Consider the following 52,959-nt stretch of genomic DNA (forward strand, 5'->3'; position numbering starts at 1 on the left):
GATCCTAAGAACATAGAGTCTCTGGGAGATTATTCTGCATCTGCATTAAGTGAGCAGATGAATGAATCAATGCAGTCTCTGCCCTGGTTTTCAAAACTCACTATCTGGTGCCGATAACAGTTTAGCGGCTGCATCAAGTGCAGCCGTTCTATCTGGGAAATGATAGTGATCAGGTATTAATGTCGCCACTCGCACTCGTTGTAAGATCCTCTCTACCTCAGGCTTGGCACCTACAATCATTACATTCTGTACAGCCAAATATGAATCAATAATAACTTCCTCCAATGCCATCGCCGGCCCACTGACAGGATCAAGTGCGACAAAATGGGTGAAAATTCCCGCCATTACGACGGTCATAGGTCCGGTTGGTCCTGATACTTGCGAGGGAATACCACCAAACAAAGCAGCAAATAAGCCGACGAAAATAGCGCCATACATGCCCGACCTGAAGAGACACCAAAGGCCAAGGCGAGAGGCAAAGCGACAATAGCCGCTGTTATTCCACCGAAAAGATCTCCTTTCAGATTATTGAAGTGTAATCCGTAAAGCCATTGCATATGTGGAATTCCATACAAGAATGGAAACAAAAATCTGGACGGATTATGCCCCATCGTCAAGTATCTTTTAGCTGAGATTCAACATCTTACATCGTTCAAACAAAATAACCACGACGCTACTTTCAAACACTCAAAATGAACTATACTCATTGCTATATAAAGTTTACTGACTTTTTGCCGAAATATTTATTCGGTTAATACAACAAAAGGCAGCTTAACCAATCGTTTTTATTTCGGCCAAAGCCGGCTATATTAGCGAGCTTTTTTAAAACAAATTGCCCGAAAGTATGCTGACGGGCTGGTGCCAGAAAAAATTATGTTGAGCAAAGGGAAAGTATGAAATTTTCTGACAATACGAAACAATCGGCCGAGTATTTACGCCAAGCTATACCGCTGATGGTTAAGTATAATATTCCACCTAACCCGCTTAATTATGCACTCTGGTATACCTATGTATCTAAAAAAGTACCCAGCCTGAACTATAAAATTGATCAGACATTAGATACTTACGGTACCTGCCCCTCACTGCTGGGTGAACAGTTATTTCGCGAACATGTCATCAGTGATGACCTGACAGATTCTGAAGATACAAAAAAGCAATTATTAGCATTAACCAACACACTCACTGAGCAGGTTGACCACGCCGCTGAGAACACTTCATATTATGGTTCCGTACTTGAAGACAGCCTTGTCGCGTTAAGTAATTCAGAAGGCAATCCCCAACTCTCCAGCATCATTAACCGATTAGCTGAAAATACCGCCTCCATTACTGAATCCACCCACCTTTTTCAACAACAGATTATGGAAGCGCAAGCTGAAATAATCGCACTGAAAGAGGAACTTAAACGAACCCGGTTAGATGCACGCATGGATCCTTTAACAGGCCTGTTCAATCGGCGTGTATTTGATACTGAACTGGAACAGGTGACCGGCTCCAAGAATCATGCGAAAGCGACTCTCATCATGATCGATATTGATCATTTCAAAGATTTTAATGATGAATATGGTCATTTAATGGGTGATAAAGTGCTGCAGTATTTCGGTAAACTTCTTAAAGCCGAATGTCAGGAACCGATTCTTCCGGTACGCTTTGGGGGAGAAGAGTTTGCCATCTTATTGATCGGAAAAGAAAAAGAAGAAGCCGCCGTTCTGGCTGAAAACTTACGTAAAAAAATCCAGGCGATTCGCATTAAGCAGAAAAAATCCGGCAAAGTAATCAGTTCAATTACTGCCTCTTTTGGTATTAGTCAGTGGGTTCAGGCTGAAACTGCTGAACAGATGATTGAGAGAGCGGATAAAGCGCTTTACTTAGCAAAAGAAAGTGGCCGGAATCAGGTTCAAACGGCGGCCTGACGGATAAACGCCATCAGAACTAATACACATCAGAACAGGCCCAGCAGTCAGCCAGGCTTGTTCTGATCTTGTTAATCACGTCTTAATTAAATTTCTGCTATCCGGTACAACACTGAATCATGGTATCCGGTAGTGACGGCTATCACACCCGCTAGCGACTTATCTACCTCAGGATCGCCTGAATCGACAATCAACGGCCGTCCTTGCAAGGCTTCTAATTTTGTTTTTGTCGCAATGACTATGATATTTTCTTTGCCGATCTGCTTAATCAGCTCAGGACTTAATTGCTGATTGCCGCGCCCCAGAATGTGCCCCTGCCCGCCAATAATGGTAATCACCAGTTTAGTCTTGCGCCCTGATGTGTCCTCCAACAACTGTTGCGCTGTGAAGTCACTGCCTAAAAGCGTGTGATCTTCAATCAAATCGACACCTAATAGCGTATTTTGCAGCCCGAGTTCATCCATAACGGCCTTAACCGTGGAGCCCGAGCCCATAATATAGCGCGTTGCCGGCTCCATTCGCTCAATCAGGTCCGCGGCAATATCAGCTAACACCAGCTCTTCTACCTCTTTACCACCACTCTTCACATTCTGCAGGTAGCGATGTTCTTGCGGAACCAGTAACTCACCATAATACTTAGCACGCACCCGCCCTTGCCGAAATGCCTCCTCATCGATATCACGCACTTCTTGCTCACCGAGCGTCACCAGCTCGCCGCGAATCAACATGGCAACTATTTCGCCGGCCGCCTTGGGAGTTACCGCATAAACACCTGAATGAATTTTAACGCCGGCGGGAATACCTAAAACGGGAAACTGTTCCGGCAGCGCATGGCAAATATTGCGCGCTGTACCATCGCCTCCTGCAAACAAGATCAGATCGACACCTGCTGCATACAGCGCCTGAGCCGCTCGTTCGGTGTCTTCTGCGGTGGTTTGTCCGCTGACTATCTCACCCAGTACGATTGGTTTAAAACCCGCTAGACGGGCTGCGTCCTCTCCCATTTCTGCCGGGTAAGTGACAATATCGATGGCTGAATCCTTAAGAACCGATAAGGCGACCAGTGTGCGTAATTGAGCTTTTGGTTCTGCGCCTAAGGCCAGTGCTTTAGAGGCTGTGTCGGCACCATCACTTCCCTTTAATGCCACACTGCCGCCCAAACCAGCCAACGGATTGATTAGCAATCCCAGCTTAAAATTACGTGGTTCATTCATCTTCAAGATAACCCAGTTCTGACAAATACTGCTGATAAACAAAAGCCGTGATTAATAATTGAGTCTCTTCTTCCAACGACTCAAACTCCAAACCATGCAGCATAACACCGGGCTCAACATTCTCAATAGTACGTAATACCGCCGGCAACAAAATCACCTGATCCAGCGTGTTAATCTGAAAACGTAACGTCAGAAAATATTTATCACCCACCTGGCCAAGTGCGGATGAGGCATCCACAGAAATACCATTTAAGCTAATATCCTGAGTATGCAGGATCCTCGGCATCCCCAACTTGGCGGCTTGCACTTCATCCTGATGATCCATTGACACCGCAAGGTTGACAGGGATACGCGGATGCGTCCTGACGCGGTGGTATTCTACCGTATCAGGGTAAGCCAAATGCCAATGAGGGTAAGGGGATGGATTCGCCTTAAGCAACCGGCTGACAAATGCACAACGCCGATTTCCAGCCATTAACGTTGCCGTTAACCTCGCACCTTCAAGATTCAGCGTATTTACACTACCTTTAGGTGCAGACAGAATGACACTGCCATTTTCTTTAAAGCCTAATAATTTAAGTGTGAAACGTTTTCTGGGTACCTGAAACTGAATAGACACCGTCTCACCTACCGCCGGCATCAGCGCCTTTAGTGACTTCTCATTTTGCCGGGCACTTAACTTTTTAATCATTAAAACCTCATTACATTTGCACGTCAGCTTACGCTAATTCGACTGTAAATCCGAGATTTTTCAACATATTAGCCTTATCAGTATCACTAATTCCTGACACCGTCATCGATGCAAATTCACGCCTTACCGGGTAGTTTTTTCTCAGCAGATCAAATTGTTGGGGCTGATCATGACAACGCAGTGTTTTTCGTAGTGCCCTGTCATCCCGAAAAGGATCATAAACCAGGTTCATCAAGTCATGAATGGCGACATTATTAGTAACATCTACGCGATGAATTGACGCTTGCGGAAGAAACTCCGCCAACGGCTTTGGCTGAGCCAGACCGAAAATCTCTGCAAAGCGGCAACGTAACATATGTGTTCCGCGTAATTTCCCGTCATAACTATAACCCGCAATATGCGGCGTGGCGATCAGCGTTTTTTCGACTAAAGCTGGCTCCAGGAACGGTTCATTTTCCCATACATCAAGCACCACAGTCAGATCATCGCGTTGTTTAAGACACGCCAGCAATGCCTGATTATCAATCACCGGACCACGCCCTGCATTGATCAGCACGGCCCCCGCTTTCAGAACCATCAACTCCTCTTCTGCAATAAGATGTTGTGTCGGCCACAAACCCTTTTTAACCAACGGCGTGTGAATACAAATAATGTCTGACTGCTGCAATACCGTCTGAAGATCAACGAAACTTTTTTTACCGGGCTTCTTTCCAGGCTGCCCTGAAAACGGCTCTCCAGACTGCTCTGTAGACTCCCCTTCGGATGGCACTTCTGAGTGTTGACGCGGAGGATCGTTTATTAGCAGTTCAATACCGAGCAAACGAAGACGTTCGTATAGACGCCCGCCGACATTGCCTACACCTATAATGCCAACGGTCAGATCCTTCAATACAGCGTTTCTGTCATGCAGGATGTTATGGATCACTGTCAGTACATACTCAACCACCGCATCAGCATTGCAGCCAGGCGCGTTGAAAAAAGGTATGCCTCTGTCGAGTAAATAGGCCTGATCAACATGATCCGTACCAATCGTCGCAGTCCCGACCATTTTTATTCGTCTTGCATTGTTTAACAGCGCCTGATTCACCTGAGTAATCGAACGTACCAACAGTACATCGGCATCTTCCAGCTGAGCAGCGGTCATCTCCCTGCCGGCTACCCGCTGTATCTGGATATGCTTAGCTGATCCCGCGCCAAACATAGACTCCAGTGCAGGAATATTTTCATCTGCGACTATTTTCAAAGGGTTCTTTAACAAGTTATGCTCCCATGCTTTACAAATGCCGAATATTAAGGCTCAATTCGCGCCAATTTAATTCTTTAAATGGTATTCCATCGTTGATCGTACACTGGCGTAAAAATAAAGAATATACGGTGATACGACTCTACCAGGACCTGGTAGGCGACTGGATCGTTTCGCAATGTCGCGGGAGCCTGCAAACAACCCATCGACAAGAATATACCCACACCATCCTGGCCTCCTATGCTGAGGCCCGCAGCTTAGTCCTTCTGCTGAACAAACAACATCGCCAGCAAGGCTATAAAACGTCCGTGGTTACCGAAACCCAGTTAGACTTTCAATTCGATTAAACTTTGTCATTCGCCTCCCTTTTTACAGGGATTATTGACGCATGACGTAGATTCCCGGCTCACTCTCTTTTATAGTCTTTGCATATGATACAAAAATCCGGAATTTTTTAAGAGAGATGTAATATGAGCAGTTTTGATTTTGGCCCGATGCCTGATAAAGAAGGCTTTTTTGGACAATATGGTGGCCAGATAATCCCTCCTGAACTCAAAGTTATCATGGACGAAATAGACGCGGCATATGAAGAGATCCGTCAGATGCCCGATTTCCAACAAGAACTTCAGATGCTGCTGACCGATTATGTTGGCCGTCCCAGCCCTGTCTATTTTGCACGGCGCCTTTCTGACAAGATTGGCGGTGCCCGAATTTTTCTCAAAAGAGAGGACCTCAACCATACCGGTGCACATAAAATAAATCACTGTTTAGGTGAAGCGCTGCTGGCCAAATTTATGGGTAAAACAAAAGTCATCGCTGAAACCGGTGCAGGTCAGCACGGTGTAGCCTTAGCAACAGCCTGCGCGCTGGTAGGCATACCTTGTGAAATTCATATGGGTCAGGTTGATATTGAAAAAGAACACCCTAATGTCACCAAGATGAAAATCCTGGGTTGTACGCTGGTAGCTGTGACACGCGGAACAGCCACATTAAAAGATGCTGTTGACAGTGCTTTCGAAGAATATCTGAAAGATCCGGTTAACTATATCTATGCTATCGGTTCAGTCGTAGGCCCACACCCCTTCCCTAAAATGGTACGTGACTTCCAGAGCGTAATTGGCCGTGAAGCGCGCCAGCAGTTTATGGACAAAGAAGGCAAACTACCCGATTACATCACCGCCTGTGTCGGCGGTGGCTCAAATGCCATGGGGCTGTTCAGCGAATTCCTCAATGATGAAAGCGTCACTATCGTCGGTGTAGAACCTTCCGGAAAAGGCCTGGATACACCCGATCATTCGGCAACGATGGCCAAAGGCACACCGGGTGCGATTCACGGTTTCAAATGCTACGTGCTGCAAGACAATAATGGGGAACCCTTGCCCGTTCATTCCATTGCATCCGGCCTTGATTATCCTGGCGTTGGCCCACAACACTGCCACCTGAAAGACCTGAAGCGTGTTCAATATGAGGTCGCCAGCGATGAAGAATGCCTCGACGCATTTATGACGTTATCGCGTGTTGAAGGGATTATTCCTGCACTGGAAAGCGCTCATGCTGTCGCCTGGGCTATGCGCAAAGCGGCTACGCTGACGCCTGATAAAACCATTCTGGTTAATCTATCAGGACGCGGTGATAAAGATGCCGATTACGTTGCGAATAAATTAGGCTTGTAATCTTACAAAAGAAAATCACCTCCATTCATATGCAATTCCTGTCTGTGAATGGTCTTGTGAATGCTCCTGTGAATGGTCCCTGAAAACACAAAAGGCAGTCGAAACTGCCTTTTGTAAACCCAGATCAGATTACCTGTAATCGATATAGGTTTCGTTTTCATGAATAATAGTGGCTATCACTGCACCGACGGTAACAACAACAGACAGCCCCAGGATAATTGCCATCGCTGTTGGGTTATCAGCAAATGTAAAATAAGCTTCTACCCCTTCCCATGATGTAATTGGACTTACGTTCATATTATTCTCCTTATGCGGTTACTGTAGAAGTTTTAACAGGTGTCTCAGTAGCAGGAACTGATTCCGGATATGCCTCCAGCGGCACCTCAACAAGATCAAGACCGGCAATTTCAGCTTTAGGAGGAACACGTAGGAAACCCACTTTAGCCATCACATAAGACAAACCAAATCCCGGCACAAATCCCAACAGAGCCATAACAGCAGCGCTCATTAATTGGCCGCTGAATGAAATATCAGGAGCACCCTCAACAACATTCGGGAAGCCACTGAAGATACCCAGAGCGATTAGGCCGATCATGCCACTCACACCATGTACAGCGAATGCACCCACAGCATCATCAATTTTGAATTTCTCAGTGAGAATTTTATCAGCCAGAGGCGCGACTACACCGCCGGTAATACCCAGCAGGAAAGCCAATGGTGGATAATATAAATCCAGACCTGGTGCAGCCGAAACGATTCCCGCCAATCCACCAGACATCATCCAGAAAGGCTGACGAGTGATAAAGTAAGCGCCGATAATGCCGCCAGAAAAGGACATCAGGGTGTTAAAGCTCACAGCAGATAAAGTTACCGGTGTGCCAAAAATGGTCGTCCACTGAGCACCGCCAGCATAAATGATACAGCCCCCGAGGAAACCAAAGAAACCTACAATAATGAGCATCAAACCGATAATGGTCATCGGCATACTATGGCCTTTGATCAGAATAGGTGTTCCATCAGGTGCGAATCGACCAATCCGTGCACCCAGATTAATGGTGACCCCCAGAGCAAAGAACCCGGCAATCATATGTACACAACCCGCTGCACCGAAGTCATGGAAGCCCCATTCCTTAGTCAGCCAACCATCTGGATGCCAGCCCCACGATGCGCCTAGAATCCAGACACCTGAGCCGAGCACAATCGCAAGAACCAGAAATGAACTCATACGAATACGCTCAATAACTGCACCCGAGAAAATAGATGCGGTGGTTGCAGCAAACAGTACAAATGCACCCCAGAAGATGCCGGTCGCATTATCAGTTAAATTGGGCCCCATGGAGGTAGACCAGGGCAAACCCGCCACCGCTGCTTCAAAATCAGGCGTGAAACCATTGTACATGGCCAAATAGATCCACCAGCCAAAAAAGAAAAAGGTGGGTACGATAAAGGCAAACGCCAGAATATTTTTAACGCCGGATGCGAGTGCATTTTTTAATCGCGATGCTCCCATCTCATACGCAAGGAAACCTGCATGAATAATGACCATCAGGCCGGTACACCACCAATAAAACACCTCCATATTGATGGTACCCGTCATCTCAATCAGAGTTTGTAACTCTGCCAGTGTTGGGGCGGTTTGTTCCATAATAGAACCCTCTCAGTTATTAAATTAAAATTTTAAGAAATCACAAAAACTAATTATTATTTACCTTTAGTAATTTTTATTTCCTATAAGGAAAGCACATCTTATACCAATAAAAATAATCTCTTTAATATCAATAGATTATGTTTTACAAAAAATAACCACATAAAAAATATGCACTAATGTTGCTCATTGTTAAGCGCACTGTGTTCTTTTACCCAGCACACTAGCCACGTACTCTTATGCGCTCAGGGTCATAAAAAGGAAGAGAAGTGACCTCTGCGCCCAAGCGTTTTTTATAACCATCAAGCTGACCTACTTCTAAACGGGTGCCCGGTGCTGCAAAATCAGGCGCAACCCGGCACATCGCTATCGTTTTTTTCATAACCGGGGATACTGTCGCACTGGTAACGACACCTACAGGAAAACGTCCGTTATACACCTGGTCTCCGTGTGCCACAGGTTCATCGGTATCCATAAAAAGCCCGACCAGCTTATGGCGACTTTCCATTGACTGTCTTGCCATTGCAGCACGCCCAATGAAATCTTCTTCTTTGCTTTTCATCGGAACGGTAAAACCGATACCCGCTTCATACGGATTGGTCTCAGGACAAAACTCATGTTCGGCAAAAATAAGTCCCGCTTCGATACGTAACATATCCAACGCGTCAAATCCCAGTGGGGCTATCTCATAAGGCTGCCCTGCTTCCCATATCGCATCCCATACCGTTTCTGCTGTATCAGGATGACACCAGACCTCAAAACCCAGCTCTCCGGTATAACCTGTGCGCGAGATCATTACAGGGACTCCATCCGGGCCGCCGATACGCCCAATGGTGAAATGAAACCAACGTAGTTTTTCCACCTCAGGATGCCATTCAGGCGTCCATATAATGGAAGCGAGCAGTGCCCGGCTATCCGGCCCCTGCACAGCGAGGTTGTGTAACTGATCGCTGGAGTCCCTGACGCTTACCCGATAGTTATGTTTCACGGCCAGGTCACGCAACCATATGCCCGTGTAAGGATCACCGCAGACCCAGCGAAATGCCTGTTCACTCATACGAAACAGAGTACCGTCGTCAATCATGCCGCCGGTTTCATGGCAAATGGCCGAATAAACAATCTCTCCGACAGACACGCGGCGAACATTTCGCGTAATGGCGAGTTGCATGAACGCTTCAGCATCCGGACCCACAATTTCAAACTTTCGCAAAGGTGTCAGATCCAACATCGCGACACGCTCCCGGCATGCCAGATATTCTGCTCGCGGCCCCCAACCTTCGTATTGAGTGGCTACCCAATAGCCGCGATACTCGGAAAAACGCTGAGTTAATGCAGAAGTACGGCTATGAAATCCTGTTTGTTTTGTCATACGGGAAACCTCCTCAGGTGTGGTGCGATAAGCAATTGAGCGTGGGAACATCTCTTCAGAGGAATAAATGCGAATATGGATATCTGTTGGATTCCATCCATTAGCTGAATCAATATCATCCGGGCAAGCAGACGATACGCAAATCAGATCCCGAGAGGCCCGCAACAGGACATAATCACCCGCCTGAGACCAGGGTTCATCTGCCGCAATAGCGCCACATTCTTCACTGGATGTATTAAAAAAGAAGTTAATCGCAGGCCAACTCCGGCGGGGTGAAACATTATATTTCTGCAGTGCCAGATTAAAATTTTCTGTGCAGCTGATATGACCGAAATAGCCATTATCTTCATAATACTTAACATTGCAGGCCAGCAGAAAGCTGTCGTGACAACCTACCGTATCCTGATAAACCTCCAGCATGGTTCTCAGGTTTTGATCACTAAAGCGAGAATGCAAGCCCGGTTGCGGTAAGCTGTGACCCATTATTGTCCGCGTTGCGGCTGCATCCAGCGTCACCTCCTGCCCGTTGTCCAGGGCGGCTTTATCAAAGGCAATAAAGTCTGAGCACTGCTTGCCCTGTACATCAATAATCTGAATCCACTCACCGGCTTTTACTTCATACGTTGTTGCCGTGCTATGCGGAATACGAATATCTTTAACAGGAACAGCCAGCGGTTCAGGTACATCTTCCCAGGCTTTTTTTACACAGAAATGCTCGACACATAACTCACTGGCCAGTGAGTGCTGTTCAACGCCCATATTCTCACCAGCCGCCACCAAAATGAGTACCATTGGTTGCTTAACCGTCATCGCAGGCAAATCCAATGCAGTAAAAGAAACCACTTCCTGTAACGCATGATCAGGGACTTTCCAATGCCCCAATAACGTTTCTAATCGCTTTCCTGCGACACTGCATTCAGCTATCTGTGCTTTAATAGAGACGGATGCAACAGGCACACACCCGTCTAATAATTCAGGACTACTGTTACCCGCCTCGTTCAGTACGATAACTTCACACCCCTGTTCACCATCAACAGATTTCACGACCAAGCGGTCGCCTGGCTGAAGCTCAAGACGCAAGGCACCTTGTCCTGCTATACGATATTGTCTGAGGATAAGATCGTCTTCACCTGCCTTGTTCATATATCTAACTGTCTTCATGCTCTGTTACCCGATTACTGTTATCTGATTTAAGTACTGCTCAATCAACAGCCATTTTTCGATACAAAAAATAAAACAGCCCGTTTAATTAACATCCAAAAGCTTTAAATATCTGGCCTTTTCAAAGTGCACCTCACACATAAAAGCCCATCTTTGGTGCATTATTAGCCGCTGCATTCAGAAAAATAATATAACCACCAAATATTCCTGATAGTTAATAATATTTACCCGTAGTGCTTTTCCAGACAATACACAGATATAGGTATTCCAAAGGAGGTAAAGGTATAAAAATGATATAAGTGGCATACAAAATGCTTATTAAGGAGATAAGGGTTGAGAAGCATAAGTGCCAATCAAGCCAGTGAATCAGTCGTTAATGAAGGAGAGTCCAGTGATAGACAAGTTGAGGTTATGGGGAGGGTTTCTTCCACTGCTTCTCTCAAGTAGGCGTAATCATCAAGTCTCTTATAAGCCGCCCTCGTCAGATTACTCAGAGCTGGCGCTCGACATCGCCATGAGCCCTGACCTTAGCCAAACGCTGCCGGTATTGATCAATTCAATACAAAATGACTTTAAGCGCGCGCTTGGTTGTGATCTTTTTTTGCTTTTGCCTAACATCAGCAATAATGAATTAACGGTGTACCACGCCACATCCGTATCACCCTTACCGGGCCGGACGAACCAGCTCCGTTATCATTGCAAAGTCAATACTGGTTTTGAAAACAACCCGGCAGGTTTGCAGATGACGGCATCTGAAGGCACTATTCATGCTGAAAAAATTGCTTTAGGTACAGGAAATCAGCCAGGCTGGCTGATGCTGACATTTCCAAACCCATTGCCCCGCTCTGAGTTTATTAAGCGACATACATCTCCCTTAAATAAATCCCTTAGCCGTGGGCTCATTGCCTGGCAGCAGCAACAGAGCAGCATCGAAAAAGCGATTAGCTCAGAGAGACAGGCACATGCGGCAGAGCTTCACGACTCAATGGCGCAAGTGCTTGGCTATATGCGCATGAGAACGGCTAAATTAGCATCCCTTTGCGAAGAGCACCGTTATGAACCACTCAAGGAATTAGCGGATGATCTCTCCACCCAGGCGCATAGCGCCTACCGCCAAACACGTGAGTTAATCGTTAATTCGCGCCTGTCGATGCAAGGCTGCACCCTTAAAGAAGCCATTTACAAATCCGTACAAGAGTTCGAAGAGCGCTCAGGGATTGTCTTTGAAATCGATAACCGTACTCTTAACGCGACCCATATTACGTCACCTGATGACTTACAGATTCTGTATATCGTACGCGAAGCACTGAGTAACATCGTTCGTCATTCTCGTGCCAGCCATGCCAGAGTTATTCTGTTACCTGACAAAAATCGATGCTTACTGATTAAAATCCAGGATAACGGAACCGGTATCTCAACCAAAAAAGGCCGTCATGATAGTTTTGGCCTGAAAATAATGCAGGAAAGAGCGCATCGTATTCACGCCCGATTAGAAATATTACCCAGACTGGGAAACGGCACATCAGTCGAGCTTACAGTTCCCCGGAGAGAGTTGAAATGAGCAAGAGCGATTTTCCACGTGTAGTCATTGTCGATGATCACCCACTATTCAGACGGGGGGTTGTAGAGCTATTAAATGAGAGCGATTGTTTTGAGGTACTGGCTGACTTTGATAATGCGCAAGCACTGATAGATAACATGGCCGGGTTGCAGCCATCACTCGCGCTGATTGATCTTCATATGCCTGATATATCCGGACTTGAACTCCTGAAGACGCTAAAATCAATCGACCAACACTTACCTGTGGTGATTCTTACTGCCTCAGATGACAGCGAAGATCTGCTTGAAGCATTATCCGCTGGCGCTGATGGCTATCTTCGTAAAGATACCCACCCCGATGAAATCATCGATCGGCTCCATCAGGTACAATCGGGACAAGTCGCGATCAATGATTCAGGCGTTACTTTATTAGCCCAACACCTTCGCAACCCCATCGCCAGGCCAGAAAAAGATGAAGCAGATTACAATGACACATTTAATGAGCTGACCGAACGCGAACAACAAACGCTGGAACTGATATCCAAAGGTATGAGCAACAAACTGATCGCCCGGGAACTGGGCATCAGTGATGGCACCGTCAAAGTCTATGTGAAAAATGTCCTGAGAAAACTCAACCTGCACTCTCGTCTTGAACTGGCCGCATGGGCACACACACAGCATAAAGACAACACTTCGCTGGAGAATGAATAGTCATGTTCTTCAAGTACTTAAAGATGCTACGTAAACCAGCAAGCAAACCATTTGATTATCTTGAGTTTTTAGACACCCTCAATGATGTCGTGCTACGCATCAATAAAACACAGCAGATAGAATACGTAAATCAATGCTGGGAACAGATCAGTGGCTGCTCAAAACAGCAGACTCAAGGTCGTTACCTGGGGGACTTTCTCCACCCTGAAGATAAAACCCTGTGGCAACAGACCATCAGAAAAATAGACCAGCAAAACACCAGCCAGCATATATGGATACGTTTTATTGGCAAAGATAACGAAATACGCTGGTGTGAAATGCGCATTCAATCCATGCACCCTCGCCAGTTATATCCCTTATCAGCCACTCTGTGTGACATTACTCCGCTGGTTCGCAAAGATCAGTTAAAAAATGCCAGCTACAGAAGCCTGACAGGGCTGGTGAACCGCATACCGGCGATGATTTACCGCTCACGAAACGATAAAAACTGGACGATGGAATATGTCAGTGATGGCTGTCTGGAACTGAGTGGCTACAGCGCAGAACAACTACTGAACCAGTCACAACTCTCCTTCGGATCACTGATTCACCCTGAAGATGCCAGTGATGTATGGGCTGAAGTTCAAATAGCCTTAGAAAACATGACTGAGTTCAAGCTGACCTATCGCCTCTTCCATGAATCCGGAGATTGTCAGTACGTGCTCGACAAAGGCAAAGGTATTTATTCGGATACCGGCTCAATATTAGGCGTAGAAGGCGTCATTATCGCCGTCCAACTCACCACCGAACGTCCACAACTACCCCACTAACCCTTTTGGCTTACCCTTTCCTGGGAATTTATCAAAGCAGCATTGCCCCTTACTGTAGATCAACAGCATTTTAGTTTTTCACTGTTTACATCTACAGTTTAAGGAGAGTCTTATGACACAACGAGTAGCTATCATTGGTGCAGGACCTAGTGGCCTGGCACAATTACGCGCTTTTCAGTCTGCACAATCTAAAGGCGATGACATACCTGAGCTCGTCTGTTTTGAAAAGCAGGATGACTGGGGAGGACTCTGGAACTACACCTGGCGTACCGGGTTAGATGAGCACGGTGAACCCGTGCACGGCAGTATGTACCGCTACTTATGGTCAAACGGTCCTAAAGAATGTCTGGAGTTTGCTGACTACAGTTTTGATGAACACTTTGGAAAACCCATCGCATCTTACCCGCCGCGTGAAGTGCTATGGGATTACATCAAAGGACGTGTAGAAAAAGCAGGCGTGCGGGATTACATTCGTTTCAGTACACCAGTTCGTAATGTCAGTTTCGATGAAACGACTAAAAAGTTTACCGTAACAGTACACGACCACATTAACGACAGGGTTTACAGCGAAGAGTTTGATTACGTCATTACCGCCTCCGGCCACTTCTCAACTCCCAAAGTCCCTACGTTTGAAGGCTTCAGCACTTTTGGAGGACGTATATTACATGCCCATGATTTTCGTGATGCACTGGAATTCAAAGACAAAGATATATTACTGGTGGGCAGCAGTTACTCAGCAGAAGATATCGGATCACAGTGTTATAAATACGGCGCACGTAGCCTGACCAGTTGCTACCGGACCGCCCCAATGGGCTTTAAATGGCCAGAGAACTGGGAAGAGAAACCACTACTGCAAAGAGTCGATACCGACACCGCCTATTTCGCCGATGGCAGCAGTAAAAAAATCGACGCTATTATTCTATGTACCGGTTATCTTCACCATTTCCCGTTCCTGCCTGAATCACTTTGTCTGAAAACCGATAACCGCTTATGGCCGCTGGATCTTTATAAAGGCGTTGTATGGGAAGACAACCCACAAATGTTTTATCTGGGTATGCAGGATCAGTGGTACACCTTTAACATGTTTGATGCACAGGCTTGGTATGTCCGTGACATCATCATGGGTAAAATCAAACTGCCGGCCAGTAAAGCAGCGATGACCCAAAATACGCTTGAGTGGCGCGAAAAAGAACTCAAACTTAAAACAGCGGAAGAGATGTTTACCTTCCAGGGTGATTACATTCTGGAACTGATAGAAGCCACCGATTATCCTACGTTTGATATTGAAGGTGTGCGTAAAACATTCCTCGAATGGAAAAATCATAAAAAAGAAAACATTATGACCTTCCGTGATTACTCATATCGCTCGTTAATGACTGGCACCATGGCTCCTCCTCATCATACACCGTGGATCGACGCTTTGGACGACTCCCTTAACGCATATCTTGCAGATGAACCCGTTCAAAAAGCAGGTTAGAACAACTAAGGCATAAGCCCCAACACTGTGTTGGGGCCTCTACTACAGAACAGACAAGCCACTAAGAACGCCACGCCGAAATTAAAAAGAAAGTCTTTAAACGCTTCATCTTCCGCTTCAACAGCCATCATACAATTTATAATGTTGAAAATAACAAATCAGGCTGAAAAGCCGCCAGCCATTATGAATCGCATAAAGAAAGCTGATCACTACGCATAATATTAAACCCGCTATTTCTTTAAATACTGTTATTTCATTAAATAAAACAATAGCTTAAATTCTATCTTATTACGGGTCGAAGCAACGCCTGATAAAAATCTGATTTATTCTAAATAAAATGCGCATGAAATACTAAAGTATATGTTAATCAAGTTAACATTGACTGATACCTATATTATAACTGTATAATCTTTTATGTTAATTTATATTATTTAATATGTTACTAAATCTCTATGGAATGATTAAAAAGGAGATATATGAAAACTGTCGATTTAGAACGTTATGGAATCATTAATCCAAGAGAAGTTATTCATAACCCCTCCTATGATTTTTTATATGAAGAAGAAACAAGGGCTGACTTATGTGGTTTTGAAAAAGCCTTTGTTACGCAGTCTGGTGCCGTCTCCGTCGATACCGGTGCTTTCACGGGAAGGTCTCCAAAAGACAAATACATCGTTAAAGATAAATTAACGGCTGATACCGTCTGGTGGTCAGATCAAGGCACAAATGATAATAAGCCTATTTCTAAGAAGGTATGGAAAGAACTCAAAGAAGTCGCGGCTGAACAATTATCAGAAAAGCGCCTGTTTGTTGTGGACTGCTTTTGTGGAGCAAACATTAACAGCCGCTTGAAAGTTCGTTTTATTACAGAAGTGGCGTGGCAAGCTCATTTCGTAAAAAATATGTTTATTCGCCCTGCTGAGGCTGATCTCATAGGCTTTGATCCTGATTTTGTCGTTTTAAATGCCTCAAAAGGGGTAAATACGCACTGGAAAGAACAAGGACTAAACTCCGAGAACTTCGTTGCATTTAATGTCTCAGAAGGTATGCAGATTATCGGTGGTACCTGGTACGGCGGCGAGATGAAAAAAGGCCTGTTCTCTGCCATGAATTACTTGTTGCCTATAAAGGGAATAGCGTCCATGCATTGCTCTGCAAATGCAGGAGCGGAAGGTGATGTCGCTATATTTTTTGGTTTGTCCGGTACCGGAAAAACCACATTATCAACAGACCCTAAAAGATCCTTAATCGGAGATGATGAGCATGGATGGGATGACGACGGCATTTTTAATCTAGAAGGCGGTTGTTACGCTAAAGTCATTGATCTGGATAAAGATAAAGAACCTGATATTTATGCCGCCATACGAAGAGACGCTTTGCTTGAAAATGTCGTCATAAATGATGAAGGTGTTATTGATTTCAGTAGTCGCGAGAAAACTGAAAATACGCGCGTGTCCTACCCTATTTATCATATTGATAACATAGTAAAACCTGTGTCAAAAGCCGGCCATGCAACGAAAGTTATTTTCCTCACAGCGGATGCTTTTGGCGTCTTGCCTCCAGTATCAAAGTTAACCCTTGAACAGGCGATGTATTACTTTTTATCGGGCTATACATCAAAGGTAGCCGGAACAGAGCTAGGTATCCTCGAGCCTGAACCTACCTTTTCAGCGTGTTTTGGCGCTGCATTTTTACCCTTACACCCTACAAAATATTCTCACGTTCTCGCAGAAAGAATGAAAGCATCAGGTGCAACCGCCTACTTAGTTAATACTGGATGGAATCTGAAAGGGGAGCGTATATCATTGAAAAATACGCGCGCCATTATTGATTCAATTTTGAATGATGAAATAGATAGTGCTTCTTGTGTGACTCTGCGCCACTTTAATCTGGCGGTTCCAACAGAAATAACGGGCGTTCCAAGTCATATTTTGCTTCCGCAAAACTCAGGCCCCTGTTTTGAAAAGTGGGACTCCAGAGCCCGTATTTTAGCCACAAAGTTTATTGAGAATTTTACTCGATTCGCAGGTACAGAAGAAGCCAGCCTGTTAGCCCAGGCAGGCCCTGTCATATAAGACGTTTGCAGTTAGCTTTTGTCGTGTTTGCCCAGGTTTCCCTGGGCTTTTTTTACTTAAAGACAACCTCTGCTGAAGAAAACCCAATTTTTTTCAACGTATCAAAAATATTATCAAGGTCTGTACTAGTAATGATGGAGTCATCATAGTCGGCAATAATAAATGATAGATTGTCGTTATCTATAAGCATGATGAACCACTCATTAAGGTTATTCGGACTTCTCCTTACTGTTGCAGAACTAAAAATACCTTCCTTATATCGCTGAGTTGCCAGATCAATCTTCAATGATTACCCTCCCCCTTTTTTAAATTTTCCAACGCTGCCGCCAGGGTTGGAAAAGTTATCACACTATTTTTTGCAGGTAAGCCAGCCCTGCTTAGTGTTTTTAATGGCTGTCTTTGCAAGTCTGCCAGGTATATTTGTGCATTATATTTTTCTGATACTTCTATAAATTTACTCAACGCAGCAACGCCGCCAGAATCAAGAATAGAGACGCCGTCAAGATATAGGACCATTCCTTTCTTGCTTTCACACAATAAGGATAATTCACCAAAAACCTTATCAGCAGCAGCGAAAAAAAGAGGCCCGGTTATTTTAAATACACTCCATCCGGCAGGTATGTCAATATCTATCAGTTTACTGCTGTGTGTTATATCACGCACCGTGGTCATTTCCGCTATCTCTTTCATAAAGAGTAAAGACGCTAATATAATTCCTGCTGTTATAGCGAGTACCATGTCAAACAGTACGGTGAGAGAAAAGCAGACCAAAAAGACCATTACATCACTTCTTGGGGCTGTTTTAATCAGATGAAAAGCTTTTGGTGCTTCGCTCATATTCCACGCAACAATGATTAATAAAGCAGCCATACTCGCCATGGGTAAAAATGAAAGAACTTTCGACAGAGACAGCAGAGCAACTAAAACAACTAAGGCGTGAATAATAGATGCTATCGGGGTTTTCGCACCTGATTTCAGGTTGGCAGCAGATCTGGCGATTGCCGCCGTGGCTGTAATGCCTCCAAAGAAAGGAGTAATTATATTGCCAATCCCCTGTCCTAATAACTCACTGTTTGCACTATGCTTTTTCCCTGTCATGCCATCTAATATAACCGCACATAATAATGACTCAATGGCACCCAGCATGGCTATTGCAAATGCGGCAGGCAGCAAATCTTGTAACAGTTGCCAATTAAAAACTAAAGAAACCTCCCCTGGTTGAGTTCTATCCCACGGCCATTGCAGATCAGGCAGCATTGACGGTATCCCAAAACCCTGCACTCCATTGGGCAAAGTGAAGCTAAATGTAGAGCCTATTGTTGCTACTTCTACACTTGATTGATTGGCCATTAAAGCCATGATACTCCCTATCACGACTGCCGGGAGGTGTGGAGGCACGGGTGTTTTTAAATAGGGCCAGGTTAGCATGACAAGTAAAGTGACAGCGCCAACAGATAAGCTCCATAGATTATAGTCGGGCATCAGATGAAAAAGCAGATTAACTTTTTCAGCAAAATGTTCCGGCATATCGACGATATGCAACCCTAAGAAATCTTTTATCTGTAATGTTGCAATAACTACAGCTATGCCGCCAGTAAACCCAAGAGTCACGGACTCGGGGATATATTCGATGTATCGCCCTAACCTTAGAAAAGCCATTAACACCAGGATAACTCCAGCAAGAATACTTGCCAGCAATAATCCGGATAATCCATATTGCTGCACAATTGGGTAGAGTATCACTACAAAAGCGGCTGTAGGCCCTGAAACGCTATACCTGGACCCTCCTGTCAACGGGATGATAAAGCCGGCAATAATGGCGGTATATAAACCGTATTCCGGCGCAACACCACTCGCAATCGCCAGTGCCATCGCTAGAGGGATTGCAATAATCCCCACAGTAATTCCAGCGAGTAAATCTTGTGAAAATATCTTTAGGCCGTAGGGAGTTTCACTTAAGGACTCTCGCAGAGCATGAAACATGCGTAATGTGAAGAGATGGGATCTATGCGCCATAGTGCTTTCACTCGCTATCTAACATCGTATAATATGTGTATTATCCTCTCATTATAAGTTAATACAATGTTAATGTGATTAACATAGAATCACATAGGAGCATCGCTATGGAAAATCGTACCGCAAGGTTGACTCTATTAATTGATCCCCAAAAAAAGAAGGCTTTTGAACAGCTATGTAGTCGTGAGGATGTGACCCCATCACAGAAAGTGAGACAGTTTATTCGTGAGTATATAGAAGCGAACCTGGGGCCTGACTGGAAGGATGATGTTTTCAAAAAAGGTGAGTGAAATTTACTATTTCAACTCACCCCTGCGGCAAGTCAGATAATAGAGGGGCCGACAATGGACATTGACTTCTCTACACCATTAAGCAAACAGTTTCAGCCCTCCTACGCCGAAAACAATTAAGGCTATACACGCGATTCTTAGCATGCTGCCCGATTCATCCAGGAACAAAATACCATATGAAGCGAGAACTGCAGTGCCAATGCCAGTCCAGATGGCATAAGCCGTTCCCATCGGTATGGTACGCATAGCCAGGGATAACAAGCCCAGGCTGAGGATAATTAAAAGCACACTGATTACTGATGGCCACAGCCGAGTGAAACCATCACTGTATTTGAGCCCTACCGCCCAGCAGCATTCAAGCACACCGGCAATACAAAGATAAATCCACCCCATGTTCTACTCCCTTACATCACTGTAATAACCCTATGAAAACCATGCAAAACACATAGCAAAAGAGAAGCGATTTGACGACTCAACCGCCAAATCGCATGAAACAGCATCCGTACAAAATCTATAATTCAGCTTTGTAAAAACACGTCTATTGTTAGTTCATCGGATCAAATTGTGATAAGTATTCAACAACCATTGGATGAAAGCGCGTTAACCCTTTGTATTCCACCAACGGTGCCGGAAGGGTTTTCATGGCGCGGTGCATTCGCTTTGCCCATTGCGGATTTGTCACCAAATCCTCCAGGCTTATCAGATAAGTACGAATACTGAACATCAGTGCATTGCTGCGGGGCATACGGTCAAGCACCTGCACCTCCACCCGCAGGTGTACTTTTTCTGCCACATTTTCAGGGGTCACGCTGGCACGTTCATTCCCCCAGGATGGATAGGTTTCCGGAGAGGTGTCCATTCTTGCATTAATCGTCAGTGTCCAATTTAAACGACGCACCGGACGGCCTACCTGAATCGCGGTTAAATACTTCAATGCCCGCTCAAATATCCCTTCTTCACGCGCCATCGGTACAGGCCCATGCCATTCAGAAAAACTCATACCGGCATCAAATGCTAACGACCAGTCAGCCGGACAAGTGACAATTCCTGCATCCATAAACAGATCAGCGTCCCGTTGATCGAGGATAGCAAAGTCACCCTGCACCTGACGTCCTATGTATTCCAATGGTGACATCGGCAATGTACTGCTATCACCAAAAACAAAATCATCCTGTATATCGAGTAGTTTGTTGTGCCAATGCCAGTTATCACCTTGTTTAGTCAGACTGAAATGTTCTGGATAATCCTCAGATAAAGCGCTCATCACACGCTCTATCATGTCCCAGCAGGCCAGATCCATATGCTCCATACTTAAGCATCGGGCAGGATTTTCTTTAAGAACAATGGCGCGCTCCGCCATTTCTGATAAATAGTGCTCATCGATATCCAGAAACTTCTCAAATACTGATCCATCTGGCCCTGGCATAGCATGTGGTTCTATATTGACCGAATAGCGATATTCGTCTTCGACAAACGGAAACGGAAAACGAGAAATGGCTTCTTTGCTATTGCTATAGGTAAAATCATTCCGGAAACTTTGTACCGGCTTTGGTGAGATACGCATAAATCATTACTCCTAAATATCTAAGACCAGTCGGTCACTGTGAGCGCGGGAGACACAAGGCATAACACAATCCTGACGGGCTTTTTCATCTACGGATAAGAAGTTATCGCGGTGTTCGATTTCACCCTCGGTTACCGGCGTGGCACACTGGCCACACACCCCACCGCGACACAAATTAGGGATGGCGACTTCCGCCGCTTCTAAGGCTTCCAGCAGGCTTTCAGACTCACCGACCTGCAAGGTTTTCCCGGTGGATTTGAGTTCTACCGTAAAAGTTTTACCCGGCTTAGGTGCGGCAAATTCTTCATAATGAATGACGCTGTCAGGCCATCCCAGCTCACCTGCAACCGATTGAACATCCTTTATCAAAGCTTCCGGCCCACAAATATAAATATGTGTACCTAACGGCCGATCAGCTAACAGTTCAGAGATATTACAGCGTTGTGCCTGATCAGAATCGTAACTGAAAAACCGTTGACCCAGTTGCTCGGCCAGTTCCGATTGATACGCGCCGGTTTGTTTGCTTCTGAACAGATAATGTAATTCGAAGTCTGCCTGGCGACGCTGCATCTCTGGCAGGTATGACATAAAGGGTGTAATCCCTACGCCAGCCGCTAACAGAACATGCTTTTTGGCACTCCAGTCGGGTATAAATAAATTAGCCGGCGGCGAAATCAAGAGCTCATCGCCCTCTTTGACCTGCTGGTGCATAAATACAGAACCGCCACGGGAACTATCCTGCAAGCGAACGGCGATACGATAGGCAGACGTATCATAAGAATCACTTAACAGTGAATACGCATTACGATAAGTTTTGTTCTCGCCTGGCATCTCAACAACAACATGAGAACCCGGTGAAAATGGATAGAGACTGCCTTTCGCAGCCGTTAAGGTAAATTCGCGGATCATAGGAGCAACCTGAACCACCGCTGCCACCCTGACTTTAATCTTATCATTACTCATTAGCTTAGCTCCTGCGGTAATGGCAGATCGGCCGGATCTTCAGCGTTTATCTGCACACCTACATAAGCTGAATGCAGTCGGGAAAAGTGATCACGTACGAGAAGATTACGCTGACAATAACTACACACAGCGGGAGAGTGTGTTACGTCTTCTGTGATGTGGTGACAATGTGTGCAAAACAGACGACGCTGACGGGAGACAGGCGCAAACATTTTGACCTGTTCGGCTACCATGCCAGCCTGAATTGCCACACTATGTAGGTCCCACATAAACGCTTCACAACCTTGCAGGTAGATCGTAGTACTCAGAGGCAGCTCCGCGAGTAACCGGGTTAACTTTTCTTTTAAGGCAGAATGCGTTACTACGATTGTTTCGTGATCACTGCTGAACTCATCTTCTGATGCAAGCAGCCGGTTTTTCTTCGGGTCTTCTATCGATGAATATAGAGTCTGAAACTCTTTTGACTGATGCCCTTCGCAGATAAACAGATGATGAGCAGATTTATTATTGACAATAACTGGCGAATAAATCGGCCGATTAGTGGGTGCTTCTAGAGACTCGGGGTGCATAAAAAACGCCTCCTGAAATAAAATTACGCTATTTTCAATAACAGCGATCAGAGCCTTTTACCAGCCCCAAATAAGTATCAAAACAGAACTAAAAAGGAGCCATGAATATTCCTATTTGTTAATAAATTTTACTACTGATAAATCTCATCACAATACTCTGGAAGACATACACAAAAGTGGGTAACCCACCGGGATAAAAAACAAAAAAAACCAACCATGGCATCTGATTGGTTTTGAGCTTGTTACCCCCGAAGCGGTTGTGGCGCAATAAACAGGCTATTCGATTAACTTATTTAATCCGTAAACCTGCCCTTCATATTCTGCCATTGCGTCTAGCAATGCCCCCCACAGATAGGTAGCTGAAGCGCTATCACTCATAATCGAGAATACTTGTTCGCTACCGATGACATGATGAATAATAATCGCATTGACTCGTGCCACGGATGTTTGGGCAATAGCGCCTGGCGGAAAGGACGCTGCACGCAGATCCACACCACACACTTTGGCAAGAATATCCGGGCAATGCTTACCGGTCATCGCAAACCACGTATGGCTATCCTGACAATAAAGCGGATAACAGCCGCGCTCGGGCAATGCATACCCCTCTACCCGGTCACAGACATTCTGTTGAGGATGACTTAACAGCCAAAACTCTTTCTGGCTCAGGCGTAACACCCAATCACCTTGCGACGTCATAGCGGCCTGATTAGGTAAAGCCGGCACAGGAAAACCCATGCTGTTCAGATACTGCTCTGCGTTAACGCCTCTGAAACCCGCGCGGGGGACTAATGATAGGTCAATCAGACCCGGAGCATCTGAATCGTTACCGGTAGATAACGCCAAGACACCACCCGCCACTTGCATAAACGTGTTATCAGCGGATTTTTCACCGCTAAACTGCCGATAAATAAAACTGCGTTGTGAGTAAGACTCAGGTTGAATCGTATTCATCGTTTACATCTCCTGACGACTGTTATCGGGGTCATAAAAAGGTAATGCCACCACTTCAGCCATGACCATTTCACCGTTGTTGACACGAATAGGAAGCTGAAATCCGATATCTGATTGGTTAATACCGGCATATGCCATGCCGATAATGGCATTCGTGGCGGGTGAAAACTCACACGACGTCACGTTGCCACTGATATTTTCACCCTCCAGCACCAGATGACCTTCTTCAGGCTTTGTACTGCTTACGGGCAATTTAAAACCCACCAATTTACGCGTTTGTTTCTGAGCCATAACGATATCGACTGAGCGACAACCAATAAAAAACGGTTTTTTACGGTTCACCGCCCAATTAAGCGAGAGCTCTCCGGGATGACTCATCCCATCCGTATCCTGACTGACGATAATATGGCCTTTTTCCAGCCTCAACAGGCGCTGGGTCTCGACACCGAAGGGCTTAATATCCAGAGATTTTCCAGCTTCCATCAGAGCGTCCCACAGCGCTTCACCGAAACGCGCTGGCACATGAATTTCGTATCCGAGTTCGCCGACAAACCCAACCCGTAACAGACGCGAAGGGATTCCTGCCACAGTGCCTTCCCGATAAGCCAGATAGGGAAATCCTTCGCAGCTTAAATCGATATCGCTGGTCAGTTTTTCAAGCACTTTACGGGCATCAGGCCCCGCCAGATTGACAGCGGAAAACGCAGACGTGACATTGGCTATATCAATATCCAGACGCCACTGCGCGTTCCATTTCATCATGTCACGATAAACACGATCGACACCGCCGGTGGTAGCTGTCACATAAAAGTGTTCATCGCTAATACGACAGGCAACACCATCATCTATGACAACGCCTTGTTCACTGGTCAATACAGCGTAACGTGTTTTACCGACCGGTTGCTTAAGAAAGACAAAGGTATAAATTCGATTCATGAACTCTGCAGCGTCTGGTCCGCGTATATCGATTCCGCCCAGCGTACTAACATCAATCAATCCCACTTTATTACGCACATGGGTGGCTTCTGCATGAATGCATTGATCTCTGTCGCCCGGCTTTCCATAAAATGCCGGACGTTGCCAGTTACCTGCCGGTATCATTTTCGCGCCCAGTTCCAGGTGACGATAATGCATGGCCGTCTGGCGTGAAGGATCAAAAATTCGTCCGGCCACATGTGCCAGTTTTTCCGGGCAATAAGGAGGCCTGGCGGTGGTCACTCCGGTTTCAGTAACAGTTCTGTCTGTCGCTTTAGCCACCAAACGTGCCGTTGGTAAAGCCGAGTGCCGTCCTTGAGATGGCCCCATTCCTACTGTAGAAAAGCGTTTAACCAGCTGTACATCGCGATAGCCCAGACGCGTTGCATTAATAATATCTTTGGCCTGAAGGTCTTCATCAAAATCTACAAAGTCTTTGCCTTTAGGATGGCTGAAAATAGGCCATTTATAATTCAGTGTACGCGTGCACTTTATCGGCAGTGCGGTTTCTTCAGTTAAGCCCAGCTGTTGCAGTGCCTTTAATGCCGCAAACCGGCCATCAGCCACCACGGCATCCAGTGAGTTAATGCCATTCACTGAACCGGCAATATAGAGATGATCCGGTAAGTTGGACAAACTGAATAGCGCTGCGTCATCATCATATTTCAGCTGTCCACCTGCCTGGCAAAGCAACTGATAAGCAGGCATATATCCGGCCGACATACACAGCAAATCACATTCAATAATAGTAGATGCCTTGTCTACTTCACCGCGTGCAACAATTTTACGAATATCGACTGCACATATGTGTTTATTCCCCTTGGTAGGCAGGGCCTCATAAACGGTAAAACCAGACTTAACCCGGATACCCTTTTTTTGCACCGCACTGACAAGTTCCGGGTTATCTGCTTGCTCGCGCATATCAATCACAGCAGCAACCAATACACCCTGCTGGTGCAGTTCTATGGCGGTCAGATATCCATCATCATTACCCGTTAATACAACCGCTTGTTGCGCGGGCTTAATAGCATAGTGCTTCATCAAGCGCATTGCTGCACTGCTCATCATGACACCGGGCAAATCGTTATTACGAAACACCACATGCTGCTCAAAAGCGCCGGAGGCCACAATGCACTCTTTTGCGCGCACTTTAAACATCCGCTTGCCTTGTATTACCGGCAAGTAGTTATCCGTAAACCAGGCATTACAGGTCGCATTGACTAACACGTCAATCTTGCTGTGAGCTTCTACCCTGGCGACCAGGTCAGTACGCAGTTTATCGGCGACAACACCTTCTTCATCAAAACGGCTATAGGTGAGCGCACCGCCAAGAATAGGCTGTTCCTCTACCAATAAAACACTGGCTCCGGCATCAGCCGCTTCCAGTGCAGCCGCTAAACCGGCGGGGCCAGCGCCGACCACCAGCACATCATGAAACAGATATTTTTTATCGTAATATTCTGGCTGAAACGTTAAGTCCAACTTACCCAAACCCGCTTTTTTACGGATAAAGCCTTCCCACTTATCCCACACACCCATCGGTTTAAAAAACGACCGATAATAAAAACCGACCGGCATGAAACGTCCGAAATGACCAAGAACCGCATCACGGTCGTTTTCTAAAGTACCGTTATAATTCTGCCCTTCAACCGTCATCGCGGAGGTGATTGTTTGTCTGTCGGCAAGAACGTTAGGCTCGCCACCCAACTGTACCAGAGTATTCGCATCCTGCCCGGCCATTGTTAAAGGGCCACGCGGGCGATGATATTTAAAGGAGCGTGACATCAGCCAATGATTGTTGGCTAATAACGCACTGGCTATCGAATCGCCTTCAAAACCTGTGAAGGTTTTCCCTTCAAAGGTAAAACTGACCGATTTTTCACGGTTGATTAGCAATCCCATCGGGGCTTCTAAGCGCATAAGATAATTCACTTTAACAGCTTCGTTCATACCACAGCCTCCTCTGCTTTTATCGGAAACTCATAGCGTTGATTGAAAATTTCCGATGCATCAAAAGTACGAATGATTTCATCACTTGCGGTATGTCGCTCAGCGATAAACCAATATCCGGAGGGCGCATGTAACCACCACTCCGTCACAATACCGATAGCGTTGTCGGAATAGAAAACATAGTCTGCCCATTCCATATCGCTGCAGGTATTAGGATCAGGCATCTGACGTACTTCACCACCGTGGACAAATTCACTGATGTTACGTGGCCCGTTTAGCGGGCAATTCATGATTTTCATAACGTTTACCTCGCTTAATGGCTGGCTGCCGTTGCGCCCATTTCATTGACCTGACGAAACACATTGAAACGATCCATCGCAAATGGCTTGATCAGCTCAGGAACCTTTCCGCCACTGGCAACCAACTCAGCCATTGTCTTGCCGCAGATAGGTGTCGATTTAAAGCCCCATGTTCCCCACCCCGCATCCAGGTAATAATTCTCAACCGGACTCAGTCCCATGATCGGACTGTAATCCGATGTCATATCGGTAATACCTGTCCATTGACGCATCAGGCGCAGATTGGCCATAAACGGAAACATCTCAATAGCATGGGCTAATAAGCCTTCTTTCAGGTCAAGCGTAGAGCGGGTGTTGTACAGTGGATAAGGGTCGGAGCCGCCACCAAATACAATTTCTCCACGTCCGGTTTGTTGCACGTAACAATGCAAGGCGGATGAACTCACCATCTGGTCCAGGAATGGTTTAACCGGCTGAGTAACCATCGCTTGCAGAGGATAAGTGGTAATCGGCATGCGAAAACCCGCTTTGGCAGCCACTAACGAACTATGTCCGGCTACCGCTTGCACAGCGCATCCACACTGAATGGTACCGCGATTGGTTTTGACGCCCGTGACTTTGCCATTTTCGACAATCACATCGGTCACTTCGGTTAACTGGTGCAATTCAACACCGCGTTGAGTCGCTCCTTTTGCATACCCCCACGCGACTGCATCATGACGTGCAGTGGCGCCATCCATGTGCCACAGCCCTGCTAATACAGGCATGTGCGCAGGGTTCATATTTAGTGTAGGCACCAGCTCTTTTATTTCCGCAGGCCCTATTAATTCGGTGCGACCACCAAAGTGTTTATTGACTTCAGTACGCTGACGAAAGGATCTGACCGTGGCATCAGTATGAGCAAGCGTAAGCTGACCGCGCTCTGAATACATAATGTTGAAATCGAACTCATTTGAAAGCTCTTTAAAGAGTTTTACTGACTCACTGTAAAACTTAACCCCTTCAGAAGTAAGATAATTGGATCGGATAACCGCTGTATTTCGTGCGGTATTGCCTCCACCCAGATAGCCTTTTTCTAAAATTGCGACATTGGTAATACCGTGGTATTTAGCCAGGTAATATGCCGTAGCAACGCCATGTCCACCGCCTCCGATAATGACGACGTCATAGCTGGATTTCAGTTCAGATGGCACAGGCAGATCTGCATTTTTTTCAAATGGGTAGTCTTTATTCAGACCATATTTCAATAATGAGAAAGGCATTAAAATTTTCTCCTTAACACAGACACCAGCAACCATCTGATGCCGAATTCGCTATTAAAAGTCAGCTTAACCGGCTTCACGTTCCAGCGCTCTGGCCAGAACTTGAGAACGCGCTGCTGTCAGGGTATTTTTCATAAGACAGGCAATAGTCATGGGGCCTACACCACCCGGTACGGGTGTAATTGCAGCGGCAATTGGCTCAACTGACGTAAAGTCCACATCGCCTACCAGCCGGCGACGCCCATCACGTTCAATCGCATTGATACCCACATCAATGACGGTTGCGCCAGGTTTGATCCAACTAGCAGAAACAAACTCAGGGCGCCCGATCGCCGCCACCACAATATCGGCTTGCGAACACAAGGCTTCAATATTTTTAGTGCGCGAATGCACCATGGTGACGGTACAATTTTCCTGCAGTAGGAGTGCGGCCATGGGTTTACCCACAATGTTTGAACGACCGATCACCACTGCATTTTTGCCACTGAGATCTTCAAATACTGTTTTCAGCATGATAATGCAGCCCAGTGGTGTACAAGGCACCAGAGAGGCCTCTCCGCAGGCGAGCGCACCCACATTAAGAGGGTGAAAACCATCAACATCTTTGTCCGGGCTGATAGCCGAAATAATTTCAGCCTCGTTTAAATGTGCCGGCAAAGGAAGCTGCACTAAAATACCGTGAACCATGGGATCTGTGTTCAGCTCATCCACCAGCTTGTTTAAGGCTTGCTGGCTGCACGTCGCCGCTAAGCGATGCTCAATTGAATTAAGCCCGACTTCTTCAGCACGTTTCACCTTATTTCGCACATAAACCTGACTGGCAGGATCTTCACCTACCAGCACAACGGCCAGACCCGGTTTAATGCCATAAGTGGTCTTAAATTCAGCAACCTCTGCAGCGGTGTCTTCAATAACCTGCTGAGATATCTGTTTGCCATCAATTAAAAAAGCCATTCTTGTTGTCTCCTATTTGAAAACAACGGTCTTGTTTCCATCGAGAAACACACGATGATCAACATGCAATTTAACGGCTTTGGCAAGCGCTACAGTTTCCGTGTCACGGCCTACAGCGACTAAGGCATCGGCGTTATAGGTATGATCCACAGGCTGTACTGACTGTTCAATAATCGGACCTTCATCCAGGTCAGAAGTGACATAATGCGCGGTCGCACCAATTAGCTTCACACCACGGGTATGTGCCTGGTGGTAAGGTTTGGCACCTTTGAAACCCGGAAGGAAAGAGTGATGGATATTAATCGCACGACCACTGAGGGCCTTACACAATCCATCTGACAGAATTTGCATATATCGCGCCAATACGATCAGCTCTGTACCGGTTTCTTTAATAATATTCAGTAGCTCTTTTTCCTGCTCCAGCTTATTGTCTTTGGTCACTGGCAGATAAATAAAGCGGATACCTTCACGCTCTGCCATTGGACGTAAATCTTTATGGTTAGAAACAATGGCGGTGATTTCCATGTTGAGTTCGCCTTTGTGCAGGCGATACATCAAATTATCCAGGCAGTGATCAAACTTACTCACCATGATCAGCGTTTTGGTGGGTGCTGTTGCCGACACCATTTTCCAATCCATATCAAATACTTCAGAGACGCTGGAGAACTCGCCCTGAAGATCAGCAAGACCATGGCCTCCGGATTCAACATGAAAACGCGCACGCATAAAAAATCGACCGCTTTCGTTATCATCAAACTGCGATAGCTCGCTGATATAACAGCCGCGTTCAGAAAGGAAAGTAGTAACCGCTGCGATAATTCCGCTACCTGCTTCACAACTGGCTTTCAGTAAAAATTCTTGTTTATCTGCCGGTATATTCATAGTCGTAGCCCTTAAGGCCTCCTTACAATGGTTTAAAAACACTTACATATTCGATTTTTAAGTGCAGGAATCTACACGGAGCAAAAACTGCTCCGTGATACGCCTGTTACACTCAGGTTGAATTAAATCGTTAGAACTTTTGCCCTGGAACCCAGTTAGTACCGGCCAGAGGAACACGAGCCATCGCCGCTGATTCGACCGTCAGCGCCACAAGATCTTCCGGCTCTAAATTGCGTAAATCATTTTTACCGCAGGCACGCGCCAATGTCTGGGCTTCGAGTGTCAGTACATTAAGGTAGTTAGCTAATTTCCGACCCGCCACTACCGGATCAAGGCGTTTAGACAACTCCGGATCCTGAGTTGATATACCCGCGGGGTCTTTGCCTTCATGATAATCGTCATAAAAACCGGCAGCAGAGCCTATTTTCTTAAACTCTTCATCATACTTAGGGTGATTACAGCCCAGTGCCACCAGTGCGGCGGTACCTATAGCGACCGCATCAGCCCCTAACGCCATACATTTAGCAACGTCTGCCCCGTTACGGATACCACCAGAAACAATCAGCTGTACCTTACGGTGCATACCCATTTCCTGAAGCGCTTGTACTGCCTGAGGAATAGCCGCTAATGTCGGAATACCAACGTGCTCAATAAAAACATCCTGTGTCGCCGCTGTACCGCCTTGCATACCATCAACAACAATGACGTCTGCACCCGCTTTAACAGCAAGCTTCACATCGTAATAGGTACGTGTTGCGCCCACTTTAATGTAGATAGGTACCTGCCAATCGGTAATTTCACGTAACTCCTGAATCTTAATTGCCAGATCATCCGGGCCGGTCCAGTCAGGGTGACGACACGCCGAACGCTGATCAACACCCATAGGCAAGGTACGCATTTTAGCAACGCGGTCAGTGATTTTCTGACCGAGTAACATACCACCTCCGCCAGGTTTAGCGCCCTGCCCCAATACCACTTCAATGGCATCCGCTTTGCGCAGATCATCAGGGTTCATTCCGTAACGCGACGGTAAATACTGATACACAAGCTTAGTCGACTGTCCACGCTCTTCCGGTGTCATACCTCCGTCGCCCGTTGTTGTGGATGTCCCCATGATTGAGGCACCACGGCCAAGGGCTTCTTTTGCATTGGCTGACAGTGCACCAAAACTCATTCCGGCAATGGTAACCGGGATATCCAGTACAATCGGCTTTTTAGCGTAGCGGGTACCCAGAGTAACCGAGGTATTGCATTTCTCACGGTAACCTTCCAGTGGATAACGCGACATACTCGCGCCTAAAAACAGAAGGTCATCAAAATGTGGCAATTTGCGTTTAGCACCGAAACCGCGAATATCATAAATACCGGTATCTGCAGCACGACGGATTTCATTCATAGTGGTTCGGTCAAACGTGGCTGACTCGCGCAGGCCGTCTGTTACTTTAATATCTTCACTCATTATTCTTTCCTCTCTGGCTTCGGCCTAGTAAGCAGATGCGTTATCAACTTTGAAGTTATATAACTGGCGCGCAGAACCGTAACGTGTAAATGCGCTTGGATCCTCATCCACCCCTGCGCGGTTTAACAACGCTGCCAGCTCATCAATATGCTCATCACGCATCTCTTTCGCGATACAATCTGCGCCTAACGATTTCACCGTGCCTTTGACATAAATATGTGTTTCATACAGGGAGTCACCTAATGCATCACCGGCATTACCACAGACCACCAAAGCACCTGCCTGACCCATAAAACAACTCATGTGACCAATATCACCTTTAACGACGATATCTGCACCTTTCATGGAAATGCCGCAGCGCGCACCGGCATTTCCTTCAATCACTAATAAACCACCATGCGCTGTTGCACCCGCTGCCTGAGAAGCATCGCCTTTAACTCTGACCATGCCAGACATCATGTTTTCAGCCACACCCTGACCAACATTGCCGTGTATAGTGATATGCGCTTTTTTGTTCATTCCTGCGCAGTAATAACCAGCATGACCTTTAATATCTACCGAGATGCTCTGGTCAAGGCCGCACGCAATGTTGTGCTGCCCTTTAGGGTCAAGAACTTCCCACTCTCGTTCGGTACATTCAACAGCCTGGTCATGCAGCGCCTGGTTCAATTCACGTACTGTCTGTTTTTCTAAGTTAATTGTTTTCATAATCCGCTCCATTAACCGCGCTTATCGTCGCTACTGCGTTCCCAGATATAAATCGTAGAAGGTTCAGGCTCCCAGACCCTGGCATTCTCAATACCGGGCAAGGTTGTCAATGCCTGATACTCAGACGCCATGGCAACATAATCATCGGTTTCTGCCATCACCGCCGGTTTACAGGCAATCGGATCACGTACGACTGCAAACCCGTCGCGTGTTCCGATCGTAAACGTGAAGAACCCATCCAGATCTTTTAATGCATTTTCCAAGGCTTCGGTTAACGTGTCACCCTGCTGCAAACGATAAGTCAGATAGCCTGCGGCAACTTCGGAATCATTGTCAGTTTCAAATTCCACCCCTGCGCGTTTCAGCTTTTCCCGCAAGCGGTTGTGATTAGACAAGGAGCCGTTATGCACCAGACATAAATCCATTCCCGTTGAGAAAGGATGGCTCCCTTCCATCGTTACGGCCGATTCCGTTGCCATACGCGTATGGCCGATGATGTGACTACCTTTCATACCACGCAGATTAAATGTATCGGCGATTTCCGCAGGCAAACCCACTTCCTTCAGAATTTCAATCGACTGGCCAGCACTCAGAATAAGCACATCGCCGGCATGTTCAGCCAGATACGCTTCTGCTATTGCATCTGTGGTGTGCAATTTAAAGACGGCTACTTTAGCGTTCTGAAACCATTCAACGCCGATATCCAATTCATCCTGGATTTTCTCGGCCAATGCCTTCCAGTCATAACTTTTTTCAGGATGACGTAATGTCAACTTGACCCAATCTTCAGCGACTTCGTCACCATAAATTGCAAATCCAGCGCTATCCGGGCCACGGTCAGTCATCGCAATCAGCATGGGCGTAAATAATTCTCCGATCTGACTTTCCAATGCTGGGTTTTTCAAATATAAACCAACAATTCCACACATAAATAACGTCCTCTATACTCTTTTAACGTAAGCCAACGGGCATCAGAAAAATTCTGCGTATTGTTTTAATTCCCAGTCAGATACATGACGGCTGTAATCGACCCACTCATTGCGTTTAACTTTTATAAACTCACTCACAATCTCTTCGCCTAATAACTCAACAAAAATCTTGTCTGCCTCAAGCGCATCCAATGCTTCATTTAGGTTCTGAGGCAAAATATCGATACCCTGCTCTTTAAGTTCGTCGTCAGTAAGGGCATAAAGATTGACGTTTTTCGGCTCACCGGGATCAAGTTCACGTTCGATTCCATCCAGCCCCGCTGCGATCAATGCAGCATGCACCAGATAAGGGTTACAGCTGGAGTCCGGTAAGCGGAATTCAAGCCGTCCATAAGGAATTCGTACCATCGCAGAACGATTGTTATCACCGTAAGCAATGTAAGCAGGAGCCCAGGTTGCACCGGAAGCAGAACCTCCCACAACGAGGCGTTTATAGGAGTTCACGGTAGGTGCAGCAAAAGCACAGAGAGCTTTGGCGTGATGCAGCAGGCCTGCCGTAAAGTGATAAGCCATTTTTGACAGCCCCATGCCATTCACATCGCTGTCATCATTGAAGAGGTTTTTTCCGGCTTTATCGGTAATGGAAAGATGAAAATGCATGCCGTTACCCGCAGACTTCGCCGATGGCTTTGGCATAAAAGAGCACACCATATCCATATCGTTGGCAATTTCACCGGCCGCCATACGAACAAAAGTAAAACGGTCTGCCGACTCTAATGCTTCGCCGTAGGTATAGTTAATTTCAAACTGACCGTTCGCATCTTCGTGGTCTATCTGATAAACATCGAAGTCAACTTTTTGCAGAGATTCAACTAATGTTTCCAGAAACTCACGTGAACGAGACAAACCTTTATAGTCATAGCAAGGTTTGGCCAGCACATCACTATCATCCACCGGCGTTAAGTCACCTTCAACAGTACGTTTAAACAAAGAGAACTCAGGTTCTAATCCAGTGTTTAATGCCCAACCTTTATCAGCCAACAGTTTGAGCTGGCGCTTCAGAACCACACGGCTATCGTAAGGATGCGGTTCTCCGTTGACATAACCATCACACACAACACGCGCATATCCGGGCTGCCACGGAACAATAGAAAGTGTTTCCAGGTCCCCACGTGCTAAAAAGTCGGGACCATGAGGCTCCATACCCAATCCGCAGACTGCAAACCCGGCAAAGCCTGCTCCTTTTTCTACGACATCCATTAGACAATTCACAGGGACAGACTTGGTTTTTGCAACACCGTGAATATCTACGAATTGCGCGAGAATATACTTGATGTTGTTATCACTGAGAAATGCAGCTATTTCTGGTGGCATTTGTTGCTCTCCTTAAAGTTCATCGAATAAGTGCCAAATTTAAAAAACACTCATCAATATTTCTTTTCAGTAAAATTATTTACTTTAAGAGAAAGCAAACCGTGTGCCACTTTGTTTCCCGACAGGAATATTATTTTCTTTTAAGTGTAAGTCATTGATATTTATACGGCTGGTAAATAATATTTCTTTATGGGAATATTTAATGACCAGAATATATAAATCAGATCCGATGATCCTTTGCATACAAATGGTGCACGCGCCCAAGAAGGAAGCAGAAAAAATGACAGATGGAAAGAATGAGAAGTTCAATCTCGACCAGTACATAGGTATGAAAGTTAAAAAAGCACGCACACAGGAAGGCCTTAAAATTACAGATGTTGCCCGGATTTCAGGAATTAGTCAGGGCATGGTCAGCAAAATTGAAAACGCACAGGTCTCCACCAGCCTTGATACTCTCAGCCGCTTATGTGCCGCCATTGGCTTACCCATATCACGACTATTCAGCGATTACGATGTGCCTGATGGGGGCGCTCAATTCACAAAGTCCGGTGAAGGCTTAGAAGTAGTGCGTCGAGGAACAGAAAAGGGGCATACCTATCAACTGCTGACGTATCAACGTGGTGGAAAAAAGAGCTTCGAACCCTTTTTAGTGACAATGGATGATGTCTCAGAAGTATTCCCTACCTTTTCCCATCCGGGTGAAGAGTTTATTCATTTACTCTCTGGAAAATTAACCTACCGGCATGGAAATCATACTTACCAGATGGAAGCGGGAGACAGTCTGACTTTCGATGCTCAGATACCCCATGGGCCAGAAACGCTGGAAGAGGTACCCATAAAATTGCTTTCTATCATTAACTACAGTGATGATGAATAACCGGGATCATCTTAACGCAGACAAAATTACGCTATCTCTTGCCTGAAAAATCTGGTTTACAAGAGATAGCGATATATCAGCCTTTATATCAACCTTTTGCGGTACGCTTTTTCTTTTCAGGATCATCGAAAGGTAATGAGTGCGCAATAGCCGCTACCTGGATACTCCCTTTAACTTCAAGCCGGGCCCCCTGCACAGCATAGCCGGTATCAAAACGAGCAATGGCCATCGATTTCTGGGTTAGCCTTGAGTACATGCCACAGGTAATGACGCCAACCTGTTTCCCATCCGCCCATAAGGTGTCACCCTCACCGGCAGCCTCTGCGCCTTCAAGCAATACACCGAAAATTTTGAATCGTTCCTGCCCCTGCATTCGAAAATGCTCATTTGCACCGCGAAATTCTGTTTTATCTTTAGAGACGGTAAAATCCAATCCCAGCTCCCACAATGTATCCCCTGCGGCTTCGTTTTCGAACGGATACATCTCAGAGTTATCGTAGGGATAGAACAGTAGATAACTTTCTACCCTCAACATATCCAATGCTGTAAACGCACAGGGAATAATGCCCATTGATTTGCCTTTTTCCAGAATACTATCCCAGATAAACACTACATCAGCGGCCTTACAGAAAATCTCATATCCTCGCTCGCCGGTATAACCGGTTCGTGAAATCATGACAGGTCGATCAAACAGGCGCGTTTGCATATGGTGAAAATACGCAAGGTCGCGAATACCCGGTACATGCTCAGCAAGAAAATTAACAGCAACAGGCCCCTGCAAAGAAATGTCATGCAGGTCATCATCAAACTGAACAACGACTTGGCGTCCTTGTATCGAGCGAGTCAGCATTTCATAGCCATTGCCTGCGCCAAACACAACCATAAACGCATTAGGCCCGGTACGGTAAATGACACAGTCATCTACAAATTTACCCATTTCGTTCAAAATTGTTGCGTACACTGACTTTCCCGGATACAACTTCGAGATGTCACGCGTGGTCGCATATTCCAACAGACTTTCCGCATGAGGGCCAACGAAGTGCACTTTCTTCAAACCCGATACATCCATTAAGCCTGCTTTTGTCCGGATTGCTTCGTGAGCCAGCGACAAATCACTGTCATAGCTCCATGCTGTCCCCATCCCATTCCAGTCTTCTAACTTTGAACCTAATGCCCGATGCCTCTCTGCTAATGCAGAATAACGCCATAAAGTTGCCATATTCAGCTCCTGTATCTCACTTAAAAATTACTAATAAGAAATTAATTTTCCTTAAGGGAAAGCAAGTAGTATGCCACTGCTACCTGTCATACTTGAGTATGGCGCCCTCCTATCTCGATTGGACCCGATCAAACGTCCCTTACGGAATAGAGAATGATGGAAAATCACCACGGTATAAGGGCTCTGCTGTCATCAAAGTCATTTTGTAATAAACCCATTATTTTAAGAAATAATGGGGATGTCTTAACAATGTTAATATCTAAGGATTCCTCCCAGCACCATATTGACGCACTCAAATGTACTAACAGCGGCAACGACACTTGAAAAGCGCACCAAACAGACGCACAGCCCCTTTTTTCCCTGACCGTATCAGGCAACAGCTTTTGTATGCCTGGTGACTAGTATTAATCAGCAAAAAATAATGTGAAGATTTCTGATATTATTTCTTTTTATTTCTTTTCATTTCATAGGATTGCGACGCTATGACGACCTCGCCTATAAAAATAATTGCAGGCTATGCGCAGATTGATCAGGACGATAGTGCTTTACTCCATCAACAACGCGCACAATATCAAACTCATTTAGACGCTATCCAGCAACGTAAAATAACGCCAACGATATTAACCATCGATCCTTTATCTACCGATTGGCATAGCGATCAACAGCCTAATCACTTTCGCAGCGGCTGCGCGCCTATCATGGCGCTTAAGCAGGCTCAGCTATTAATAGAACAAGGCCATGAGGCGGTTATTATTAGTGGCGACGACCCGGTAAAGAGCGGCTATGGCCGTGAAGAACGCCACCAACTGATGTCTGTTTACGCTGATGATTATTCGATCGCACAGTTATATAACGATCTGGCTAACGCGTTTATTAAGGACAACCAGAGTAACGAACAACAGTTTTTAGCACTTGCAGATGCCCTCTTTACTAACCATATCCGTAGTCACAAGATCGCTGAGCAAGAGGGGCGTGCGCATTTTCCCGCGCCTGAATCAAAATGGTTTTCTCATGTGACGCCACTCTTTCGTGGCGTTGATTGTGCTAATCCTTTGGTAGATTTTTCAGGTCGCTTGTTATTATGCAGCGAAGCATTAGCGCAAAAAATCAATTGTCATGAGGATAGCATTGTCAATGTTGCGGGCATTGGCTTAGGGCTACTCGATATTGATGAAGTTAAGCAATTATCACTGATTGCCCGATATGAACATTTAACACAGGCTTACCAAACGGCGTGCAAGCAAGCCAATCTGGACTTAACGCCATTGATCACTGACGACAAAGTTTTAATGGAAATTTACACCTGTTACCCTGTGGTACCGCTCGCCTTCCTGATCAGTAGTGGTGTAGTCACCTCACTCGATGAAGTGCCCGGGTTTTTAGACAAGCACTTACTGACCATTACCGGTGGTATGAATCTGGCGCGCGCGCCGTGGAACAACCCTGCGCTGAATGGCTTAATTGAGATGTACCATCTACTCATCTCTGGTTCACATCAATACGGGTTAGTACATGGGAACGGCGGCATCGGTTACCGACAAGGTATTGCCATCCTAGAAGCGAACCACCGCTAATCTTACATATAAGCCCAATATCAGCTCTTGGCGCTCCTGTAACTCCCGTATCACTCCCCTATTGCACCCTTATTTTCCGTCTGACTTATCAAGCAGACGGAATACTCCAGTTCAGACTGTCAACATTTTCCCACTGCCGACGATGATCTGCAGAATAACCTTACGGAATCGCGCTTTGATATCGCTTAAGTAAAATACTCACTCTTTCTACATAGGCTCTGGTTTCAGCAAACGGAGGGATACCATTGTATTTTCTGACCGCGCCCGGGCCTGCATTATAAGCTGCCGTTGCCCGTGTTATATCTCCGCGATACAGCGCTAACAGCCCAGCAAGATATTTGGCCCCGCCTTTTATGTTTTCAGCCGCATCTAATGCATCATTAACCCCCAGCTCTTTTGCGGTTGCAGGCATCAATTGCATTAATCCCTGCGCCCCCTGGCTCGACACTGCTGCCGCATTAAAAGCAGATTCGGCATGCATTACGGCACGAATTAAAGCGGGATCCACAGCATGTTGCTTCGCGCTCTGGCTGACATAGGTTTCAAATGAGGTTAAATTTAAAGGCGTGTTGTGCCAGTTAACCGTTGATGTAGGACTACAGGCAAAGCAGGCAAACTTAAGTGTCGAAAATTGAATACCTTTGCGGGGCTTTTGGTCGGAAAAAGTAAGTACGCCGTTCGCTTCCCGGTATTTATAAATGGATTCTGTACTATTCTTTTTACCTGAATACCGTACTGTCTTGCCTTGTGACGCAGCACTTACATTGGTGTACTCAACTACGCCATCAGCACGCACGATTCTGCGAATACCTTCCGCTGCCCATACACTATCCGACAAACATAAAAGTCCGATGACGAAAGCGACACAATGAGCTTTCTTAGCCACTTTCTTAGCGATACGTTTCAAGAGCCAACCCTTTTCAAACCCAACCAAAGCAAAATAGGAATCTCAATCAAATAAACTTAATAAATGCGCCTAATTAAGAACACCTGAGAACTTCTCTTAATACCTGAGACCTTCTCCTATAAGAGTTTAGCCGATAATTTACAATTACCCAGAAATCACTTACACCTTAAGCGCTGTTTCACATTTAATCTTGCGTAAGGCGAAGTTTGAATGCACCTGCGAAATGCCTTCCAACGGGAAGACCTTGTCGTTAAGGAAGCGGTCGTAGGCTTTAATATCGGACACCATCACGCGCAGCACAAAATCAGCATTGCCGGTCACGGCATAACACTGTAATACCTCTTCGCACACCTTCATGGCGGCTTCAAATGCTTTGGTCTCATCCACGGAATGCCGCAACAATGACACCATCACCAGAACACACAACCCTTGCTCCACCGCATCTGAATCAACAAGCGCCGCATATTTACGGATCACTTTTTTGTTTTCTAATGCATTCACCCGCCGCCAGCAGGCCGCCGCTGACAAACCCACCTCATCGGCCAACTGCTGATTACTCATTCGTCCATCTTGCTGGAGGATACGCAAAATATGCCGATCAAAAGCATCCATTAATATAATCCACTATTTGTAATTTATTTTTAATAACTTAACCATTTACGAAAGAATATTCCATTTTGTTGCATTTTTACACATTAAATAGAAAGCACCTTTCTCCCAAAAACACCTAAACTGATTAAATAACAAACAATAAAAGTAGCCTCCTCATGACTAAGCCAGAACTCCCATCAGAGAAGCCGACCAATAACGCGCCTGCACTCGATAACTACGCACTTAACGACCGCTACACGCGTACGCAGGGACGTGTATTTTTAACCGGTACGCAAGCACTGGTGCGCATTCCACTGGTACAAGCCCAACTGGACAAAAAGAATGGCCTGAATACCGGTGGTTTTATTAGTGGTTATCGCGGCTCTCCTTTGGGAGGCTATGACCAGGCACTGTGGAGTGCTGAAGCATTATTAGCACAGCATCATATCGAATTTATTCCAGCGATTAATGAAGACCTCGCCGCCACACTGGTACTGGGTTCTCAACAAGTAGAAACCGACCCTGATAAAACCGTCGACGGTGTATTCTCGATCTGGTACGGAAAAGGCCCGGGTGTTGACAGAGCCGGCGATGCGCTAAAGCATGGCAATACCTATGGTAGCTCCCCTCACGGTGGCGTGTTAGTCGTTGCAGGCGATGATCACGGTTGTGTTTCTTCCTCTATGCCACATCAGTCCGACGTTGCTTTTATGGCCTGGTTTATGCCGACCATTAACCCGGCAAGCATTGCAGAGTATGAAGAGTTTGGCTTATGGGGATATGCGTTATCTCGCTTTTCAGGGATGTGGGTAGGCTTTAAAGCGATCTCTGAAACGGTCGAAAGCGCCTCTAGTGTAGAACTCAAACCCTTACCCACTTTCAAAATACCAAACGACTTCACAGCTCCCGCCGAAGGTCTGCATTATCGCTGGCCTGACCTCCCCGGCCCACAGCTTGAAACACGTATTGAGCATAAACTCGCTGCTGTACAGGCGTTCGCCAGAGCCAACCCTATTGATAAGAAAATCGTCGCGGCCGCTGGTGCTAAACTGGGTATCGCCAGCACCGGCAAGGCACACCTGGACTTGTTGGAAGCGCTTGATCTGCTCGGCCTACCTGAACAAAGATTACAAGCGCTCGGCATAGAAATTTATAAAATAGGTCTGGTCTGGCCACTTGAGCGTAAAGGGATTCTCGACTTTGTGCATGGCAAGCAGGAGATTCTGGTTATCGAAGAAAAGCGAGGCATTATCGAGAGCCAGATAAAGGAGGCGATGTCAGAACCCGACCGCCCCGGCGAAGTACTGATCACCGGCAAGCAAGATGAAAACGGCCAGCCACTCATCCCCTACGTAGGGGAGCTGAGTCCTTCTTTGCTCGCCTCTTTTCTGGCAGCGCGTTTACAACGTCTCTTCGATCTCAGTTTTACCGATGAGCTACAGCAGATCAAGGAGTCCGGTGTTACGGTTAAAGATCCGGGTGGCGTGCGTCGTATGCCCTATTTTTGTTCCGGTTGCCCACACAACCGCTCAACCAAAGTGCCTGAAGGCAGTAAAGCACTCGCCGGCATTGGCTGTCACTTTATGGCCTCATGGATGGGACGCAACACCGAGTCACTGATTCAGATGGGAGGCGAAGGCGTAAACTGGGCGAGCAAATCGCGCTTTACCGGCAACGGGCATATCTTCCAGAATCTGGGAGAAGGCACCTACTTCCACTCCGGCTCGATGGCCATTCGCCAATCGATTGCCGCAGGCTCTAACATCACCTACAAAATCCTCTTCAACGATGCGGTCGCCATGACCGGTGGTCAGCCTGTAGACGGACAAATATCGGTCCCGGCTATCGCACAACAAGTGCACTCAGAAGGCGCGAACCGCATTGCTGTGCTGAGCGATCAACCTGAAAAATATAAGGGCCATGAGGGCGAATTTCCCAAAGGTACAAGCTTTTATGACCGCGATGAACTTGATAGCGTGCAGCGTGAGTTACGAGAAATAAAAGGCGTGACGGTTCTCATTTATGATCAGACCTGCGCGGCAGAAAAACGTCGCCTGCGTAAACGTGGCCAATTTCCTGATCCGGCCAAGCGCGTTATGATTAATCACCATGTATGTGAAAGCTGTGGCGATTGTTCCGCACAGTCTAACTGCTTATCGATTGTGCCTCGTGCTACTGAAATGGGTGTTAAACGCCAGATCGACCAGTCTTCCTGTAACAAGGACTTCAGTTGTGTTAACGGTTTCTGTCCTAGTTTTGTGACCATCGAAGGCGGCCAACTGCGCAAACCCAAAGGCCTCAGCCCGGATGCTGTCACCGAGCAGCTTGCCAGAATACCCAGCCCGTTAATTCCACCACTGAGCGGGACCTATGACCTACTGGTCAGTGGTGTCGGGGGCACAGGTGTTGTTACTGTCGGCGCGTTAATCACCATGGCAGCGCATCTTGAAGGCAAAGGCTCCAGCGTGCTCGACTTTATGGGGTTCGCGCAAAAAGGTGGCGCAGTACTCAGCTATGTACGCGTAGCACCGTCACCGCAGGATATTCATCAGGTACGTACCGACCATGGCCGTGCGGATGCATTAATCGCCTGTGACATGGTGGTCGCCACCTCCGCTAAAGCGCTGGATGTACTCCGCCACAATCACACCAAAGCTGTGGTTAATCTTGCCGAAATGGCGACCGCTGACCATGTGCTTTACCGGGATGCCGATATCGAAAGTAATAAGCGTGTCAACCTACTGGCTGATGCGGTAGGCGACAGCCAGTTCTCAACACTGGACGCCAACACGCTTGCGCTTCATTTGTTGGGCGATACGGTTTTCTCAAACGTGATGATGCTGGGCTATGCCTGGCAAAAAGGACTTATTCCTATCTCTGAAACGGCACTGACTCGCGCTATCGAACTTAACGCGGTTGCGGTCGATAAAAATAAAACCGCGTTCAGCTGGGGACGCTTGGCTGCGAGCATGCCGGACTATGTTACGCAAGCAGCAAATCCGAAACCGGGTAAAGCCACGGAAACACTCGAGCAGAAAATCCAGCGTTTTGCAGATACGCTAAAAAGTTATCAGAGCCAAAAACTCGCGGACCAGTACTTACAGCACATAAAGAGTATTCGTCAACTGGATAAACAACTGAGCGAGCAACGCGGCAACGCTACAAAGAACGATAACGGTAACAATAACGATAACAACCAAGAACAACTGACCGAGGTTGTCGCAACCCAGCTGTACCGATTAATGGCGACCAAAGATGAGTATGAAGTGGCACGTTTGTATACGGATACTGATTTCCTGCTAGAGGTAGAAAATACCTTTGAAGGTGACTATAAAGTCCACTTTAACTTCGCACCACCCATTTTAGGCGGCAAAGTTGTCAATGGGCGACCTGTTAAACGACAATTTGGCCCGTGGATGTTGAAATCCTTACGAATGCTCGCCAAAATGCGTGTTATACGTCATACAATGCTGGATCCTTTCCGTTTTTCTGCTGATCGAAAACTGGATAGACAACTGCTGACCAGTTACAAACAACTCATAGCCATGTTGCAAAGCCAGACAACACAACACAACTATGATCTGGCGCTGCAGCTTGCCAACCTTCCAAAAGAGATTCGTGGCTACGGTCCTGTTCGGGAAACAGCAGCAGAGAAAGCGGCACAGCAGCACTCTGCATTATTGGCACAGTACCAACAAGCCACTCAAGGCGCAGGAGAATAGTCATGTTCGAACATCTGCACGCATTACCCGCAGACCCCATCCTAAACCTGATGGTTCAGTACCGTAAGGATAACAACCCACTAAAAGTTGACTTAGGCGTGGGTGTCTATAAAGACGAGCAAGGCCATACTGCTATCATGCAGGCTGTCACCGCAGCGGAAACACACCTGTTGGCAACAGAAACAACCAAAACCTACATCGGGCCTGCCGGTGCAGAAGGTTTCAATTACCATATCAGCCGTTTGCTGCTGGGTAATGATCACAGCGCAATCAAAGATCAGCGCATCACCGTTGCACAAACGCCTGGCGGCTGCGGCGCACTGCGCATGGCCGCTGAGTTCATGGCTAAATGCTCGCCGGATACAACCGTCTGGGTGAGTGATCCAACATGGGCAAACCATATACCTCTGCTAAAAGGTGCCCGATTAAATATTACGGAATATCCTTATTACGATGGTGAGACAAAAGGGATCCGTTTTGATGGCATGTGCAGCGCGCTCGAATCGGCCAAGGCTGGCGATGTCGTATTATTACACGGCTGCTGCCATAACCCGAGTGGTGCTGACCTTTCAAAAGCACAATGGGATGTTATCACTGAGTTGCTGATCCGTAAAAACCTGATTCCGTTTGTCGATATCGCTTATCAGGGCTTAGGAGATGGTTTGGCTGAAGACGCTTATGGGGTTCGCCTGCTGGCTGATAAAGCCCCCGAAATGCTGATCGCCAGCTCCTGCTCTAAAAACTTTGGCCTGTATCGTGAAAGAACCGGTTCAGTGATCATTATTTCACCTAACCAGCAACAAGCCAACGTCACCGCCAGTAACCTGTTCAGTATCATTCGTGGCCACTACTCGATGCCGCCGGCACATGGGGCTGCCATTGTTGAAACTATTCTGGGTAATGCAGAGCTGACTAAAAGCTGGGATAACGAACTCACAGTGATGCGTAACCGTATCCTGCAATTACGTCATCAACTGGCTCAGGAGATTGCGGCAACAGGCTGCTCGCAAGACTTTAACTTCATACCCCGGCAAAAAGGGATGTTCTCTTTCTTAGGGATAAACAAAGAGCAGGTGGCTCGCCTGCGTGATGAGCATGCCATCTATATGGTGGACTCCAGCCGGATCAATATTGCCGGCTTATCCTCTACGAATCTAGGTTATGTAGCACAATCGTTAAGTAAGGTCCTGAAAGGCTAAGTCTCACAATTCTGCCATAGCACAAGCATTGATCAGCCAATAGTAAGCTGAGCAATGCTTGTGCTTGCGACAAAATTATTGAATAGCGATTGACCCATAACTAGGTTCGGTTTGCGCTTGAAATAACGCCGTTGCCGAGCGGACAGCTGGGATGACAACTTCTTGATCGATAAGGGGCTGACGAAGCCGATTAGTGCGCGTGGCATCCGACCAGGTACCTTTACGCTCATCCCGTGGCGAAATGCCGATATGCTTTCGATAGCAACGGCTAAAGTGGGGCGTAGACACAAAACCACATGCCGTTGAAATTTCAACAATCGACAAGCTCGACTGCTTCAGCAGTTGCCTGGCACGGTCTAAACGCAGTTTCAAATAATATCGTGATGGCGAACATTCCAGATGTTTTAAAAACATCCTTTCAAGCTGACGTCGGGAAACCGCTACGAAACTTGCCAGCTCATCCAATTCAAATGGCTCTTCAAGATTGGCTTCCATTAATTCAATAATATCGACCAACTTCGGCACCGGCTGACCATGAGTATGCATCTGACGCAACGAAACACGCTGCTGATCAAATTCGCCCCGTACCCGGTCACAGATAAACATATCAGACACCGCACCGGATAACTTGCCACCATACTTTAATGTAATGTAGTTGAGAAACATGTCCATGGCGGTTGTCCCGCCAGACGATGTCATGCGGTTCTTATCGATACTATATAAACGATTATTACAACGTACTTTAGGGTAACGCTCCTGCATGGACGCCAAGCATTCCCAATGGATACTGCTTTCATAATTATCGAGTAAACCTGCATGCGCTAAAACATAAGCGCCTGTACAGATTCCTCCCAGCGTATAATTTTTGCGCCCCAACGCGCGTAACCAACTAACCTGACGTGGACTGAAGCTGCGGGTAATATCAACACCGCCAACCACAATGACCATGTCTAAAACCGGAGCGTTCAAAATAGAAAAATCAGGTGTAAATGAGAGTCCGTCGCTGGCCTTTACCAGGCAACCATCTTCTGAAATCAGCTGCCAACTAAATAGTTCCTCGCCGGATAACTGATTGGCCATTCGTAGCGTCTCAATGGCCGATGCCAACGCAATCATCGTGAAATTATCGAGTAACAAGAAACCAACACGTGTTAGCGTCTTGCTTTTGATCGCTGGGTTAGATGTCATACCTGAAGCCATTGTAGTGCCCTCATCGAACTCTTCTGATGCACAGAAAGAGGTCCGTTCTTAATATAATTATTAACGAAATAACTGTCAGTCCAGTTTTTTTAAAGCACCAGAAATAGCCAATATTCTGCGCACATCCCGCACGGGAGTTACTACCAATAATATCTCTCAAATGAAATTCAATGCGTCCGAAAACGACGCATATCAGGCATAGATTATCTAAAAGCGACGCATTATTTTTTATTTCATGATGTATATCAGGTTTTCCAGCCAAATGACCTGTTTTCTCATCAATCAAAACCTGAAAAAAAGGGATTCTCATCCACTTAATGTCTTAAATAGACACGTATCGGGTTATTACAGTCATGTGGCAAAACCCCGGCCAGCATAGAGTGAGCAACTGAGGCATTACTCAGCCATAAAAATAACAGGAGTGTATACATGACAAGCCACTTTGATAACCGTGGGGTTGTTTATAAAGGTCCCGGTGAAGTTGCCGTAGAATCGATCGCATTTCCAGAACTCGCCATTGGTAAAAGAAAGTGTAATCACGGCGTTATTTTACGTGTGTTAACAACCAATATCTGTGGTTCTGACCAACACATGGTACGCGGCAGGACCACTGCTGAAGCCGGCTTAGTCCTGGGCCATGAAATAACCGGACAAATTATTGAGTGCGGCTCAGATGTCGAGTTTCTTCATCCGGGTGATGTCGTCTCTGTTCCGTTCAATATCGCCTGCGGCCGTTGCCGTAACTGCAAAGAAGGCAACACGGGTATCTGTCTTAATGTTAACCCTGCCCGCCCGGGTGCTGCCTATGGTTATGTCGATATGGGTGGTTGGGTCGGAGGCCAGGCAGAATATGTCATGGTCCCCTATGCCGATTTCAATTTGCTGAAATTTCCTGATCCTGAACAAGCCATGGAAAAGATCAAAGACTTAACATTACTCTCTGACATCTTTCCAACAGGATTCCACGGCTGTGTTACCGCAGGTGTTGGCCCGGGTTCAACCGTTTATATCGCGGGTGCCGGCCCTGTCGGTCTCGCTGCGGCAGCTGCCGCCCATTTGCTGGGTGCCGCCTGCGTTATTGTTGGCGACATGGTAACAGACCGTCTCAAGCAAGCAGGAAGCTTTGGCTGCGAAACTATCGACCTACGTGAAGAAGGCGATATGGCTGATAAGCTGGAAGCCATTCTGGGAGAACGCGAAGTCGATGCCTTTGTGGATTGCGTTGGTTTTGAAGCACACGCATGTGGTTGTAACCACGGACAGGAAGCCCCTGCAACTGTACTCAACTCCGCTATGCAGATTACCCGTGCAGGCGGACAAATCGGTATTCCGGGGCTGTATGTGACAGAAGATCCGGGTGCGATGGATGATGCCGCTAAAATTGGTGCACTTAGCATGCGCTTTGGTTTGGGCTGGGCTAAATCTCATTCTTTTCATACCGGCCAATGCCCGGTTATGAAATATCATCGCCCGTTAATGCAAGCCATTCTTTTTGACAAAGTCAAAATTGCTGATGCCGTTAACGTCCAGATGATTACACTGGATCAGGCGCCCGAAGGCTATGCTGACTTTGATGGTGGCGCGGCGAAGAAGTATGTGATTGATCCACATAATAGCGTTAAATCCTGACAGGGCTGCAGACAGAGAAAGAGAGCAAAACCAGGCCAAGATTACCGGCAATAGAAGGCTAAGCTAGCCAGATAAAACGCATCTTCACAAGGGGTGCGTTTTTTTATTCAAAAACAGAAAAAGTCCACGTTAACCGACAAGCTTTACGCAGCAAACTTATCTCAGCTATATCTCAGTTATCGCCACAACTCAGCAACCGGTGTATCCGGGGAATATAGGTAGGCGACCTGCGCCTGCAGCAATTCGGCCGTGGCAACCGCATCCGTTAGGGCTTCATGCTGTTTGTAAAAGGGTAAACTGTATCGGGCACGGCTGTCAGAAAGGCGGATGGATAACGGCTTACGTCCGAACCAACGACAGACCAATGCTTTAACCCCCTTACGATGTAAACGGGCTTCCAGATCCATCGTATCCACAATCGGAAAACAGATCCCCTCTCCCAGCCTGACTTTTAGCGCGGCATGAAGAAACTCTCGTTCGATGTAACGGTAATGGACAACCACGACACGTCCGGCAAGCGCTGCCAATAACGGCTCCAATACGCGCATCAAATCCGGTGCATTGTTAATAGCCGAGTGAGTAATTCCATGAATAATGACTGACTCTGTTGCCAGCTGCTGGCGAGGATTCAAAATCCATTGCTTAGCGTCTTTACAGTAAATACGATGCAGCGTAAAAGGTACCAAACCGATACTCACAATATCGTCTTTATCAGCATTCAGACCCGTGGTTTCAAAATCCAACGCAACAAAAGACACCTCTTTTAATGGCGTATCCGCCGCCACCGCGCCCTGCTCATAAAATGCCCGTATGCGAGTATCTTTGGCCGTTAACGCTTGCTCCTTAATCCTCTGTGACCAGTCTATAGTGTGCTTTTCTCTGCTGTTGACGCGCGTCATTCTCAACCGCCTCAATAGGGATAACGAAATTTGAGAAAGCGCTGGCTATTACTCAGCACCTGAAAAGCATCTTTGAGGTTTCGCCGTTCAAAGTCAGACAAGTGTTCCGGCTCAATATTATTATCTGCCATGCGCCCGGCTTCGATATTAATAGCTTGATGGCGGATTCTGACCATCGATATAAACTCCAGCGCATCTTTCAAGTCTGAAACACGCCCTTCAGGAATAATTTTGCTTTTAATAATATCATCCAGCCTTTCAAAAGAGTTCCTGGCTCTGGAGCCCACTGCCAGTGCATGTACCCGGATAAGGTCGGCTAAGGGTGCTGTGCCACGGCGTTTCAGATTAATCGATTTACGGTGCTGACCATCCTGCTCCATCACAAAGTTTTTAAAGAAACCCAACGGAGGTGTTCGGCTCAATGCATTGCGGGCCAGACTGGCTAAGAAACGTGGTTCATGAGAAGCTTTTTGAGCAACAAAAAAGTTCAGCTGCTCAGCCCAGTGAGTTTGGCCCCAGACGCCCTCCAAATCAAAAAAGATCGAGCAGTTCAACAAGGCTTCCGGAAGCGGGTTATCAATCCAGTCAGCAAAACACACTTCCCATTGATTTCGGGTTTTTCGCCAACGAGGATTTGTCGCCATAATCCCACCGCTACAGTAACTGAAACCGCAGGCCGCCAAGCCATCGCAGACGAAATGTGCCAACGCCTCAAAATACTCAGCATGCAGCTGCGGATCATACTGATTATCCAGAATCAGTGCGTTATCCTGATCAGTGATGATCAACTGCTCATCCCGCGCCATTGAGCCTAATGCCAGAAAGCAGTAAGGCAAGGGCGGTGGCCCTAAATGCTCCTCAGCCAATTCCAATAATCGCTGCTTAAAACTACGTCCTATCACCGACATCGCACTACCAATCATATGCGAGTTAGCATCTTCATTAACCAGGCGCACAAAGCAGGAAGAGATCTCTTTAGAGATAAGCTTAAGCTCTTCGACACTGTTCTGGCGAAATACCGTACCCACCATATACAAACTGCTTTGCGACTCATAACGGACAATGTCAGAGATAGCAATAACACCCACCGGACGACCTTTATCCAGTATCGGCAGATGGTGCAAGTTATAGCGAAGCATACTCAGCATCGCCTCAAACGCATAAGCATCTACATCAAGTGTTACCAGATCGGTTGACATCACCTGATCGATGCTGGCGTCTAAGGGGTATCCCGTTGATACTACCCTCGTGCGCAGATCCCTATCCGTAATAATACCCACCATCTGCTGCTCCCTCTCCCCCTCCTGACTTTCAGCAGTCATGGAAGAGAGGGGTGAAGAGAGCGGTGAAGAGAGGGCTGAAGAAAGCGCTGGCGAAGCGGCATTAACGATCAACAAAGAAGAGACACCTTCCTCCGTCATCTTCTCTGCTGCTTGACGAATCGTTGCAGTATTTAAAATGCTAACCGGCTCACGAGAGATCAACATAGTCGCCTTGGAGACCATTAAGCTATTCGCGTTTTTATCCGAAGCGGCATGCTGCAAGTTTGAGTGATCATCCATTTCGACAAAATAAGCAAACGCCTCAAACTCGTCACATAACGAAATAAATACTGATTCAGGAATGAAGTAGATCAGAGAGTCTTCCAGCGCTTTAACCGGCAAACGGATAAGGTTGTTCATCAGTAAGCCCATCTGGCCGAACAACCCACCCGCACTGAGTCGATTATACAGATCACCGTTACGTCGATAGATTTCAACTGAACCACTACGAATAATGCACAAATCGTGCACTTCATCACCAAAATTAAAAATATTACTTTCGGCCCGGTAGTAAGCTATTTCAACCTGCTGGGCAATACTGTTAATCGTCTCTTGCGGTAACCCGCTAAAGGGCTGAAACTGGCTCAGAAATCCAGCAACCTCTATATGCTCTGCTTCCATTATGTTCTCTATAAACGCAGCCGGTTGAGTCGGGTCTTTGTATCATCACCTAACTAAAATCACTGACTATGAAAGACTAAAATGCATGATTAAAAATCCACTACTACATCACCTTTAGGCACACTACAGCATGACAAAACATACCCGGCGATAACATCCTCATCCGTAATACCTCCGTTATGCTCCATGGTCACCTCACCGGTTTTTACTAACACTTTACACGTCCCACAAATCCCCATACCGCACGCTTTAGGAATATGCAGATCCAGCTTAGCCGCTGCTGCATGCACTGTTTCTCCTGGCGCAATTTGTATACTTTTGCCGGTAGAGGCAAATTCAACACGCACCATATCCGCCTGCACCAGTGCGTCAATCTCTTCCTGCGCAATCTCTGCCTGCTCTATGGCATCCTCTTTAACATCAACGGGGGTCGCCCCGAACGACTCTTCATGATAACGCCTCATATCAAAGCCATTGCTTTCCAGTAATGCCTTTATCGCCTTCATGTAGGGTGTTGGCCCGCAACAAAAAATCTCACGTTGCATAAAATCCGGTGCCATCATGCTTAATTTTGCCTGATCCAGATAACCCCGATAACCGCTCCACGCCTGGCCACGTTCGACTCTTTCACAAATGACATGCAGCGTGAAATTTACAATCCTGGAAGCCATGTGCTCCAGCTCACGCTGAAACACGATATCTTTAGCCGTACGGGCACTGTGCACAAACGCCATATCCACATCAGCGTTGGTATCGAAATACCAGCGTGCCATCGACATTACCGGTGTAATACCTACGCCGCCCGAAAGAAACAACACTTTATCTGCCGGAAAGTCGATACAATTAAACTGCCCAACCGGCCCATGCACTGCTAATTCATGCCCTTCCTCTAAGTTGTCATGCAACCAGTTCGATACCAGTCCACCCGGCGCGCGTTTAACGCTGATAGAAAAACTGTAAGGAACAGACGGTGCACTGGAAATCGTATAAGAACGCATCACCTGGCGACCTTCGACTTCCAGTTCAAGCGTGACAAACTGCCCGGGTTTAAAAAAGAACATGACCGGCTGTTCTGCCATAAAACAGAATGTTCTTACATCCCAGGTTTCATCGATCACCTTGACACAACGCACATTGTGACGACCATTCACCCAAGTTTGTGTATTAACCGGTATGAATGCATCGGTATTCACCGCTACCGCTGCTGGATTTGCCATCGTTTTTCTCTCTATTATTCTTCGCATGAATGGAACTCGATGTATGCATTCTCATGCTTCCTTCCAATACTCATTTAGCCAATAGCGACAAAAACTTGCTTATAGCGACATATATCGGATTTCACTGCGGCCTGAGGTCGATTTATAGATGCTTTCATGTCGTAAATGGTCAAACTACGCGTCCGCCAATATAAGACGATTAACGCATCACCCATGCCGCTACGAATGGCAGGGATACTGTGCCAAACGGGCTAAAAATTTACGCACACTCTGGTGCTATCGAGGATAAGAACAAATGAACCAGAACGATCTGCTTAATATCACCAGCGCCACTTACGCTGATGCACGGCAGGAAATGGAACAACTGTTGGAAGCGCGTGCGCCTAACTACTCACTTCCACAGCCGTTGTATAATGACCCACAGATGTTCCGCGTAGATATGGAGGAGGTTTTTCAAAAAGAGTGGCTGTTTGTCGGCATGAGCAGTGAAGTGCCTTCAAAAGGCGATTACATCACGCTAGAAATCGGCCAGAATCCGGTACTGATCGTGCGTGACGCAGAAGGTAACATCAACGCATTCCACAATACCTGCCGCCACCGCGGTTCACGAATTTGCACCAAGCAGCGTGGCAAAGCCGCTAATCTGGTGTGCCCCTACCATACATGGACCTATGATCTGAAAGGCAACCTGCTCTTCGCCGGCTCAGATATGGGTGAAAGCTTTGACATGAAACAGAACGGTCTGAAAAAAGCCCTGTGTAAAACGGCAGGCGGCTTCATTTTTATCAGCCTTGCCGCCGAAGAGCCTCAAGGCGATTTTGACGAGTTCCTCGCCACGCTGGATGAGTACATGGAACCGTACGATGTTGAAAACACCAAGTTAGCGGTGGAGTCCAACATGTATGAAAAAGCCAACTGGAAGCTCGTTTTAGAAAACAACCGTGAATGCTACCATTGCGCCGCTAACCATCCGGAACTGCTCAACAGCTTACTGGAATGGGATGACACCAACGACCCACGCGCCCCGCAAGACTTCGTAGACCACTACAACACGCAAGCGGCAGAGTGGGATGCAGAAGGTATTCCGCATGAGCACCGCAGCTATGGTCCCGGCAAACGTAACCGTATCGTCCGCATGCCGCTAAAAAAAGGCACGCAGGCCATGACAATGGATGGCTCTGAAGGCAGTAAAAAACTGCTTGGCCGCATCAAAAACCCTAAGCTTGGTTCCATGCGTATTCTGCATCTGCCAAATTCCTGGAATCACATGCAAAGCGACCACTTTGTTGTGTTTCGCGTGCTGCCAATCTCTGCCCAGGA

45 protein-coding genes are annotated in these 52,959 nt (G+C 46.6%); 15 read left to right on the forward strand and 30 right to left on the reverse strand.

Going from position 1 to position 52,959, the window contains the following annotated elements:
• Nucleotides 1–90: 90 nt before the first annotated feature.
• Nucleotides 91–438 carry a SulP family inorganic anion transporter gene (locus tag ABY436_RS03195; RefSeq protein WP_372737584.1) on the reverse strand — a complete coding sequence of 116 codons (348 nt, stop codon included), beginning with the start codon at nucleotides 436–438 and terminating at the stop codon, nucleotides 91–93.
• A gap of 455 nt (nucleotides 439–893) precedes the next feature.
• Here ABY436_RS03195 and ABY436_RS03200 point away from each other — a divergent pair, with 455 nt between their 5' ends.
• The gene (locus ABY436_RS03200) at nucleotides 894–1,910 is read left to right on the forward strand and encodes a GGDEF domain-containing protein (RefSeq protein ID WP_372737585.1); all 1,017 of its coding nucleotides are present in this window, start codon (nucleotides 894–896) and stop codon (nucleotides 1,908–1,910) included.
• A gap of 86 nt (nucleotides 1,911–1,996) precedes the next feature.
• Here ABY436_RS03200 and ABY436_RS03205 read toward each other — a convergent pair whose 3' ends face one another.
• From ABY436_RS03205 to ABY436_RS03215, 3 genes are read right to left on the reverse strand one after another with little or no spacing between them, the layout of a single operon-like run.
• Entirely contained in the window at nucleotides 1,997–3,124 is a 1,128-nt protein-coding gene (locus ABY436_RS03205; RefSeq protein ID WP_372737586.1) for an ATP-NAD kinase family protein, read from the reverse strand.
• A complete protein-coding gene (locus tag ABY436_RS03210; RefSeq protein ID WP_372737587.1) occupies nucleotides 3,117–3,815 on the reverse strand; it encodes a flagellar brake protein in 699 nt (232 codons plus the stop codon). Before ABY436_RS03210 ends, ABY436_RS03205 begins: the two co-directional genes overlap by 8 nt.
• Before the next feature lie 28 nt (nucleotides 3,816–3,843).
• Nucleotides 3,844–5,073, reverse strand: a complete 1,230-nt coding sequence (locus tag ABY436_RS03215) for a 4-phosphoerythronate dehydrogenase (protein ID WP_372737588.1) — start codon at nucleotides 5,071–5,073, stop codon at nucleotides 3,844–3,846.
• A 116-nt stretch (nucleotides 5,074–5,189) separates the two neighbouring features.
• Between ABY436_RS03215 and ABY436_RS03220 the strand changes: the two genes are divergently transcribed.
• Together ABY436_RS03220 and trpB are read left to right on the forward strand one after the other, a co-directional pair.
• Entirely contained in the window at nucleotides 5,190–5,405 is a 216-nt protein-coding gene (locus ABY436_RS03220) for a hypothetical protein (RefSeq protein WP_372737589.1), read from the forward strand.
• Between the two features lie 123 nt (nucleotides 5,406–5,528).
• The gene (gene trpB / locus ABY436_RS03225; RefSeq protein WP_372737590.1) at nucleotides 5,529–6,731 is read left to right on the forward strand and encodes a tryptophan synthase subunit beta; all 1,203 of its coding nucleotides are present in this window, start codon (nucleotides 5,529–5,531) and stop codon (nucleotides 6,729–6,731) included.
• Between the two features lie 129 nt (nucleotides 6,732–6,860).
• Here the strand turns inward: trpB and ABY436_RS03230 are convergent, their stop codons facing one another.
• The 3 genes from ABY436_RS03230 to ABY436_RS03240 all read right to left on the reverse strand — a co-directional run bounded on the left by ABY436_RS03230 (nucleotide 6,861) and on the right by ABY436_RS03240 (nucleotide 10,906).
• Nucleotides 6,861–7,028, reverse strand: a complete 168-nt coding sequence (locus ABY436_RS03230; protein WP_372737591.1) for a hypothetical protein — start codon at nucleotides 7,026–7,028, stop codon at nucleotides 6,861–6,863.
• 10 nt (nucleotides 7,029–7,038) lie between these two features.
• Nucleotides 7,039–8,376 (reverse strand): ammonium transporter, encoded by a 1,338-nt coding sequence (locus ABY436_RS03235; protein ID WP_372737592.1) that lies wholly within the window; start codon nucleotides 8,374–8,376, stop codon nucleotides 7,039–7,041.
• A 223-nt stretch (nucleotides 8,377–8,599) separates the two neighbouring features.
• Nucleotides 8,600–10,906 (reverse strand): DUF1989 domain-containing protein, encoded by a 2,307-nt coding sequence (locus ABY436_RS03240; RefSeq protein WP_372737593.1) that lies wholly within the window; start codon nucleotides 10,904–10,906, stop codon nucleotides 8,600–8,602.
• A gap of 391 nt (nucleotides 10,907–11,297) precedes the next feature.
• Here ABY436_RS03240 and ABY436_RS03245 point away from each other — a divergent pair, with 391 nt between their 5' ends.
• The 5 genes from ABY436_RS03245 to pckA all read left to right on the forward strand — a co-directional run bounded on the left by ABY436_RS03245 (nucleotide 11,298) and on the right by pckA (nucleotide 17,517).
• Nucleotides 11,298–12,467: a sensor histidine kinase gene (locus tag ABY436_RS03245; RefSeq protein ID WP_372737594.1), complete on the forward strand. Its 1,170-nt coding sequence runs from the start codon at nucleotides 11,298–11,300 to the stop codon at nucleotides 12,465–12,467.
• Nucleotides 12,464–13,156: a response regulator gene (locus ABY436_RS03250; protein ID WP_372737595.1), complete on the forward strand. Its 693-nt coding sequence runs from the start codon at nucleotides 12,464–12,466 to the stop codon at nucleotides 13,154–13,156. Before ABY436_RS03245 ends, ABY436_RS03250 begins: the two co-directional genes overlap by 4 nt.
• A 23-nt stretch (nucleotides 13,157–13,179) precedes the next feature.
• On the forward strand, nucleotides 13,180–13,965 hold the full coding sequence (locus ABY436_RS03255; RefSeq protein ID WP_372737596.1) for a PAS domain-containing protein: 786 nt from the start codon (nucleotides 13,180–13,182) through the stop codon (nucleotides 13,963–13,965).
• A 112-nt stretch (nucleotides 13,966–14,077) separates the two neighbouring features.
• Nucleotides 14,078–15,442 (forward strand): NAD(P)-binding domain-containing protein, encoded by a 1,365-nt coding sequence (locus ABY436_RS03260; RefSeq protein WP_372737597.1) that lies wholly within the window; start codon nucleotides 14,078–14,080, stop codon nucleotides 15,440–15,442.
• 476 nt (nucleotides 15,443–15,918) lie between these two features.
• Nucleotides 15,919–17,517: a phosphoenolpyruvate carboxykinase (ATP) gene (gene pckA, locus ABY436_RS03265; protein ID WP_372737598.1), complete on the forward strand. Its 1,599-nt coding sequence runs from the start codon at nucleotides 15,919–15,921 to the stop codon at nucleotides 17,515–17,517.
• A gap of 52 nt (nucleotides 17,518–17,569) precedes the next feature.
• On the opposite strand, the gene ABY436_RS03270 is transcribed toward pckA, so the two are convergent.
• Complete coding sequence (locus ABY436_RS03270; protein WP_372737599.1) at nucleotides 17,570–17,803, reverse strand: hypothetical protein; 234 nt, start codon at nucleotides 17,801–17,803, stop codon at nucleotides 17,570–17,572.
• Nucleotides 17,800–19,533: a C4-dicarboxylic acid transporter DauA gene (dauA, locus tag ABY436_RS03275; RefSeq protein ID WP_372737600.1), complete on the reverse strand. Its 1,734-nt coding sequence runs from the start codon at nucleotides 19,531–19,533 to the stop codon at nucleotides 17,800–17,802. The genes ABY436_RS03270 and dauA overlap by 4 nt, the downstream gene beginning before the upstream one ends.
• 107 nt (nucleotides 19,534–19,640) lie before the next feature.
• On the opposite strand from dauA, the gene ABY436_RS03280 reads away from it, so the two are divergent.
• Nucleotides 19,641–19,823 (forward strand): CopG family transcriptional regulator, encoded by a 183-nt coding sequence (locus tag ABY436_RS03280; protein WP_372737601.1) that lies wholly within the window; start codon nucleotides 19,641–19,643, stop codon nucleotides 19,821–19,823.
• Between the two features lie 78 nt (nucleotides 19,824–19,901).
• On the opposite strand, the gene ABY436_RS03285 is transcribed toward ABY436_RS03280, so the two are convergent.
• From ABY436_RS03285 to glnT, 14 genes are all read right to left on the reverse strand, one after another.
• Nucleotides 19,902–20,216 carry a multidrug efflux SMR transporter gene (locus tag ABY436_RS03285; protein ID WP_372737602.1) on the reverse strand — a complete coding sequence of 105 codons (315 nt, stop codon included), beginning with the start codon at nucleotides 20,214–20,216 and terminating at the stop codon, nucleotides 19,902–19,904.
• A 151-nt stretch (nucleotides 20,217–20,367) separates the two neighbouring features.
• Nucleotides 20,368–21,387, reverse strand: coding sequence for a DUF3445 domain-containing protein (locus ABY436_RS03290; RefSeq protein WP_372737603.1), 1,020 nt, complete (start codon nucleotides 21,385–21,387; stop codon nucleotides 20,368–20,370).
• 12 nt (nucleotides 21,388–21,399) lie between these two features.
• A complete protein-coding gene (locus ABY436_RS03295) occupies nucleotides 21,400–22,350 on the reverse strand; it encodes a 2Fe-2S iron-sulfur cluster-binding protein (protein ID WP_372737604.1) in 951 nt (316 codons plus the stop codon).
• The gene (locus ABY436_RS03300) at nucleotides 22,350–22,919 is read right to left on the reverse strand and encodes a dimethylamine monooxygenase subunit DmmA family protein (RefSeq protein WP_372737605.1); all 570 of its coding nucleotides are present in this window, start codon (nucleotides 22,917–22,919) and stop codon (nucleotides 22,350–22,352) included. The genes ABY436_RS03295 and ABY436_RS03300 overlap by 1 nt, the downstream gene beginning before the upstream one ends.
• A 276-nt stretch (nucleotides 22,920–23,195) precedes the next feature.
• Nucleotides 23,196–23,870: a sarcosine oxidase subunit gamma gene (locus ABY436_RS03305; RefSeq protein WP_372737606.1), complete on the reverse strand. Its 675-nt coding sequence runs from the start codon at nucleotides 23,868–23,870 to the stop codon at nucleotides 23,196–23,198.
• A gap of 3 nt (nucleotides 23,871–23,873) precedes the next feature.
• Nucleotides 23,874–26,795: a 2Fe-2S iron-sulfur cluster-binding protein gene (locus ABY436_RS03310; RefSeq protein ID WP_372737607.1), complete on the reverse strand. Its 2,922-nt coding sequence runs from the start codon at nucleotides 26,793–26,795 to the stop codon at nucleotides 23,874–23,876.
• Nucleotides 26,792–27,094: a sarcosine oxidase subunit delta gene (locus ABY436_RS03315; RefSeq protein WP_372737608.1), complete on the reverse strand. Its 303-nt coding sequence runs from the start codon at nucleotides 27,092–27,094 to the stop codon at nucleotides 26,792–26,794. The genes ABY436_RS03310 and ABY436_RS03315 overlap by 4 nt, the downstream gene beginning before the upstream one ends.
• Nucleotides 27,095–27,108: 14 nt before the next feature.
• Complete coding sequence (locus ABY436_RS03320) at nucleotides 27,109–28,356, reverse strand: FAD-dependent oxidoreductase (RefSeq protein ID WP_372737609.1); 1,248 nt, start codon at nucleotides 28,354–28,356, stop codon at nucleotides 27,109–27,111.
• Between the two features lie 66 nt (nucleotides 28,357–28,422).
• Nucleotides 28,423–29,310 (reverse strand): bifunctional methylenetetrahydrofolate dehydrogenase/methenyltetrahydrofolate cyclohydrolase FolD, encoded by an 888-nt coding sequence (gene folD / locus ABY436_RS03325; protein WP_372737610.1) that lies wholly within the window; start codon nucleotides 29,308–29,310, stop codon nucleotides 28,423–28,425.
• Nucleotides 29,311–29,322: 12 nt separating this feature from the next.
• A complete protein-coding gene (gene purU / locus ABY436_RS03330; RefSeq protein ID WP_372737611.1) occupies nucleotides 29,323–30,192 on the reverse strand; it encodes a formyltetrahydrofolate deformylase in 870 nt (289 codons plus the stop codon).
• Nucleotides 30,193–30,322: 130 nt separating this feature from the next.
• Nucleotides 30,323–31,651, reverse strand: a complete 1,329-nt coding sequence (locus ABY436_RS03335) for an FMN-binding glutamate synthase family protein (protein ID WP_090726433.1) — start codon at nucleotides 31,649–31,651, stop codon at nucleotides 30,323–30,325.
• 24 nt (nucleotides 31,652–31,675) lie between these two features.
• Nucleotides 31,676–32,359, reverse strand: a complete 684-nt coding sequence (locus ABY436_RS03340; RefSeq protein ID WP_372737612.1) for a protein glxC — start codon at nucleotides 32,357–32,359, stop codon at nucleotides 31,676–31,678.
• An 11-nt stretch (nucleotides 32,360–32,370) separates the two neighbouring features.
• Nucleotides 32,371–33,288, reverse strand: a complete 918-nt coding sequence (locus tag ABY436_RS03345) for a glutamine amidotransferase family protein (RefSeq protein ID WP_372737613.1) — start codon at nucleotides 33,286–33,288, stop codon at nucleotides 32,371–32,373.
• Nucleotides 33,289–33,330: 42 nt separating this feature from the next.
• Nucleotides 33,331–34,662 (reverse strand): type III glutamate--ammonia ligase, encoded by a 1,332-nt coding sequence (gene glnT, locus ABY436_RS03350; RefSeq protein WP_372737614.1) that lies wholly within the window; start codon nucleotides 34,660–34,662, stop codon nucleotides 33,331–33,333.
• Between the two features lie 280 nt (nucleotides 34,663–34,942).
• On the opposite strand from glnT, the gene ABY436_RS03355 reads away from it, so the two are divergent.
• Complete coding sequence (locus tag ABY436_RS03355; RefSeq protein WP_372737615.1) at nucleotides 34,943–35,539, forward strand: helix-turn-helix domain-containing protein; 597 nt, start codon at nucleotides 34,943–34,945, stop codon at nucleotides 35,537–35,539.
• Between the two features lie 88 nt (nucleotides 35,540–35,627).
• Here ABY436_RS03355 and ABY436_RS03360 read toward each other — a convergent pair whose 3' ends face one another.
• The gene (locus ABY436_RS03360; RefSeq protein ID WP_372737616.1) at nucleotides 35,628–36,758 is read right to left on the reverse strand and encodes an aminomethyltransferase family protein; all 1,131 of its coding nucleotides are present in this window, start codon (nucleotides 36,756–36,758) and stop codon (nucleotides 35,628–35,630) included.
• A 482-nt stretch (nucleotides 36,759–37,240) separates the two neighbouring features.
• Here ABY436_RS03360 and ABY436_RS03365 point away from each other — a divergent pair, with 482 nt between their 5' ends.
• Nucleotides 37,241–38,332, forward strand: a complete 1,092-nt coding sequence (locus tag ABY436_RS03365; protein ID WP_372737617.1) for a hypothetical protein — start codon at nucleotides 37,241–37,243, stop codon at nucleotides 38,330–38,332.
• Between the two features lie 160 nt (nucleotides 38,333–38,492).
• Here ABY436_RS03365 and ABY436_RS03370 read toward each other — a convergent pair whose 3' ends face one another.
• Entirely contained in the window at nucleotides 38,493–39,239 is a 747-nt protein-coding gene (locus ABY436_RS03370) for a lytic transglycosylase domain-containing protein (RefSeq protein ID WP_372737618.1), read from the reverse strand.
• Between the two features lie 159 nt (nucleotides 39,240–39,398).
• Nucleotides 39,399–39,851: an Lrp/AsnC family transcriptional regulator gene (locus tag ABY436_RS03375; protein ID WP_372737619.1), complete on the reverse strand. Its 453-nt coding sequence runs from the start codon at nucleotides 39,849–39,851 to the stop codon at nucleotides 39,399–39,401.
• Between the two features lie 155 nt (nucleotides 39,852–40,006).
• Here ABY436_RS03375 and ABY436_RS03380 point away from each other — a divergent pair, with 155 nt between their 5' ends.
• Both ABY436_RS03380 and ABY436_RS03385 read left to right on the forward strand, forming a co-directional pair.
• Nucleotides 40,007–43,552 (forward strand): indolepyruvate ferredoxin oxidoreductase family protein, encoded by a 3,546-nt coding sequence (locus ABY436_RS03380; RefSeq protein WP_372737620.1) that lies wholly within the window; start codon nucleotides 40,007–40,009, stop codon nucleotides 43,550–43,552.
• Between the two features lie 2 nt (nucleotides 43,553–43,554).
• Nucleotides 43,555–44,751, forward strand: coding sequence for an aromatic amino acid transaminase (locus ABY436_RS03385; protein WP_372737621.1), 1,197 nt, complete (start codon nucleotides 43,555–43,557; stop codon nucleotides 44,749–44,751).
• A 75-nt stretch (nucleotides 44,752–44,826) separates the two neighbouring features.
• Here the strand turns inward: ABY436_RS03385 and ABY436_RS03390 are convergent, their stop codons facing one another.
• Nucleotides 44,827–45,939, reverse strand: a complete 1,113-nt coding sequence (locus ABY436_RS03390) for a GlxA family transcriptional regulator (protein ID WP_372737622.1) — start codon at nucleotides 45,937–45,939, stop codon at nucleotides 44,827–44,829.
• A gap of 441 nt (nucleotides 45,940–46,380) precedes the next feature.
• On the opposite strand from ABY436_RS03390, the gene fdhA reads away from it, so the two are divergent.
• Nucleotides 46,381–47,580 (forward strand): formaldehyde dehydrogenase, glutathione-independent, encoded by a 1,200-nt coding sequence (gene fdhA, locus ABY436_RS03395; protein WP_372737623.1) that lies wholly within the window; start codon nucleotides 46,381–46,383, stop codon nucleotides 47,578–47,580.
• Nucleotides 47,581–47,756: 176 nt separating this feature from the next.
• Here the strand turns inward: fdhA and ABY436_RS03400 are convergent, their stop codons facing one another.
• The 3 genes from ABY436_RS03400 to ABY436_RS03410 form a co-directional block, all read right to left on the reverse strand.
• On the reverse strand, nucleotides 47,757–48,479 hold the full coding sequence (locus ABY436_RS03400) for a 3'-5' exonuclease (RefSeq protein ID WP_372737624.1): 723 nt from the start codon (nucleotides 48,477–48,479) through the stop codon (nucleotides 47,757–47,759).
• Between the two features lie 11 nt (nucleotides 48,480–48,490).
• Complete coding sequence (locus ABY436_RS03405) at nucleotides 48,491–50,422, reverse strand: putative nucleotidyltransferase substrate binding domain-containing protein (protein WP_372737625.1); 1,932 nt, start codon at nucleotides 50,420–50,422, stop codon at nucleotides 48,491–48,493.
• Between the two features lie 89 nt (nucleotides 50,423–50,511).
• Nucleotides 50,512–51,615: an FAD-binding oxidoreductase gene (locus ABY436_RS03410; protein WP_372737627.1), complete on the reverse strand. Its 1,104-nt coding sequence runs from the start codon at nucleotides 51,613–51,615 to the stop codon at nucleotides 50,512–50,514.
• Nucleotides 51,616–51,934: 319 nt separating this feature from the next.
• Here ABY436_RS03410 and ABY436_RS03415 point away from each other — a divergent pair.
• The coding region (locus ABY436_RS03415) for a Rieske 2Fe-2S domain-containing protein (RefSeq protein WP_372737626.1) at nucleotides 51,935–52,959 on the forward strand (1,025 nt) is incomplete at its 3' end.

Source organism: Neptunomonas sp. (assembly GCF_041601355.1).
GTDB lineage: Bacteria > Pseudomonadota > Gammaproteobacteria > Pseudomonadales > Balneatricaceae > Neptunomonas.

Coding starts and splice junctions, on each gene's coding strand:
- ABY436_RS03195 (WP_372737584.1), bottom strand. CDS start 438: ATGTATGGCGCTATTTTCGTCGGCTTATTTGCTGCTTTGTTTGGTGGT.
- ABY436_RS03200 (WP_372737585.1), top strand. CDS start 894: ATGAAATTTTCTGACAATACGAAACAATCGGCCGAGTATTTACGCCAA.
- ABY436_RS03205 (WP_372737586.1), bottom strand. CDS start 3,124: ATGAATGAACCACGTAATTTTAAGCTGGGATTGCTAATCAATCCGTTG.
- ABY436_RS03210 (WP_372737587.1), bottom strand. CDS start 3,815: ATGATTAAAAAGTTAAGTGCCCGGCAAAATGAGAAGTCACTAAAGGCG.
- trpB (WP_372737590.1), top strand. CDS start 5,529: ATGAGCAGTTTTGATTTTGGCCCGATGCCTGATAAAGAAGGCTTTTTT.
- ABY436_RS03230 (WP_372737591.1), bottom strand. CDS start 7,028: ATGAACGTAAGTCCAATTACATCATGGGAAGGGGTAGAAGCTTATTTT.
- ABY436_RS03235 (WP_372737592.1), bottom strand. CDS start 8,376: ATGGAACAAACCGCCCCAACACTGGCAGAGTTACAAACTCTGATTGAG.
- ABY436_RS03240 (WP_372737593.1), bottom strand. CDS start 10,906: ATGAAGACAGTTAGATATATGAACAAGGCAGGTGAAGACGATCTTATC.
- ABY436_RS03250 (WP_372737595.1), top strand. CDS start 12,464: ATGAGCAAGAGCGATTTTCCACGTGTAGTCATTGTCGATGATCACCCA.
- ABY436_RS03255 (WP_372737596.1), top strand. CDS start 13,180: ATGCTACGTAAACCAGCAAGCAAACCATTTGATTATCTTGAGTTTTTA.
- ABY436_RS03260 (WP_372737597.1), top strand. CDS start 14,078: ATGACACAACGAGTAGCTATCATTGGTGCAGGACCTAGTGGCCTGGCA.
- pckA (WP_372737598.1), top strand. CDS start 15,919: ATGAAAACTGTCGATTTAGAACGTTATGGAATCATTAATCCAAGAGAA.
- dauA (WP_372737600.1), bottom strand. CDS start 19,533: ATGGCGCATAGATCCCATCTCTTCACATTACGCATGTTTCATGCTCTG.
- ABY436_RS03280 (WP_372737601.1), top strand. CDS start 19,641: ATGGAAAATCGTACCGCAAGGTTGACTCTATTAATTGATCCCCAAAAA.
- ABY436_RS03285 (WP_372737602.1), bottom strand. CDS start 20,216: ATGGGGTGGATTTATCTTTGTATTGCCGGTGTGCTTGAATGCTGCTGG.
- ABY436_RS03290 (WP_372737603.1), bottom strand. CDS start 21,387: ATGCGTATCTCACCAAAGCCGGTACAAAGTTTCCGGAATGATTTTACC.
- ABY436_RS03295 (WP_372737604.1), bottom strand. CDS start 22,350: ATGAGTAATGATAAGATTAAAGTCAGGGTGGCAGCGGTGGTTCAGGTT.
- ABY436_RS03300 (WP_372737605.1), bottom strand. CDS start 22,919: ATGCACCCCGAGTCTCTAGAAGCACCCACTAATCGGCCGATTTATTCG.
- ABY436_RS03305 (WP_372737606.1), bottom strand. CDS start 23,870: ATGAATACGATTCAACCTGAGTCTTACTCACAACGCAGTTTTATTTAT.
- ABY436_RS03310 (WP_372737607.1), bottom strand. CDS start 26,795: ATGAACGAAGCTGTTAAAGTGAATTATCTTATGCGCTTAGAAGCCCCG.
- ABY436_RS03315 (WP_372737608.1), bottom strand. CDS start 27,094: ATGAAAATCATGAATTGCCCGCTAAACGGGCCACGTAACATCAGTGAA.
- ABY436_RS03320 (WP_372737609.1), bottom strand. CDS start 28,356: ATGCCTTTCTCATTATTGAAATATGGTCTGAATAAAGACTACCCATTT.
- folD (WP_372737610.1), bottom strand. CDS start 29,310: ATGGCTTTTTTAATTGATGGCAAACAGATATCTCAGCAGGTTATTGAA.
- purU (WP_372737611.1), bottom strand. CDS start 30,192: ATGAATATACCGGCAGATAAACAAGAATTTTTACTGAAAGCCAGTTGT.
- ABY436_RS03335 (WP_090726433.1), bottom strand. CDS start 31,651: ATGAGTGAAGATATTAAAGTAACAGACGGCCTGCGCGAGTCAGCCACG.
- ABY436_RS03340 (WP_372737612.1), bottom strand. CDS start 32,359: ATGAAAACAATTAACTTAGAAAAACAGACAGTACGTGAATTGAACCAG.
- ABY436_RS03345 (WP_372737613.1), bottom strand. CDS start 33,288: ATGTGTGGAATTGTTGGTTTATATTTGAAAAACCCAGCATTGGAAAGT.
- glnT (WP_372737614.1), bottom strand. CDS start 34,662: ATGCCACCAGAAATAGCTGCATTTCTCAGTGATAACAACATCAAGTAT.
- ABY436_RS03355 (WP_372737615.1), top strand. CDS start 34,943: ATGACAGATGGAAAGAATGAGAAGTTCAATCTCGACCAGTACATAGGT.
- ABY436_RS03360 (WP_372737616.1), bottom strand. CDS start 36,758: ATGGCAACTTTATGGCGTTATTCTGCATTAGCAGAGAGGCATCGGGCA.
- ABY436_RS03365 (WP_372737617.1), top strand. CDS start 37,241: ATGACGACCTCGCCTATAAAAATAATTGCAGGCTATGCGCAGATTGAT.
- ABY436_RS03375 (WP_372737619.1), bottom strand. CDS start 39,851: ATGGATGCTTTTGATCGGCATATTTTGCGTATCCTCCAGCAAGATGGA.
- ABY436_RS03380 (WP_372737620.1), top strand. CDS start 40,007: ATGACTAAGCCAGAACTCCCATCAGAGAAGCCGACCAATAACGCGCCT.
- ABY436_RS03385 (WP_372737621.1), top strand. CDS start 43,555: ATGTTCGAACATCTGCACGCATTACCCGCAGACCCCATCCTAAACCTG.
- ABY436_RS03390 (WP_372737622.1), bottom strand. CDS start 45,939: ATGACATCTAACCCAGCGATCAAAAGCAAGACGCTAACACGTGTTGGT.
- fdhA (WP_372737623.1), top strand. CDS start 46,381: ATGACAAGCCACTTTGATAACCGTGGGGTTGTTTATAAAGGTCCCGGT.
- ABY436_RS03400 (WP_372737624.1), bottom strand. CDS start 48,479: ATGACGCGCGTCAACAGCAGAGAAAAGCACACTATAGACTGGTCACAG.
- ABY436_RS03405 (WP_372737625.1), bottom strand. CDS start 50,422: ATGGAAGCAGAGCATATAGAGGTTGCTGGATTTCTGAGCCAGTTTCAG.